The following is a 50,877-nucleotide window of genomic DNA, read 5'->3' on the forward strand; positions in this document are numbered from 1 at the left end:
GGAAGCGCGCCGGCTTGCCGGCTTCCGCCGGACAGATTTCGACATCGATGTCGACATAGGCAAGCGCCTTGGACTTTTCAGGGACAAATGCCTCGCGCGGTACCGAAAGGAACGCCGTCAGCACGGAATGCGAGGTGACGTCCGTCGTGCGGATCTGGTTGTCGACCATATTGGCGCGTGCAGTTTCGAAATTCATCTTGTCCTCTCGCCCAGTGAAAAGCGGTTCTGTCTGCTCGTCTCTTATTCTTCGGGCAACAGGCTTTCAAGGCTTCGCAACCATCTGCGACAAGAATTAAGGGGGCGGCGGCCTCAACGCCACCCTGGACGCAATCCCCCATGGAATAAACCGCGCCCCCGTGATATTATTGCAACCGGAGGGTTTTAAGGAGGAGGTGCATCATGTCCATGATCGTTGAGTATTTTTCGCTATTCGACTTCTTCATCGTTGCGGCGCTGCTCGGAATCTTCTGCTGCGGCCTATTCGACGGTGAAACAAGCTGAAGTTTCTCTTCCGCCGCAGGGCGACAACCGACACGAGAGCTTTCAGGTTGGTGTCAGCTTCGTGATGGATAGTCACATTCCTTGAACACGCGGCGAGTGAACTCGTGAACAGATCTATCGTATGTGGCGGGGTTTTCGTCTGCGCTCTCGTGACCCTAGTGCTGATGATACCGCTCATTCACGGCGGCGCACCGAACGTCACCACAAATGGCGTTTCACCAATGCCTTCGCTGCAGCGGATCAATTGACTGGCGGATGGCGACGCCGGCCATCCGCCAAACCCCAAAAATATCGGGGATTTCATATACCTAATTAATTGCCTGAAAGAGGTTTGGAGGCCTCGCCCGGAATATCGAAACTGGGCGATATCAACCACTTGCCGGCCTTCCTGCCACACTTGGCCTAGAATAATTTCCTTTGGATTTCAAAGGCGGCTGCCACACTCTGCCACACCTTTGAGGGATGACGTGAGCTGCCAGCTCCTCGTATATGTCGACGCTCGTAGCTCGCGCCCAAGTGCGCCAATCGGTATAGGGCAGCCAAGCTTTTTCATCTTCTTTTCGACTTTCCTGCGCCTATTCACGGCCCGCATGTGGCTGGTTTCTCCGGCGTGCCTGCAGCTTCCAGTAAGCTTCCGGCACTTCGCGGCATTGTCCATACTGGTCTTAGCGGTGCTCTCGCTCACCTTCGCAGCAAAGGATGCCAAGCCGAACAGCGATTGCGTCATTAGCATAATAAGGGCAAAGCAAACCAGATCGTGAACATTCATACCACTTCACTTAAGAAGCGCTCTCAACATATTCCCTTCTCGTTGCAACTATTGGAACACCGGTACGTTTAGCCACCGGACCTGCCGCGAGCCGGTTCAGAAACCTGAACCGCCCCGCAGGATAGATAATGTTCGATACCGTAAAGTTGTTGGCCCTCGGCACCGCTGTCCCTCCAAACGTCATCGATCAACGCGAAGCTGCTCTAGCATCCCACGCAGCATTTTCGTCCAGATTTGGCGACTTCGACCGGTTGGCGAAGGTGTTTGAAAGTTCCGGAATTCGACGGCGCTATGGGGTGCGCCCCATCGATTGGTATCTCGAAACCCCTGGTTGGACGGATAGAAATCAAGCCCACATCGAAGGCGGGTGTGCGTTGTTCGTTGCTGCGGCGACGAAGGCCCTCAACTCCGCAGGGCTCGTAGCCGCCGATGTCGATACTATTGTCACGGTCTCGTCGACGGGCATTGCCACGCCAAGTCTTGAGGCGCGCGTCGCGTCGCAGATGGGGTTTCGTTCCAACGTCGAGCGGGTGCCCGTCTTCGGGTTAGGATGCGCGGGAGGCGTTTCCGGCCTTTCGATCGCATCGCGATTGGCCGCATCTCGCCCCGGATCGCTCGTCCTTCTTGTCGCGGTGGAGACCTGCACGCTGGCCTTTCGCATGGATAAGCTCACCAAGGCTAATATCGTCGCAACCGCGTTGTTTGGCGACGGGGCTGCGGCATGCGTACTCCGCGCGACGGATGCCGGCATCGCCGAAGTCGAGATGAGTGGCCAGCATACATGGCCGGACACACTTGACATTATGGGCTGGAGCGTCGATCCGGAGGGGCTGGGAGTGATATTCGACCGCGCAATCCCACCATTCGCCGAGGCCAACATTCGTCCGGCGGTTTGCTCTATACTCGGACGATCAAACCTCTCGATTGACGATATTGACCGCTTTGCATTTCATCCAGGCGGCGCGAAGGTGGTTGACGCACTTGAAGCCGCGCTCGCCCTTGGTCAAGGGACACTAAATCACGAGCGCGATATCCTTGCTGACTTTGGAAACATGTCGTCCCCAACAGCGCTGTTCGTCCTCGAACGTCTGGTCAAAGTTGGCCTGCCGCGACGAATTCTCTTAACCGCACTGGGACCCGGATTTACCTTGAGTTGCGTCTCATTGAGGGCGACCGCGTGAATTTGTCCACTCTGTTGTTGGCTGCGGTGACGGTTGAGCGGTTGGGCGAGCTGTGGCTGGCTCGGCGCAACTCACTTATCTTGATGTCGCGAGGAGCCATCGAAGTTGGCGCAAGTCACTACCCGCTGATCGTTATGCTGCATGCTTTTTGGCTCCTAGGGCTGTGGGTGATTGCCTGGGATGCACCTGCTCAATTGCCCTGGGTCGGTTTGTTTGGGGTCCTACAGGTCCTGCGCTTCTGGACGCTGTCAACAATCGGCAGACGCTGGACGACGCGCATCATTGTCGTGCCAGTGAGAAACTCGTTTCGATCGGTCCCTATCGCTTCGTGCGACACCCGAACTACATCGTCGTGGTAGGCGAGATCGCGGTGTTGCCGCTAAGCCTTGGGCTGCCGATCTATGCCTTGATCTTCTCGACTGCCAACGCGCTTATCCTCACTATCCGGATCAGGACAGAGAACGCCGCACTGTCTGGATTGGGATCGGACTGAGCCTAAATGTTTGGCCTTTGCAACGCGCGGCACATCAGGCTGATGATCGTTATGCCACGTTAGCCCACCGTCATCCGTCGAAGAACATCCGTTTTCCAGTAAAACTGGTGAATCAATACCCCCAGAACGTGAGCGCCGAGCACCGCCCATAGGATTACCTTCAGAATGTCGGCATGAACCCCGCCTAAGCTGTCGAAGCCCAGATAGTAAGAGGCCATTCCCGTCACCGGCATCGCCAGGAGAAGGGCATAGAGGACAACGTGCGCGAATTTGGCGGCCAAGCGGAAGATGGCGGGTTCTCTCGATGAAGAAGGTGGCGCACCTTGGTAGAGCCGAAGACCAAGACGCAGAACCACAAGAAGCAATATAGCAATGCCAACGTAAGCATGAATGTTGGCGCTGGCGATCTGATCAGCGGTTGCCGAGCCGTTTCGCCTCATGCTTCGATGCCATTCATTCATGCCATCGGGCAGCAGGAGATTGAAGAAGACGAGCGCCGCCGTCAACCAATGAAGGATGCGAATGGAGCTGTACCTCTGTCGGTGTCATCCATGATACGGTCGATCGACGGTGTCGATCGACCGTATCAGTTGTCGTTTGGCTTTTGGTTTGTCGCTAGTTGGTCACCGACAATGTGGCGTGCATACCCGCCTCGTAGTGACCCTTGATATTGCAAATAAGCAGATACGCGCCCGGAGCGAGCTTGGCCTTCAACGTGCCATCCGCACCCGGCTTCAATTCGGACACCTCGCCCATGCTCTTCAAGCGCTTCTCGTCGATGCGCTGTTTTGCATCGATATAAGGGATCTTTTGATCGGCTGACTTCAGCTTGACCAGCACCATTTCATGCTCTTCAGTCATGGCGTCATTGTGGACCGTGAAGGTCGTTTCGCCTGCCTTTACTGTCGATTGGTCAAGCGTCAACGTCATCGGGCCCCCGCCTTCTCCGCCCTCTACGACTTTGACGATGGTTGAGGCGAATGAGGGGGTGGCCATGCCGGCGACGACAATGGCCGCGACAATGGTGTGTCTGGTAAATCGCATCTGGTGTTCACCTTGTGATTAGAGCAGCCCAGGCGCACGCATATAAGCCGATGCTGACAAAGAACTGAATATCGTCTCATTCACGGAGTGAGGACATCGACGATGGCCGGAAACGGCCGATTGCGGGCGTGAATATTCAGCGTGGGAACCTTCGAGAACTTTGAGTCAAGCGACGCTTCACGGAACCTCCAGGTTTGGAACGGCGAAATTAGAAGCGGGATGATGGATGAACGCACCCTTGTAGCAAGGGAGCTCGGTGGTTCAATCCCCACTCGGCAGTTCCATTTTTCCTCAACAAAATCAGATAGCAAACTGGAACGGCGTCCGATTGCGCGCATCTCACTCGATGCTGAAAACTGCGGCATTATCCTGGGCCTCGCGTAGGCCTTTGAACGACGCATGCCGCAGCTTCCCATCATGGGTCCAGACACAATACTCGATCTCGGCAATGAGCGTCGGCTGTGCCCAGACGAGGTCTTTGCGGGCGCCGGCGTGCCCGACCGGCGGCGACTTCCGCTTCAGGCGATCAAGCATCTTCCGGAGTTGAAGGGCATCGCGCTCTTTGAAGCCCGTCCCGACCGATCCGACGTAGACCAAGTCGTTCCCCGTGCGCGCCGCGAGCATGAGACTGCCAATGCCGCCCCGCGCTGACACAGAGTGCTCGTAGCCAACGATCATGAAGCTATCGCTCTGGATGCACTTGATTTTCACCCAGTCGCCGAACCTGCCGGACCGATAGGCGCTATCTCGGTTCTTGGCGATGATCCCTTCGAGGCCATGGTCGGCTGCAGCCTTGAAAATTTCGCTGCCCTCGCCGTCAACCTCCTCAGAGAGCCGGATCGCGCCCTCCTCCCCACGCAGTAGCGATTCGAGGAAGAATCGCCGGGACGATAGCTCCATGCTCCGGATGTCGTGGCCGTCGAAGTAGAGATGGTCGAAGACGTAGAGCATTGCGTCGCCGGCCGATAGCTTGCCGCCTCGCCCGCCGAGCGAGTTCTGCAATCTGCCGAAGTCGGGCCTCCCCTGCTCGTCGAGAACCACTGCCTCGCCGTCAAGGATTGCGGTCGCGACGCCGAGCTGTTTTGCAGCCTCGACGATACCCGGAAAGCGATGCGTCCAGTCATGGCCGCCTCGAGTGATCACGCGCACGCGCTGGGGCTCGATATGGACGGCAACGCGGTATCCGTCCCACTTGATTTCGTAGGTCCATTCCGGTCCCGTCGGCGGCCTCGCCTTCAGCAACGCCAGGCAAGGCTCAACACGTTCAGGCATCGGTTCGAATGGAAGATGCGGCTGCGCCGGATCGCGTGGCTTCCGTACACGGGTGCGAAGCGGCTTGTCGTCCGCAAGGAGAGGTTCGAGCGACGCATACGCAGGACCCTTTTGACATGCCGCAATTCGATACATGTCCGAGAATTGATTTTCGTCCAGATCCTCAAAACCCGAGACTTGACTCTTTCTCATAAATTTAGAACATAAAGAGAACAAATGCCGAGGTTGCCACATACGCGGATGGGTGCCGCATTTCGGTCGCCCACTGACAACCTCCTACGACTGGACCACTGACATGCTCGATCGCCCTACACCCCGTACGCCATTCAGAAAATCCTTTGACGAGTGGTGGCATGCTCAAACACCGGAATTCCGCAGCAGGATGGATGATCGCGCTGGCTGGACCATTTTCCAAGCGGGTTACACTGCCGGTCAAAAGAAGGACGTTCGCCGGTTCATCTACAAAGCCGGTCGTTTTCGCATCACCATCTGGGCAAAGAGCGCGACAGAAGCCAGGAAGGCCGCAATCATGGAGGCTGACGCTCGCGCTGCATTGAAGGGGTGGAAGCCTCCAGCCGGGGGATGGGTTTTGGAAAAGCTGACATGAGTGATCTCGACCGACCCCGACAGACAACCTCCGGCCCGCACGTGCACAGTTGCTCGACTGAAGAATGCGGCAAGTGGGGCGGCTTCGGTTTCGCGTCGGCCGCCAGCATCGAAACGCGTTGGTGGTGCTGGGAGCACTATCCGCACAAGGAAATGCCACGCAAATAGGCGACAAGTCTCGTCGCAGTTTCTGCTTGACGCCTCCGCCAAACGGGATACATTTTTGAATATAACTCGGCTCTGACACTGACCACGGATGTACTGGCAGTCATCGTCGAGACGCGAGGAAGGTCGGCACGAGGTTTCGTCCGGCCTTTTTCTTTGAGATATTAGCTGGTGGGGGTTCCGATGATTAAAGACATCTTGGCGGCGATTGGAGCGGTCAGCGGAACGTTCGCTTGTTTCGTCTTGTTCGTAGTTGATTTGCCCGCGTGGACCTTGGTCTTTCCATTCGCCTTGTCAGTTGGGTGTACTTGGCTGATCGCGCGAGATTCCTTTGACACCCGGCAAGAATCTTCTCCCAAACATACAGCAAGGCTATATACTTTCAGCGCCCGCCGAAGAGGATCTTCCAGTCCCATCCGAGGCGGCTTCCAGTGAGACTTCTGGGCCCGTCGGCTCCTAGAACATCCCAGGCGCCAATGTCCACGTCGAGCATTCATTATGTTCTGTCGCCGGTCGCCAAGTGGGGAGGTTTCAGCCTCTCTTTGGCATTTGCAGTTGAAATCAGCCCCGTTGCGTCAGCCCTATCCCCCGGGCTGTCGGAAAGGAGACGCGACGGCCACAGCGATCGAGCGGGCCATCGCCGCCTCTACAGCCAGCGTGCTTTGTCCTTCTGTATCAAGACCGAAGKTGGCAGACCAAACGACAACACCGTCGCTCTTTCGAACCAGTCGCGCGTTTGATCGCATTTGGCGGTTCTGCAATCGAACGCTTCCTTGAAGAGTATAGGTGGGATCAATGTTAGCGTTTACGGCATCGGCGGCCGGAATTATCACAACAACTTCCTTAAACCTTGATAGGTCAACGNTGGCAGACCAAACGACAACACCGTCGCTCTTTCGAACCAGTCGCGCGTTTGATCGCATTTGGCGGTTCTGCAATCGAACGCTTCCTTGAAGAGTATAGGTGGGATCAATGTTAGCGTTTACGGCATCGGCGGCCGGAATTATCACAACAACTTCCTTAAACCTYGATAGGTCAACGACAATCTCGTCRGTCAGCCCGCGCGAGACTTCACCGGGGCCGATTGTTTGTCCGAGGTTCCGGAAACGCTCTACTATGATCGTGGGCCGGCCTCCATTCGCCGAATTCRTTCGCTCAGCGAACGAAGCGAGCACGACCGCGCCAAGAACGATCATCAATGCTCCTATCATGACCCARCGGMTCAATCGACTTTCKTGCTTTWTTGGCTCCGGCGAGTTCGCCTCTACGTCGGGCGCTCCGATCRACGACACTGCGCGATCCGGGAGAAGTCGAGGCTCGAATTTGGGAATGTACCGCCCCTTGGGAATTGTAATCACGACKTCGTCGGCCAATCCGCCTGTGAGGTAGTAGCGCTCGAYGGCSTGTCGGAGTTTGCTKGCTGCTATACGCACACATGGATCATTCTGCGCRTCGAAGTATTCGCTTCGATTGAATATCGACTGCGCCAGCGTGAAAGCCTTTAGATACTGCGAGCGTCCGGCAAGCGTTTCATCAACKAGGAACCGCAGTAATCTGCGCCCACGGTCGGTGGCGATAAAATCGTCGCTTACGAGGATGCGTTCCAGTTGTCCCCTGATGTCGTCAGGAGCCGGGAACGGCTGCAAGCTCGTGGTCAGATTAGGAACCGCAGTAATCTGCGCCCACGGTCGGTGGCGATAAAATCGTCGCTTACGAGGATGCGTTCCAGTTGTCCCCTGATGTCGTCAGGAGCCGGGAACGGCTGCAAGCTCGTGGTCAGATYCCGCATCGGTGCCCTTCAACATGCTATGCAACCAAAAGGTAGGCGGCCCATCAAAATACCCGCTGAGCATCGCAGCGGCAACAGGTATATTAGAAAAACCCAATAAAGGACGAGTAGCGTACGGGCGGCATCGGATTTCCCTGAGATAATCCGTGCAAAACCCGTACAATTGCCTTCCCGTTCGCAATAGACGCGAGATCTCGCATGGAGGTCCGGCTGCGCAACTCCCACAACCTGCGGGTTAGGCCAGCGGGCTATTTTTTGTTGGCTCCCAGGCCTCTGTGCGACGATTGATGAGATATACAAGGGTGTCCGGGCTATGAAACGCTTCGTCCCTAGAGCCGACAGGTTCCACACGTTTTCCGTTGTCGACTTACTCACCGGTCTTCCCGCTGATGTCGGCGCAACGTCAGTTCTCTTATTGCGATCTGAGGCAATGCAACTTGCAGCGCGCTTGGAATATGAGCGATTGGTTTTCAAAGGGAGTCTGAAACATGAAGGAACGCGAGTTAAAGGAGTTGGGCGAGGCTCTGGTAAGGGAAATTTCAACGAAAATCACGCCGAAAAAGCTCGTGAAGGCAGTCCAGAAGGCGCACCCTGAAGCGACAAAAAAGCAAATCGTGCGCGCGGTGTTCTACGCGCTGATAGCCGGCAAGTCTCCAGGGCAGCACGGAAGCGGCACACGTTCGCTATATCTCAACCCGGGTGAGTAGCGACGCATCAGACGTGAATATCCGGCTGCGCAAAGCTCTCGAGGTCGGCGGCGTCTTCCTGAAATCCTCCCGACCGATCTACCAGCGACAAAGGCCGTGAACACTTGCGGACAAACGCAGACCGACGTTTGCAATGCGTCCAGCTTCACCCCTTTCCGTCCGTCCAAAATGCGATAATGCCCATTCGTTCGCCCAACGTTCACGAGCAACCTAGAATTGCTAATATACAATCAATAACACTCGCAGAGCATGCGGCGCTGGATTCTGTCGTCATCCATGAAACCTCTCCCTCGGCGCAGACCGCGGAAGCCTTCGAGCGGTACAGAGAGCCACAAACTGTAAATTGCTAATCCGCTGTGGCACAACCGCTACAGTATTTTTCTCCACCAAGAGTTATCTATTAGAGCTTACGCAGGAGAGAATTTATGAAGAATTTGATTGTTTCAGCCGCGCTGTTTGCTCTGGCAAGCGGACCTGCTTTTGCGGCCGACTTGGTGGAACAGCCGGCGCCAGCGCCAGTTGCTGCTGCACCGGTATTCACTTGGGTCGGCCCGTACTTCGGTATCGACGGCGGCGCAGGTTGGCTGAACGGTGACTTCTCAGCGGGTGGCAGCTCTGTCTCCGAAGACTTCAATGGCGGCCTGTTCGGCGCCTTCGTCGGCTACAACTGGCAGTTCGACAACATCGTGCTTGGTGTCGAAGGCAACGTTGAACACAATTGGAATGACAAGGACTTTCTCGGCGGTGACGTGAGCGTCGGTACTGACTGGGCAGGCGCTGCACGCGCTCGAGTGGGTTACGCGTTCGATAGGGCGTTGATTTACGGTGCGGCTGGCTGGACCGCGAGCAGTGGCTTTGTGGATATCCCAGGGTTCGACAAAGAATCCAAGACATTCAACGGCTATACTGTTGGCGCTGGTATCGACTATGCGTTCACGAACAACGTCTTCGTTCGCGGCGAATATCGTTACAACGACTTCGGCAGCAAGGACATCTTGGGTGTTGACGTCGATCTGGATCAGAGTGTCGTGAAGTTCGGCCTCGGCGTAAAATTCTAGAATTGCTCTCCAAGCAAAGCTAAGCCTCGCTTCGGCGGGGCTTTTTTTGTGAGTTGTACTCGTTCGGAACCAAATCGCTCGACGGAGGTTTCCATTGCGGATCGCGTCGAGGATTTCTCGAACACTCCGTTGCAACCCGCAGCCTGTTGCCGATGCGGTCCACCATCTCCCTAAAGCGTTGATCACGTGGTCGCGCGACTACTGTACATCCTACAATAGATCATTTCGAACCAGCGTGCTGTTCTCGCGGCAAAGGAGAGCACCATGCCCAATGACTATACCTTCCCACTCTACGTCGCCACGCAGCTTCCCGACGGCAGTTGGCACATATTGTAAGTCAACCCGCTCAGTTATGCCGAGGCCAAGATTGTCACCCCGGTGGAACTGAGGGAAATCATCGCCTCACCACTCTTCGTCCGGACCTGACGGCCAGCACTTCAGGGCGACGAACAAAAAGAAGATGAAAATAAAGGATAGAACTCCCGTAAGAAGCGTACGGATGCTCGAACTACATGCCCGTTTGAGAATTCTGAGCGGAAGAAGGACCAGCGCAATTTTCGCGCGAATGTTCGTCGAATGCCAAATACTCGATGACGCCCTCATGGCCCCTCCTTGGCTGCGTTCCGCAATCTACGCGAAAAGAAGCTGCCCAAAAAGAGAGTCCTATAGGTTGAGTTAACACTGCCTAAAATACCGGCTCCTGTGCCCGGGCCGTCGGTTGCGAGGATGGCTTGAGCGAAGCTAAAATGTCGCTCCCCCGAATGCCTCTAAAATTTGTTCCTACTTGGCTTCCCAGAGCGCACCAAGGCACGGATGCCTTTTTCTAGACTAGCGTCCAACCAGAAATGATAGTGCCCGCCGAAGTACATCGGCAAAGGTAACGCCAAGAACCATCCCGCCAACGCCGATGACGCCAAGTGCGCCGATGCCCATTAGCTTCCAGCGTCTGACATCGTCGGTCACCGGCCGCATTTCCGAGACATCTTCTTGTACTGATACGACTGCACCTTCGACCTTGCCAACTCGATCCACCAGTTGATCCATGCGCTGATGCATGGTGGCCCGGCTCCTGTCAGACTTGACCTCGGAGTCGCGGAAAGCGTCTCTGAGGTTTCGGACCTCGGCTAACACCTCACCCATTTGTTGATGCAGGCGAGGATCAAAATCAGTCGACGTCAATTGTCTGCTCCTCAATGTCATCCTTGACCGGAGAGACCCGATCGACTATTCGGCCCGCCGCCGCGCTCGTTAATGGGGCGGTGGCAACAGGAGGGTCCGGCCTTATGAGGAGGCCGGGCCCTTTTGCTATTTCCGACAGGCCGCATCTTCACGGCACTGCTGGTTGTTCGAGGCGATTGCCGGTCCCGCCGTCGGGTCTTCGGCAGCGGCTCGTGCCGCAACGGGGTCACTGAAGCGGGTTAGCTGATACCCACTGCCGTTAGTCGCAGCCGCTGTCTGGCAGCCCGCTATCGCGCATGAGGACAAGGCAACGATCGCGAGCCGACTTGCTATGGAAGTCCGCATTATTCTTCTCCATGTTGGAAATTCTGGACGACGCCTCTTTGATGGCTTCCATCTGGGCCGCGACACGAGCGTCTTTCGCTCCCATCCACCTGCCGAACTGATAGGCCGCGAGGACAGCCAGGATGATCGCCACGCCGATTTTCAGCCTCAAGGGTATCCGTGCCCAAAGGATTGCCGGCATCTCAGGCTTCCCGCCGCTTCTGGATGTAGTTCCAGAGAAGGACGCAGGCCGCCGCGACGAGGATGGCGCCGAGGGCGTAGGCAATTGGCCCAGTTGTCGGAACGAACTGCAGGCTACCGCCCGAGAGTGCTGCGGTACCGACAGCAAGGGCGTCCTTAGAGATCAATGGAGCACCCTGCTTGAGAGCCGGTGTGCCGCTCGACTGGATGAAGCCGCCCCTCGCCCAAAGTCCGGCCTCCGCGGCGCGACGATTCACCAGGCCGTTGCTGACAACCTTCATGCCGTCGATCGTGGTCTTGTTCCACTTCGCCAGTTCACCCGGAACCGCGGCGTAGTTGCCCTGGTTCAGCTTCTTGAGCAGGGTCGAGCCTTTGAAGGCTCCGATACCGGCATTGAAGGCGAACATCACGAGAGCGCCGAACTGGTTGTCGGTCAGGTCGACCTTCACCGCCGTTGCAACAGCCCGCTCGCATGGATCGAGGTCTTTGCGTAGCCAGGCAACGCCCTGCTCCTCGGTGATGTCGGGTGCACCGGGATATACGTCCGGTCCTGTGTGGCCGTATCCCTGCGTGGCCGTGCCTCGCACCTTCATGCCCGGACGCAGCCGAGTCTTTTTCAGGCCCGGCTTCCCGTCTGCGTCGTCGTAGACAAACGGGATGAACGATTCCCACTGCTTGAGCGCAGTTTCGCTAGTGGCGTTGATGCTTCGCGCCATCGATATACTCCAGATTTTGCAACGAATGGTGGGCCCGCTTACGTCCATTGACGGTCGTGCGAGCAATGGCCGGTTGTGCGATTCTTCAGCAAGGCCGAATACGGCCGTTTTCCTGTAGTGCTAGAAGCCCGCCATCACCCCGCGGCGGGCTTCACTTTTAAGATGTCAGATTGGCTTTGGACTTCAGCAGGTGGCGCCGGGCGTAGGCCATTGCGCGAGCCTGCAGCTTTTCAGAACATGATTGATCCTTATGGCCAGGTTAGAGCGTCTAAGATTGCCTTCATGCCTTCAACAGTTCCGGCAGCTTCAACCTCAGCCTTGGCGCTGAGACGAACGGACTCAATCGCCGCACCGATCTGCTGCCATTGGGTAAACGCCGTGTTGACGACCATGGCAACTTCACCGAGCGTCGGAGCAGTGATCCCGACTTCGGCCAGGATCAACGGGTAGTCGCTGTCCATAGGGGTGCCGGCCATCGCAGCCGCGATCCACGCTTTCGCCTCGCTTGCCTTCTGCATGTAGGTCATCGCCTGACCAGACCCGAGGGTGATGTACTTGCTGCGCTCAAACTCGGCCAGGCCATCTATGTTGGCCTTGTAATTTGCCTTGGACTGTTCGAAGGTCGGTTCCGGGGGCTCCTCCTCTTCTTCCTCCGGCTCAGGATCGACAACAGCAAAGCCCCCATCAATCTTGATGAGCTTGCCTGATATCATCCCAGCCAAGGCTTCAGCGTACTGGGCCTCAGTGATCTGGATGCCGCCTTCAATTTCGTCGGTCGACACCATGTCGTTCTTGGCGTAGGGCATTATGCGATCCTCATGTAATATTCTGCGGCCACGTTGCGCATACGGGTCTCGTTGTCGACGCGTGGAGTGCCGTTCGTGCCGTCTGTTACTGGGCCGCCTGTCGTCTTTGTAACGGTCCCGGAGTTGCCGCCCACCGATCCTGCGCCGGTAGGAGCTGACGACTCAATCAAAACTTGGTGCCTATGGCCTTGAACGGCATCATCCTGGAGCGTGCCGGCAACCGTTCCCGGTCGCATGATGCGCCCCTCCGTGTTCAGCAGCCTAACCACCACACCATTCAAAGCAGAGCCGGCAAGGCTGACGGTGGCGGTTGCCACAACCAGAGGAGCAGAACCTGTGACACTTTCGGACGTCAACAGGCCGTTGTTGTAACCACCTACCCCCGTAAGACCGGCGGTCAAGAGAATGTATTTACCGCGACCGGTGGTGTTGTTTGGTGTTGAGATGCCGGCCAATCCAAGGTTGACAGGGAAAGGGACGCCAATGGGCTGGAAAGCGAAAGGATCGCCAATGATCCAGTTGAAGAAGTTGGCGAGCGTCACGCGCTTCAAGACGAATGTGCCGGCGCTGTCATTGACGGTTATCTCGTCAGCGCTGACGGGAAGGGCCTTGGCCGTGAGGCCATGGAACTTGGAGCCGATCCAAGTGAAGAGATTGGCGAACGTCACCCTGCCCAGAACGGCTCCGGCACTGTTGTAGATCGGTGCCTCATCCGCATCCACCGGCGTCACCTTGCTGGGGGCTCCGTGGAACCAACCAGCAAGCTTGTCCTTTGCAAATTCCACGATCTGAGCAACCGTGAGATATACGGTGAGGCCGCCAAGCATGGCCGGCACACGATGATCTACGGATGGGATGCTCGTCGATGGAAGGTCTTCGACCTCTATGCGTTCGTCTGCCATTTGGATGGTGTCCTCACGCGATCAATGTTGCGGAAAGCTGAATCGAGAACGTTCTCGATGTCGGGGTGGTCTCATTGGTATCGATGGTCCCGATTGGGCTGAAGTTGTAGCGAGTCACGCCTGCGGTTGCTGTCCCGGTGTTGTCCGTGGCCGATCCAGCGAGTACCAATGCTGGCTCCTCCGGCACCTTAAGTAGGACGGTGCTGTACCCAACTCGGGCCATGTGTCCGGTCGCTTTCGGGGTCCGGGCCCAGTTGATCGGGATAGACGTGTAGGCGACCACCCAGTTGCCGATAGAGGTGGTAACGCGAGTGAGCGTTTGAATGTCGAGGATCAGGTTGGTCAACCGGTCCTTGTTCACCAGATTGGTAATCGTCGGAACGTTCGAGGAGTTGGTAATGACGCGTGCCACCAGCATGTCGTCGTAGGTGCTGTCGAACCTGGAGTCTGTCTCGGCCACGACGGCGGGGTTGTAGACGTTGTTCGCCAGATCCTTCAGCGTGAACCCGTCGGTTGGGTTCCAGCGGATGTGGTAAGTCTTGCTGGCATCGGTCGCGAAGTCCGTCTGGACCGTGGTCAGAGGGAAGATTCCACGATGCTGGAACGAGACACCGGCGGGGATACGCACCTGGCCCGTGGCCGGCGACGTCACACCGAAGTGTCCGTTGGTGTTCAGGACCTCGGGGAAAATCGGCAGCCGGGCCCTAGCCTGCGCGGTCAGCAGATATGCGGACGTGTCGGCGTTCCCCGTCGCGGCTGCGATGAGCGCCTGGATGGCCTGCAGCAGCTGCGTCATGCTGGCATTCGACTGCGATATGCCAGCAGAATTGATGACGGCGCCTATCTCGGCTTGGATTGCCCAGAACATCCCGTTGAACAGGGGTAGAGAGGCAGGCCCGCAACCAAAGCCGTTGGCCTGTTCATCGGTCGTAGGAAAACGGCGCTCGCCACTATCGGCAAACGGTAGATCGAAATCAGCCATGTGATGGTTTCCCTCAGCAGGAATAGGGTTTCAGGTCGAGTTCACACATCCAGTCAGCGCCGCGTGTCAGCGGACCGGTGACGATGAAATCATCATTTTCGGTGTCAAAGAGCTCGCCATTCTCGGTCGACAGGATCGCCCCGTCGGTGAGCCAATCCTCGCAGAAGCTGCCCCACCCCTCCCCGAAGCCGAACACCTTGAAGGTGCCGAAGTGCCAACGGGTGACGACGCCCGGCGCGATCGGGAGCACCCTCGGGATGATCTGGAGAATTGCCGTCTCGTCTTCGCTAAGCTCGCGGAAAGGCGCCAGCACCACGCGACCGTGGCCGTAGTCCAAAACCGTTGCGGTTGGCCCATAGATGGCCTGCAGGGCGGCGGTCAGGTCCTCGATGCCATATCGTGCCTGCATCTGGTAGGAGCGCGAGATCAGCAACTTCCGATACATCGCATCGTCATTGATGCAGATCTCGGAGACGCCATCCTCGCCGCAGCCTTCCCATGAGCCATCCTGGCAAAAGCCAACAATCGCTCCCAGCGCTGGTTCGTTCTCGCAGGCAAACCCAAACACCGGCTGGGCGTCACAGACACAGTGGCAGCGCGGGAAACCCATTCGCTTGCCAACTAGGGTCAACTGATCTCCGACGGCGCTCTGTAGGTCGAAGTAGGCCGGCATGTCGCAGATTGCGGCATGGATGTTTGCTATCTGCCGCACATAGGTGCGGATGACGTGAAGCAGCTTCGGGCTCTCACGATATTGCGTCAGAACCCGGTTCGCGCCGGCTTCGACAAACACGTCTTCATCAATGCAAGGCATCAGACCACCGTCACCGTGACATCATCGGGTGAAAGAGACGCCCGTTCGATGAACGCGATATCAACCGCGACATTGAGTGCCGGCTGCAATCCGTCTCGATTGCCGAGGATCGAGACCACCTCGACGTTCGAGAAGGAGCTCTCGATGATCGACCGGACCCGATAGTAGGATACGTCGTCGCCATTCAGGAGATAGAGCGAGCTGATCAGCGCCGCCTTGATCGCGCTTGCGGCGGGCGGCGGGCACCCGAGGGCATCCTTGAACGTCCGCACGGTCACCGTCAGCTCGATCGGAACATCGATGGGGCGCAGGATGCGGAAAGTCCGGCAGTAGCCATCGATCACGCTCTCAATGTTCGTCGTGCCGAAAACTGTGACCCCAGGGACGATATAGCGACGGATCGCAGCGGCGATCTCGTCTTCGCTTCCCCCGGTGACAGCGATGCAGACCGAGCCAGGCGGCATGCCATTGTCGTCGATGGCATCCGTGTCGTTGACCCAAACGTGACTGTAGGTCACGCCTTCGATCTGGGCGACGGCACGACCGATGTCCTGAAGGTCGATACGGGCCTGTCCCTGATTGGTAATAGCCTGCCGGAAGGTCTCGTCGGTGTCTTCTCCCGATCGCGTCATGAGGCGCAGCGAAGCGAGCGTATCGAGCCGAGTTCCCTCGGCCTGGTCTGGATCATAGGACTGGTAGATGTCCTCGGCGTTCTCCCATTCCTTCGACAACGCCTCGGCGAAGATGCCGTTGATCTGGCCAAGCGGGCTCTGTGGTGTCTGGATAGCGCCAGGACCGAATTCGGTGATGACGGCAGCCTCGATCTCAGCAAGGATGATCGTCAGAGGCTTGCGAACGAAGCCTGTCGACTGAACGCCGTAGTCGGTCATACCTGCACCTCAGTATCGAAGATTGTGCCCACCTCGACCGATCGGATGATCAGGCCGCGCGTGGTGCGATCAAAGGCGACCGAGAACGATGTGATCTCGGTGACGCCATCGGTATTCAGGATCTCCGCCTTGATGACGGATTCGGCGAGCGCCGGGTCGTAAGTCTGGCCGAGGATCTGATCGAGCCAGGGCACGCCGGCGGTGGTGTCAAGGAACCACTCGCCCGAGAACGTGGAAAGGCGCTGGCGTGCGTGTTGGCCCACGGCCTCAGCATCTGCAACCGTGGCCAGATTGCCGTCGGCGGTCAAATACAGGTCGTTGGTGGTCTGATCGATCGCCAGACCGAAGCGAACCGCTGTCATATCTGCATCGCCCTCAGTTTGCCGGCAATGGCTGCCAGCTCGTCGCCGATCTCGTCATAGCGCGGCGAGTGGTTCAGGCCTTCGGTTCCGAGCTTCTTGAAGCCTTCTGACGTGAGCTCGACGTGCTGGATGAGTATGTCATAGACGTCACCCTCGCTCCCCTGCAGCGCGATCTTGCCGTCCGGCGAGCCCTTGAGACCGAACTGACCGTCCGCACTGAAACGAATGTGGGTGTTCTCAGGATCGACGTTCGCCAGAGGCGTCGAGACACTGTCGCCGCCAACGATCGTGGCTCTCATGTCGGCCAAGCTGTATGACCTCCGGTCGGTCGGGGCGCCGTCGCCGTTGTCGTCATAACCTTCCATGCTGCGCATCATAGGTGTCAGCATGACCTTCGACCCCGCAGGGATCGGGAAGGTTATGCCAGCACTGCCCGTGCGGGGGAGATCGACGGGCACCTCATAGAGCTGAGGCATAGTGACCGGCTGCCCGTTGTGGATCGGCTTGTAGAGGGGCTGAACGGTCGCCGTCTGGCTTTCGGGATCGAAAGAAACGATCTCGCCGGGGATTGGCCCCCATCTATTTTCGCGGTCAGACTGGATTTGCCGGCCGACCACATCGCGCGGCTGGTTGGTGCGCTTACCAAGAAGGCCCGTCATTTCGGTAATCCTTGATCCACCTTGCCGCCTTTAACGGCCTCGCACTCCAACGCCATCTGAAAAGCACCTGTCCCGTTGTCGCCCGAGAACGTGACCTCCGAGACGCGATACATCCCGTCCGCAGCGTTCATCTCCAATGTTTCGCTTTTGACCTGAACCCGGCGGTTCGGCCTGACTTCCGGGTTCAGCATGGCTGTCACGCGAACACCATTATCAGTGATGGTCGGGGCTCCTATCATCCCCGTTTCAGGAGTGATCAAGACAACGCCACCGATAACGCCATCACCGGGGACGATCTCGAGGACCTCGTTCTGTGACGACCAGTAGAAGCCATGACCCCGGCCAAGAGTATCCATCTCGTCGGAGCAGAGGCCACATACGGCATAAGGTCGCTTGAAGGTCTTTTCCTTCATGTCGTCTGGGAGTTTCCATTCTCCGCGGCTTATCCCTTGCTTTTCCATCTCCGAGTAGATGTCGTCGAGGACATCACCAACCCGGGTCCCCTTCTGGTATGACTTCGAGATGGTCGCCTTCCGCAGGGCTTTCGCACCATCCCCACACGTGATTGTCGTGAGGGTGTCCTGCTCTTCCCGAGTATGCTGCACGTCTCGCACAGCACCCTTGAAGATAATTCCGACGTTCCCGCCACCCTCGGGCGGCAGATAGCCGGCCTCGAGGGTGATGTTGTCGAACACCTTGCCAATACTGTTTCGATGGCTTTCCGACAGGTTGTAGATCGTGATCGTCGCGCTGTTGGCCGAGCTGGAGATATCACGCGTCACATCAAACGCGATCCGCATCTCGTGAAGGTTGATCCCGCCCGGGTTCACCACGAGACCGCCGTTGAACGATGCCCGAACTTTTCTCAGGTATTGCCGCATCAGGCAGCCGCCTCGACTTCCTCATCGGACGCCTGAAACAGTTTGACAGTCCCAGCCGGCAGCGCAACTCGGTCAGGGACCGCCCCTGGCGTGACGGCTACAGCGAAGATCATACCGAGGCCGAGATTGAACGGCTTGAGGAGATCGACACCAGTGACGATGCGGCGGCCAGTCAAGACCGGCAGATTGTCGATCGAGAGATCAAACGACCAGCGGTCGACAGTCGTGTTGTATCGAAGCCTGATCGTCACCCGGCGGCCGTTAATGATCGTTCCGAACTGCTGGTCAGCATAGTCGACGACGTTGAAAACATTCATCTCGCAATGCCTCCAGTGATTGCCTTCAGAAACGTCTGGTTGGCAGGGGCTGTCGTTACGCCCGCATCTCCTCTTTGCTGCGTCGCCGTTGCCCTGTCTGCTGTGGAGGCGTCGCCGGAACGCTCCGTTGAGGGCGGCGCTGCTCGGGTGCTTTTTTTGCCACCAGCCTTGCCACGCTCTCCTGTCGAATCCCCAGCTGGATCCGCTGCGTATGAGGTGCTGACGATAATCACTTCTTGCAGATCGCAACGGCAGCGCAGGATGCGTGAGAACTGGGCGTCCCGGTCAGCGTCAATCCGCTTGATCAGCAAGTTGCTATAGACCGTCAGTCCGGTGACGAGAGTAAAGGGAACACGAGTTTCCTGAAAGGCCACCAGGGCTGCATACGTGGCAGCTGCGCCGCTGTCCGCTACGTCCAAAGTCAGCCGCTTCGGTGCGACAACCGCATGGTCGGTGACCTTGGCGCCCGTCTCGATAGGGATCTCGGCGATGTCGAGCTCCGAGCTATGGCGTTCCGAGATGAAGCATTCGATCGGCACTGGGCCGATTGCACTTGAGAAGGCGATGACAGACATCAGAATTTCTCACCCTCTTCCCACCACGTTTTGCGGGCGCCAGCAGCAGCGCCGTTGCCGACTGCATTTCCGACAGCGGAACCGACCGCAGCCGTGGCGTTCTGGACACCGTTGACGTTGACCGGACCGACTTGGATGACCTGGCTTTGATTTCGGTTGTCATTCAACGGACCCGCGACGGCCCCCGATGAGCTATTGGTGCGCATGTTGGCAAGGTTGCCCTCCACGTTCTGCATCATCAGCTTCCAGTCGAGGGCATCTGGTGTCATCTGCTCCATGAGATCTTTTGGACGTGGCTGATCTACTACCGCAGCGCCGTTCATATAGATCCCGCCCATGCCTTCGACGTAGCCAGGCTTTGATTTGGGATTATCAGTGGCTTTGGTGTCCGCGACCTTCTGGTCCAACTTATCTTTCGCGAAACCCAAAGACTCCAGCCCGGATCTTGCGAGCCAAAAAGCCCCAGCGAAAGCTGCAAGCGACAGAACGAGCGGGTTGAGAGCCCCACTCAATCCGGTAATGGCAGTAACGGCGGCCGTGAGGCCTGCCGCGCCCGCCAGTGTTGATATAATGAGGCCCAGCTTGTCCGCGTCAATGCCTGTCAAATCAGACAGAGCCTTAGCGAAGTCCCCGATGACGCTGTCGCTGCCCTCAAACCATCCAAGCACTTCCTCAAGGATCAACAAACCGGAGAGAAAGGGAAACTTTACAGCGCCGATCAGGCCGAGACCGTAGGCGATAGCCTTAAAGGTGTTCGGGTTAGCGTCGACCCATTGAGACAGGAACTGAAAGTGCCTACGAAGACGATCAATCACGAAAACAGTTGCTTTGACGCCGCCTTCTAGGGCGGAACTTAACATCTTGGCGAACTTGTCGAGGGAGCCGTTCGAGCTCAATTCCCCGACGAAGTCGAGCAATCTGCCCAACTGGTTCTTGACTGCCTGGAAGAACCCAGCGTCTCCAACTTTTCGAAGGAACCCGGTCCAAGAGTCCCCGAGGTTCGAGACCATGCCGTTCCAGGTCTTCGACTGCCTCAGCATGGCGCCGTTGAAACGATCGCCAAAGTTCTCCTTGAGGAACTGGATGATCTCGGCGCTGTTCTTCTTGACGGTCTTGGACAGCGTTTTGCTGTTTTTCGTCCAGTTGAATGTCACCTTGTCGCCGGCAACCTGCGTTGTGATGCCGAACTCCTTCAGGCGTTCGAACTCTCCAGTGGCAGCATCGGCAATAGCCTCGACGCCCTGCATCAAGGTCTTGCCCATGGCGCTCGACGCATCCCCGACGGCTTCGAGAGCGCCAGTCGTTGGATCAATACCGTAAGACTTCAGGCGGACGAACGCCTCGGTGACCTCGCCGACCTCATAAGGGGTCTTGGCGCCGAACGTCGAGACCCAGTCCAGCGCCTTTTGCGCCTTTTCGGCGCTTCCCTCGATCGTCTCCAGCGTGGCCGCATAGCTTTCGAACTGGGCGGACGTGGTGATGACGGATCTCCCAAGTGCAGCTAAAGCACCGGCAGCAGCCGTCGCAGCCGCAGCGGCAAAGATGGTTATGCGCTTCGCCGTCTGATCAATCGACTGCTGAAATTTCTTCAGCTCGCCCTCGCCCTTGGTCTCATAACCAAGGATCGCGATTAGTTCGTCAACGATCATAGATTGAAATCCTGCTTGATCGCAGCCAAATTAAAGCAGCGAATCCTTGGGGAGAGACATGAACCGATTTCTTGCTAGTACACTGTCCACGCTGAACGCTCTCTACGCGCTCGCGATCATGCTTTTCTGCGTTGTGTACGGCGGTACTGCAGGGCAACCGACCGGCAGCTTGAGCGTGAGTGGCGCAGTGTTAGGCGTGCTCGTCGGGCTGGTCGCATCGTCTATGTTCTGCGGCTTCGTAGCATTCTTGAGCCTAATCGAAGGCCATCTTCGGTTTCTGACCGAGGCTGCCGAATACCAGAACAAGCTCGACAAGATGCGCGCTGAACGGGGGCAATAGCCCTACTCTCGGCCCGCCGCCTCGTGCATTGCTGCTTTGAGGTTGAGAAGTTCATGTGCGTCGAGGACATCGGTAAGCGTCACCCACGTCTGAAGGTCTCTCATGGAGTAGACGGGCGGCTCGGCTAAAACCGGCCGCCAGAGCCACATGTTTAGATTTGGAGCGACCTTGTCGATTTGGCGCTCACTCAGCCCTTTACCTTCGCCGCCCGGGCTCCACTCGCCAGGGCGCCGGAGAAAAAATCCCCGAATGTCTCCTTGAGAACGAAAGCTGCGACTGAAATCACCGAACTAAGGTGCTCGGAGAAATCACCATCAAGGTCGCACTGATCGTATTGGCCCGATGGACGCTTCACTTTTGCCAAGCTGATGATGTCCCCGACAAGAGAAACATACTCCTCAGGGGTCAGGCGAGAGAAGATATCGCCAAGCACGCCGATAACCTTCGCTCCGAGAACCTGCTTTTCTTCTGGACTCTGGGCAGAGGCGAGTTCGCCGATCAACGGCGGCAAAAGTTCGCCTGTGCCGCCCGCCGCGCGAAGCAGACGAGCCTGCAGATGAAGCGCTATGCTCGCGAGGGGCCGATCTACGCGGTATTCCCGGTTCCCAATCTTACGCTCAGCCATTGTTCGGGATCTCCGCGTTCCAGTCGGCAGTCCAGAGTACCCACTCACGAACGACGGCATTCTTGCCCTTGGAGTCGGTCGGCTTGGTCATGATGAACACCCGATCGGACGATCCGCCCTCATTCGATCCAGTATCGATGAACGAGAACGGAAAGGCCGCTGCAACGGAACCAAGAGCCTGCTGGCGCTTGTGCTTTTGCATGAGTAGGCGGTGTGTCGGGCTCGTGTGCTGCACTTTCACGCTGATCTGGGCGGATTTGTCTGCCGAGATCGAAAAAATGCCGGAGCCATCGGCACCAACAAGGCCCGTTCCTGCGTCTGCACCCTGAGTGACAACGATTGCGTCATCGCCATCCCAAAGGCCTTGAACGGTTTGTCCATCCAATGTCGCCGACACATTGATGAAGGAGTAAGCGGTGGAGTTTGCCATGTGTCAGCTCCTTAGAACGTCATGGTGTAGTTGATTACGGTGTAATGCACCGCGCCGGCGTAGCGGAACCGGACCGAGATCGCCGGAGCGATACGGGCTTTGCGCTGGCTTTCCGGCACATCGAACACCGATGGAACGGTGATCTCGACGGCTGGCGCATAGTCGCCGGTCTCAGGGTCGAGATCCAGTGCGACCAGACCTGCGCGGTTTGCCTGCTGCATGACCGTGCGAGCGGCTGAGGCAAGCGTCTGCATGCCGGCGTCGGTGAACGGCACCCGGGCGTTGTTGAGCAGGATGCCGAGGGCTTCCTCTTCGGTGCGGGCGATGATCCAGTCTGTGGTGTGGATCTCGTCGAGGAAGACGTTGGCCGTGAGCGTCGAGCCTTCGACAACGAAGTTGCGGCTGCCGATGTCGATGTAGGTGTTGGCCATGTGGCCGACCGATTCCGACTGGCCGACACCAGGCGTAAAGCCGGTGATCGCCGAGATCGCAGCAGAGCCGAGGTTGACCGCCTCGATGCCCTTCAGGTTCTTGAACTTCGCCGTGTAAGCGCTGTTGGCGTCATCGAAATTTCGTGTCGACATCCAGCCGGCCAGAGCCGCGGCTGGGAACATGGCAGCGTTGGGATGATAGAACACGCCAGACCGCTCGAACTCGCCCTTGTTGCGAGCGGCGATGGAGGTGGTGTCGCTCGGGGACTGTGTTGCAACCGCGTTGCTGTCGGAGATCAACAGCTTGTTCTTGGCTTCCGTCCAGGCGATCAGACCGTCGGTAGCCGCGATGTCGCGCAGCGTCGTGTCGTGCGTGATGAAATACCAGTCCTGGTCCGCATCATAGAGCGTGTTCAGCTCGGTCTGAAGCTCTGCGGCTGTCGGCGTAACATCGAGTGCGACAAAGCCGATCTTGATCTGCGTCGGGCGCGGGTTCTGCGAAAAGGCTGACAGAGCCGCCTTGTAGGCATCAGCCGTGGTCGCAAAGTCCGCCGCGACTTCCTCGATCGACGCATAGAGCTTCGTCCGGTGCGTGGCGTCGACTTTGCCAGTGACGGCGACGGTCGTGAGAATGAGTTCGGTTCCGAAACCGCGACGGCTCGGAAAGGCGTCGTTGCGCGACAGGGTCACGTTGACGACTCTGTTGTATGGGAGGATTGCCATCCTGCCGTCCTTTCGTGGTTGAAGTTGCTCAGCTGCGTGCGACGTCGAAGCTGCTTTCGTCGATGGTGTCGACAATGAAGCCGTCTCGCGTCAGCCCGCGGACGATGAAATCAAGCTGGGCGCGAGGCTCCCACTTGTTGTCGATGTATTCCGGCAGGTTCCTGATCTGCGACAGGTCGACAATCACGAGGCCCGGGAACATCGGCTCCATGACCTGGCGAAGCTTGGATGCCGAGACGATCGGGCGAAGGATGCCAGTCGGCTCGGAACCGTAGGCGTGGACCGAGAACCGCCACTCCGCCTCAATGACGGGCGCGGCGCTGATCTTGGTCTTGCCCTGAGTGTTCGGGAGGCCGGTGTCGGTGTACTCGACCACCTGCTCGTTCTGTCTCACCTGCGCGAAGCCAGTGAAGTTGACCATGATGTAAGGCAGCGCCGGAGCCTTCTTGCCTTCATGCGAGCGGATGGTCACGACATTGGCCACCGACGCGATCCAGCGCACTGCGGCGCTCCACACCTCATCATTGGTCATTTCGTCTTCCTGCCCAAAGCTGCGCGGTAGAAAGCGCCCTCGTCCCGCGGCCAGACATAGACCACGCGATAGTCGATGCTCTTGTGTGTCACGGTGTCGTCGAGAACGACTTCGGAGCGGCTCCACAGTAGCCATTGTGCTTCGGTCCGAACGCCCTCCGGCAGATCGCGAAGCTGGTTGCCGGTGGCCGGCTGGATCACTGCCTTGATCGGCGTGGTGGTCGGTGCACCCTCGATCGCCTTGCCTGTGTTCTGGTCGTAGCTGTCGGCCGCGCGCCGCGTCAGCGACATGCCGATCGCGCGCCGGTCTATTGCTCGCCCTGCGATGTTCATTGATCGACCTTGTATGTGACGGCACCGCGCATCTCGCCGTCGTCGATCAGCGGATTGCTCGAGCCTTTGAGCTTGACCGTCACTGGACTGTTCGGCGGTGACTGGAGTGACGTTATTTCCGCCTGGACATCGCCCTGAGCGAGGATGCCGAGCTTCGACAGGGCAGCCCGAAGCTGCGTCTTGCCGGTTAGGATCTTGGCAGCCGAAGAACGCAGCGCGTCCCGGTACTTGCCGCGGTTCTCTCGCACGGCGTTGCGCATGAACGGGCGCTCTGGGATAGGACCGCCCCAGCCGCCGCCAGATGCACCGCCGCGCGTGCCGAACTCGTTCCACACCGCCTTGTTGATGTTGTCCTGATCCGCCTCGCCGGCCGGAAACCCGACCTTGACCTGCTTCGGACCACGAAGAGACTTGCCGAGATCGGCATAGACCGACCCGACGACCTTGCGCTTGACGCCGATGGTGAACATCAGACGACCGCGATGGCCGGGAAGTTGCGGCGAAGCAGTTCGAGATACTGCTGCCCGTAGAAGGTCGAGGCGTAGGCTGAGAGGGTCGAACCGCCAGCGCCTGAGGAACTCGGCGTTGCGAACTCGGTCTCGACATCGCCGACCTTGTCCCGCTTGACGGTGCCAGTACCGGCCGTCGCGCCGGATGCGCCGTCTTCGGTCCGCCCCGGCTCGCCTTCCATCGTCAGGATGTGAGCAGTGAGGAGCATTTGCGCGCGGGCGCGATCCTTCTCGACCCACGTCTCGCCGACGTCAGCGATGGCGTCATCGAGGACGAGCTGCACCAGCGCATCCGAGACCGCCGTGAATTCTGGATAGCGGGCCTTAAACGTTGCTGGCGTTGGTGTCTGATACGCCATCGTTTCCGCCCTTCTTCTTCGACTTTGCCTTCGGTTCTTCCTCGTCGACGACCTCGATCAGCTTGGCGCTGAGAAGCGAGCGAGCGGAGTCCGAATGCTGCAGAACATGCCAGCGATGAAAGTTTGCCGTCCTGCCCGGTTGAATGGTCGTTCCACCAATCGTTACGGGGACATCGGCAAGGTTTTTGACGTTGGACATCTTTCGCCTCCGTTAGGGAAACCCCGGCCGTCACCAGCCGGGGATAAGGATCGATTAGGAGGCGAGCTTCGCGTCGATCAGCTCTTTGAGCTTCACGTTCGAGATGTTGCCTGGATATTCGAGACCGAGTTCGGCGGCCTGCTTCTTGAGCTCGTCCCGCTCGGAGGGCGTGTCGTCCGCCTTCTGCTTGGCGTCGCCCTTGAGCTTTTCCAGTTCGGCATCGCGTGCGGCGAGCTGCTTCTTGAGCTCGTCGAGCTCAGACGTATCAGCGGCAGTTGCCTTGAGTGCGGGACCGCCTGACGCTCCCGGGTTGTCGGTATAAGAGCCCTCGACAGCGAACCAGCCTGCAGCTTCGATATGCTGCTGCTCGCGGGCATAGACCTCTGCCTCGACGGACTGGCCGGGATCGACGAGAACCGGACCAGAGATGGCGTTCAGGCCGCGCGGGCCTGCCTGGGTGTTGGTGAACTTCATGGTTTGATCTCCTCAGATGCCGTCGAGGTAGCGAACAGACTTCGGCCGGCGGATGTCGACGCCTCCGAGACGGAAAATGCCCGGAACGTCGAACTTGAGAGGTCCGGTCTGCCAGGCCGGCAGGAACCGGAACGGCATTGGCATGTGAAATTTCAGGACCTCGGGCGACCGGCGGTAGGCAACCATGCGCTTCGTGCTCGATGCGCCTGCCGTGTCGAGGTAGCCGAACATGCCGCGGATGGTCAGCGGCTGGCCGGTCGTGAGGGTGTAGATGTTGTTCTTCTGGATCCACTCCAGGATCGTGGTCTGGTTGACCGAGTCAATCCGGCGAGTGGAGATGTCGAGCAACACCGAATACGGAAACAGCAGCGTGTCCGCAATTTCCGCTCCGAGCGTACCAGTGAAGATGCCTGTGAGCTGGCCATTCACATCCCGGAGGATCTGATCCGGCGTCTTGCTGGCAAAGGTCGTTGCCGAGCCAGTGCCGTCTGCCGGCGCCGTGGTGGCTGTCGGCGTGCTGGCATTGACCAGACCGGTCAACCCCTTTGCGGTATCGCCCACAAAGGCGACTGCATCGATTTTCTCCTCAGCAACCCGGCGTGCGAGAGAAGCCTTGTCCGGTGTCAGGTTCATCCCGAGAAGCTGGGCGGTGCCAAGCTCTTCGAGATTGTACCCGTAGCCGATCGCCGCCATGCTGACGCCGGTTTCGAACTTCTCGCGGGTCAGTTCGACCTTCGGCACGTCGTGGGCGTTGCCATTGAACCACTGCGCCTGGCCGACCCCGTCCATCGAGAAGTAGGTGACGGACTGAATCCATTCCGGCGCCGAGGTGTCGACGGGGACCAGGCCTGGGTACTGAATGTCTTGGTACCTGATCGCGTAGACCGTCGGCTCGATCAACGAGGCCTGACGGATAAGGAAGCTCATCGCGACTTGCTGAGCGTCCTGCATGATGTGTGCGTTCATTGTCGATCGCTCCTGTTAGCCGAGACGCAGAGCAGCGAGGCCGGCACCAGCGGTGCTGGTATCCCACTGAGCGCCTGCGATGAGGGTGTTGGACGTCGAGACGTTGGTCAGGACGCCAGTGGCCGGCACGTAGTAGACGGGATCGCCAACCGCGACCGCGACCGAGGCCTGCACGACGATGACGCCCTTCTTCATCAGGGCGACATTCGAGTATTGCTCGTACTTGCCGGTGGGCTGCGTCGTGTCGAGCACCGCGATACCAGTGAACTTGACCGTGGCTTCGGAGTCCACGACCTGGATGTCGGCAGTGCCCTGCACGCCGACCTTGCCGAAGCCGATACCTTCAACGTCTTCCGCGACGCGGGTGACGATGTCGTTCGGCTCCATGTTGAGGACCATGCCCTCGATCCAGCGGGCGTGCTGGGCTGCATAGGTGGTCTGAACTGCTGGCATTATGCTGCTCCCTTCGACTGGTTGCCCATCCAAGCCGAGGCCATGTCAGTGACCATGGAGGAGTGAGCGGCGTTGACGTTGGTCGGGTCGGTCGGCTTGAGGCCATCCTTGACGACGGTGGCGAACGGATCGGCCGTCTTCTTGGCGTCTTCGATGAGGAGATCGAAGCGAGCGTCGATGTAGGCCTCAGCCTTACCAGCGACAGCAGCGTCACCGACCTTGGCAACGACGACTGCCTTGCGGATATCGGCGTCGGAGAGACCGTCCGTCTTCACGTCCTTGGCGATTGCCTTGGCAACGGTGACGAGGTCGGCGCGAGCCTGCACTCGCTTGTCGAGATCGGCGTCGGAAAGGACCTTGGCCTTCAGGGCGTCGATTTCGGCATCCTTCTTGGCCATGGCGGCATCATTGGCAGCGAGTGCCGACTGATGGGCCTTCTCGGCGTCGGCGAACTTGGTGTTGGCATCAGCGAGCCGCGTCTGCAGCGTGCCGATAACCACAGCACCCTGGTCGGTTACTTCAACCGGGATGCCGTCGACGGTAACCGTCTTCAGGGTCATGATCTTTTCCTCTGTGGGTTTGTGATCAGGGGTGAAAGGGCTGACGCCCCAATTCGCACTGTCTCCAATGCGAGCTTGTGAACCCGCCCGCGCCGCATCGACGATCGCGAGGTGGTTGATCTTGATGTTGCGCTGGACAGCATCGAACTGCTGCCCGTCGTCGGTCGTGCCGGCAGTCCAGTCGAGCGAACACTCATAGCCCGCAGACAGCTGCCGCTTGCCAGCCTCGACGTCGCTGATGGCCACTGCATCTTTGAGGATCAGAGGAAGCCATACCCAGTCGCCGTCCTTCTTGGCGGCGGTGCTCACCTCGCCAACGGCCAGGTCCTTCCAGTTCGCGGAATTGACCGCGTCCTTAGGGTGATTGACCGTGACGGGCGCATGAGTGAACGACTGTAGGCTCGCGTCTGCGAAGACTTCCTCGGCAGGGCGATAGACGCGCACGATCTTCATATTCGGCTTGCCCACCTCGTCGCCCAGATAGAGCTGGATGCCGGTGCGGACGGCCTTTGCCTCCGCGACAAGATAGCCGTCTCCGGTCCGGCGCGTTCCCGCGACCGTTGCAGCGTCGGTGAATTTCATTATGGTACCTATCTTGATGAAGGGAGGCTCAGATGCTGGCTGAATTCAAGATCTGTGAGCGTGGAAAGCCCAATCACGTGGTTGGTCGAGTAACAGTGAAATCCGCCGGCCAAGTACTGGCCGACCAGCTATCCGAAGCGCGTCGCGCCGCGGTCAAGCAAGGCATCATCGAGGAAAGTGACGTCGACAAAGTCGATTTCATCCACATCGACAAACCGGGCTCAGGCCGGTAGCGTTGCCAATCTTCCCTTAAACCGTCAGAACATCTGCCATGACCGACGAACATTTCCGAGCGCTGCGGCAGTTGATCCTTGAGCAAAGTCTCAAGATCGAAGCCCTATCCGTCGAGGTCAGAGCGCTAAAGCGGGCTGTCGAGACAACAGAGGTCGTCTTCGTCGAAGATGAACGCATGACCTCCGATGATCTGGAAGATTTGCTCAGAACTCGACAATCCCGCGGGCCCCACACCGACAATTGATCGGTTGCCCTGGTGGAAGTCCCTGCTCTGCGCCGGTCGCCTCTCCCCACTTGTATGTTTTCCCATCAAGCTTCCTGTGCAACGCCCTCACCCGCTCATCATGTGAGGTTACCCACACGTAGCTGGTCACACCCGCCTGCTGCTGCCGGAACTTGTTCAGGTCCGAGTTGAACTTGCTGGTCTGGTCTCTCGCGATCAGCTTTGCCCGCCGATCGGTGATACCAAACTGCTCTTGCAGGGCCTTGCGAAGCGTGGTCACCGAGTTGCCGGCGACACTATTGGCATAGACCGTCTGCTCGACCCGCTTGACGACATCAGCGGACAAGCTTTCGATCAGCGACGCGTTTCGAGCCACGGCGAGCTGTAGATAGCCGCCCAGATCCTCCTGCGTCACGACCGCCTGCAGGTTGATGCCCAGCGCCCGCTTTGCCGTCGCCATGAAGGTTTCGGTGTGGCGCTCCGCTTCCAGATCGAGGATGCGGTTGACCGTGGTCGAGGCGATGCGCTGCAGCTGGTTGGCCAGCGCTTGCAGTCCAGCGAACCAAGACCTGTCGGCGTCGGCCGTGTACGCGCGAGCAGCGCGTTTCTGCTCCTGCTCCGACTGGTAGAGCGGGATGATGCTCTCCCGCGTCATGGCTGCGATCTGGATCAGCATCGACCTGAGCGCCGCGTAGTACTGCTTCTCTGCCGACAGCCTGACATCGACCGCCGGCAGCTCTACCTTCGAGCCCTTTGGCTTGTCAGCCAGCTTGGCGAGCGAATATCGCAGCATCACTCCTCGGAGACCTTCGATTTCCAGTCGTCGTCGACTTCCTCGAACAGCTCCGGTCCCAGCACGATCTCACCCCGGTAGGGATCGACCTTGGACAGGTCCATGCCTTCGGGGATCTTCCACGTGATCGTGATGTGCGGCTGATACTCTGGATAGTCCGTATCCGCGCCCATCCGCTTGATGTCTTCATGACGCCAGGTGAGACGAGAGCTTGCGAACTGAAGCACCACGGCCTCGCCGAACCGCTCCATGAGGCGCGGGCCACCAGCGAGGATCTTGATCGTGTTGCCGCTGTCGGCCCACTCGATGTCGTTGCCAACCTTGATCCAGTCGAGCGGCGACCGGGTGTGGATGATGGTGACGTGCAGATCTTCCTGAACGGTATCGAAGCCCTGAGATTTCGCCCAGCGCTTGATATCGTCGGCATTGACCACGTCGCGGTGGATGCAGAGCGTGCGAGGCAGGGCATCCGTGGCAAGCAGCTTTGCCTGCTTCTGTTCCTCTGGGTCCACCTTGTCGGGATCGTCGACACCGAGATCGAACTCGCCCGCAGCGTCGGTTTCCGCCACAGCCTGATCGAGACCAGGGTAGAAGCTCAATTCCACAAGCTGGTTTGTTACGACCGTCCGAAGCTCGACCGGCGTGAAAATGCCAGTGTCGGTCAACGTCTTCGCGGTCTCGGCGTTCATCTTGCCGATCTCAGCCTGCTCCTTCTCGGTCATCTGCTTGAGCGGAGCCCACTCGTAGAAGACCTCAGGCGGGCGGCTGCCGAGCGCAGAGCGGATCAGGCATTCATCGAAGCGGTAGAGCGCCGGCGTGATCTCAAGTGTCTGAATGGAGCTTACCCGGTCGTAATAGCTATTCATGTCGGATTCACCGGTCGACGACATGCCGGCCGGCGACTGACCGAGCAGGCGCGTTACCGGGATATCCGCTGCGCCGGCTGCCATCTGAAGGAACGACTGCATGATCTCCGGCAGTGTAGCGAAGGACACCTGCTTGCGCTCGTATTCCTCGTCCTTGTCGAGGATGAGTGCCCGGTTGATCCCCTTGGCCAATGCGGCAAGCTGGAACCGATCCAGCAAGCGCGCCTGATAGGTCGGGTCGGATAGGCTCGCCATGAAATCCGGAATTCGGAAGACATCGACGTTTGCCTCAAACACCAGACTGGCAATATTGGCCGCCGTAGCGTCGGCATTCTTCATCGCCGAGTACACCGCCTCGATGATGCTATCGCCCCAGCCGTGATTGAGGCCCATAGAAAGCAGCTGGTCACCGTGCGGTGAGCCGATGAACACGACCATCCGTGAGGGATGGATACGGACCATCGATTGCGTGCCGGTAGCCTCGTAATAGGCGGGCTTGCCGTAGAACTCCGAAAGCACGTCTTGCTCGATCGGGCCTGCGGTCACATCGCGACGGGTGAGCACCGTGAGATACTTGATCCCGGCCTTGCCGATGCGTTCGGCCGGCAGCGGCTGCATCAGGTCGGTCTCGCCGGTACCAATGAACAGCGCAGCGCCACCCCAGAGGCGGGCCTTGACCTTCGCCTCGAGCAGTTTCTGCCAGAAACCGAGACGGTTCTGCTCGGCCTCGACGGCTTCGATCTGGTCCTGCTCAGCCTGCCAGTCCCTGCCCTTGCGAACAGCGTCCATGGCGGGGATGTCGACGATTTTCCGACCGAGCCAGTTGCACTTGTAGATGGCCGCCAGCTGATAGTCGTCGATGTACTGGATGCCATAGGTAGCCGTCGACATCTTGTCGCGCATGGGATCGCCAAGGCCCGCAACGACAGACCGAAGGCTGTCATTGGCCCTAAGCTGGATCACATCACCCATTGCGCTTCTCTCTTCTGATGTTCGGCGGGTTCTTCACGGTGTCGCGGACGATCGAGGGGATGGCTTTCACCACTCCCTTGATCCCTGCTCTCTTCTTGGCGTCGGCAATCATCTGCCGGCGCTTTTCGCAAGGTCCACAGGCCATGAGGTCACCCCAGGTTCGAAAGCGTGTAGGTGCTTCCAGTAATGTTCACGTTGTCGGCGGCGATCACCGCGTCGGCCAGATTGTGCGACTTGACGCCCAAATCCTTCTTGAGCTTTGCTTTCGGCACGACGCGCTTCTTGCCCTCGCTCTCGACCCACCAGGGCACACAAAGCTCGGTGAACAGCGCATCGAGCTTCTTGGCCCCTATGACCGAAGAGAACGAGAGAATGTCCTCAGGTTTGATAGACTGGCCCCTTGTGACCGCATTGAAGGTGAGCATCGCCCTGCGAGCCGTATTCGCCCACGCCTGAGCCTTTAGGTTGAGGTACTCGTCCTTGTTCAGCGGACTGTTCTTATTCTGTGGGTCGCTTGGCTTATCTGCATCCATCACGGCGCCGCCGGCATGGAAGGCGTAATGCTTCACCTTAGTGGCGCCTTGCCCGTTCTGCTCATCGATGTAGCCGCCGACGAAGGCGCCGACGCCGATCGTGTCGTAAGAGACCGTCGCCCCGGCATTCTTAGCCTTTGCCCATACTCGCTTAGCGTTCTGAACCAGCTCATCCTTGCCCGATGACCAGTCTTCTGCATGGGTGAAAACACCTTCGATCTTGTCAGCCGTGGCGCTTTTGTCCTCGCCGTCGTCGGCGGGGTCGAAGCCGATAATATTCCGGCCGGTCAGACTGACCTTCAACACCTTGTGGGCGTCCACGCAGGCGTCGAGCCAACGGCGCTTGAAGATCGAAAGCTCGCTGTCTCCGAGCGGCACGCCACCATAGACGTGCTCGAACATCTCCGGGTCGCGTTCATGCATGGCCGCGATGTCGCGCAGCGCCTTTTGCGAGAGGAACGGGTTCTCTGAGTAGTTGATACGCCGAACGATGCAGTGCGGCGGCACGTTGACCACGAAGTTCTGCCACACATAGTCGGTGACGAACTTCGGATTGAAGAGCAGGATCGCAAGGCTGTCTTCCTTGCGGATGGTCGGCCCGATGACCGTCCACTGGTCCTGGGTAAGCTTTTCCGCCTCTTCGACCCACAGGATGTCGACGTCCGACGTCCCCTTGATATCCTCAAGGTTTCGCTCGATGCCGTAAAAAATGAACTCCGATCCGGAGGCTATGTGGATGATCGTCGTCTTCTGGACGTCGAAGGCATCCTGCAAGCCTAGATGATTGATGGCCCACTTCAGTTCGGTATAGACCGATTCCTGAATGCGGTTCTGAAAGCGCCGGATGCAGAGCACGCGCATCTTGACCGGCACATGGTCGACCAGGCGGACGAGCTGGCAGGCCGTGTCTCTCGTCTTAGAGCTGGACCGGCCGCCGTGAAGCACCGCGATGTCAGCCTCGCCGAGGAATACCTTCTCCCAGAAGTCGAACAGCGCCGGGTTGGTAAGCGCTCCGGCGTTCAGTCCTTCGTCTCTTGCCGCAGCACCTCTCGCCATGTCCGTGTCTCTGTCTGGATCGGTGCGCCGTCCTTGCCGGTGTGCTCATGCCGCTCGACGAACATGCCCAAGTGCTTGCCGATATCGACCAGGGCGCCTTTCTTGTCATGGAGCTTGAGCTTTATGCCGCCCGTGCTGTTCTGGCTGATCTCCGCGATTGCGCCGGCCGTGTCGTCATCGATCTCGTCTGAGGAAATCAACGTGACATTGTTGGTGACCACGTTCTTGATCACGAGGACGTCGCCCCCATCGGGATTATCCTCCTCGGTCACAAGCGTGCCTTGCCACTTGATGGCCTTTCGGATGTCCGCAAAACCAATCTTCGCCAGCTCGGCAAGAACCCGCTCTTTCGTGATGGCGAGCTTGCATATGGCCTTCTCGGTGGCCTTCCGCTCCACCGTTTGCTCCCACTCCAGAAGCTCGGTGACGCGTTGTCTGATGTTGTCTTTCTGCTGTAGTCGCGATGCATTTCCACGGTCAGGCTTGAAGCCTGCGTCCGCATATGCGTCATCTGCTGTCTTGCCTTTGGCGAGCGCCTGCGCGAACTTTTCGTGTCGAGCATTGCGGAGAACGGACATGGCGCTAAGGGCGATCGGGATAGATGAACTTGACGGATTCCAGTTGGATGGTTCCAACCAGCTTTATTGGCGAGGCCAAACGGTCGTTCTGGAACAAAGGCTGAGGCTTGAAGGATATCAAATCGTCCTCGCTACGATTGGTGCGGTCGGCGCTCTTCTTGCGGGTATTCACCCATTTTTGGTCAGCTTTGGCACCCTTTAACGAGTACGCCAGATCCCCCAGATTGCTGGACCTTTGATAGCGTGGCCTTGCATTCTGTGGTGTCCCGTGCATTCATTCTCCAGAACAACGGGAGGATGAAATGAGTTGGGCGAACTACAACTGCCCCGTGTGCAATGAGGTGGCCAAAGAGGCACTGCCTCGACTAGGTGATTTTGTCGAAATAGTTTGCGAAACAAATTGCGGACGATACCGCATTACCGGCACTGCTATGGGAACAATCAGATACCAAGAGCCTAAGGTGCGGCGTGCACTTCTCGAAAGTGCCAAGGCCGTAGCCTCCGCTGATGATCGCGAGGTACCGATCATCACGTCATATTTATGAGCGGTCATTGCTGACGGGTTTTGCGCCTGGAACCTTTGTTTGTCGCGCGCCTTTTCACTACAGGCGCAACAACCTCGGGAGGTTCGAATGAACGAGGATATGATCGAACGACTGAACGCCGTCAGTCGGCAGCTTCGCTGGCGTTCGCTTGAATTGGCCAATCAGGACGATGACCGCGATCTTTCTCTGTTTATGCAAGGCCTTGCCATCACTATGGAGGCAGTCAGCGAGCTCGGCGCTAAAGTGAACCGACTTGACGGTTTGCAGGGGCTGGGTAGAGCGGGCGATTAGCCCGGCTCTCCATTTCAAAAACTGCCGATCACGAGACCTTGTCGAAGATGAGCGAGTAGACGCCGCCGATCTCGAACTGTTCGATGGCGGCCGGGTTGGTCACGGTCATCGAAAGCTCCCCTTGGGGCGTCCACTTCGACCAATCACCGTTGCCTTCCGGCACACCCTTGAGATAACCGCCGAACGCAGCGGCCAGCCTGATCTCGACGTTCACGTCGCCGGGCTGGCTCGTGGCGCGGTGGTTGATCTCTTTCACGTAGAACATTGCCTGTACGCTCATGCGTCTTCTCCTTGGTTGGACCGGATACCGCCGGACGCGGATCTGATGTTGATTTTTCCACCCTCACAGGAGGAAGCAAAAATGAACATCGGCAACCGGGCGCTTGGCCCGGCTCGCCAATTCAGGGCAGGCAAGACCAAGCAGCCGCGTCTGCATTACGAAGATTTGGAGCCGAAGAAGGTTCTTCAGAAATTGAGCCGCACGCCAACGACATTGGCATTGGAGCCGCCGTGCATGTCGCCGAGCGTCCCCCAGGCTCCGGACCGGTGGTGAACCCGCCAGAAGAAATCGACGTCGGGCATAGTATCGAAGGAAAGGTCCAATTCGGGGCCGAGATAGAACAGCGTTCTGGCGTTCCCGTTGCTTTCCAGCTCGTTCTGGCGCTCCCGACCCTCCTGGGTATGGGTGACATAGCTGAGGCCAAACGTTAAGGCTGGCGAGATACGGGCAACGTCGCCAATCTCGAAACCGTCATAGCGACCGACGACGCCGCCCCAGAATTCCGCATTCGGATGCCCGCCGAATCTTCCGGCAAGCCCCGCTTCCAGTCCGAACTTGAAGGAGCCAATCCTTCCTGGGAAGTACTGGTAGCCGAGGCCGGCGATCGGGAGGTCGGCGTATGTGACGCCGAAAGGATTGGCTGCCTGGAGCATGTTGGCATCGACCATCGCGCCGCCGAAGGCGAATACCGACTGATCGACGTCGCGGGTCTGTGCCTCCGCGTCGGTTGTTCCCAAGAGCGGCATCATGGCAGCGCCAAGCAACAGAGCAAGCGGGATCGCAGTTGAAGCCTTCATATGGGATCTATTCCTGGACCTCATGTCTTCTCCGTCGCGCGCGTGCATCCACCTTGCGGAAGTCCACATTAGGTAGCATAGACCACCAAAAAAGCATTAACCAGTGACCCCGTCTCGGCAAGATTCGGTTGGTGGGCAAAGAAAAACTCGCCGACCTGCGAAGGTGGCGGGGATGTTAGGCGTTGGTTCGGCAAACGTCGAAGTGTTACGGACCGACACCAATTTTGAGGAGACACCCCACCACGGCGCGTTATGGTCACTGCCAACGGGAGAAGACACGATGAGCAAGGAAGCAAGAAACGGGATAGCAGCCAGAGATTGGCAAGGCACGGTGAGGATGCACGCGCTACCCCTTGCCATCGCTGTGGTTTCTCTTGGTTGCCAATTCTTTCTGTAAATCGCGGAGCGGTTCGAGGTGCCCTAGTCGGACAAGGCGAGGCTCTCAGAAGGTCGTTGCCGGCGACCGCGGGCGGTATTGCATCTACCTCGGTCCTAAAAGCTGCATGAGCCGCCGCCCTTTGCCTGGAAGCCGTCCGCGCAGCCGATGTTCAAAGGCTCGTTCATCGAGCGGGCCCCCGGCCCTCCGGGGCTACATGACGAAATGATAGCGGCGAGCAAGAGGAAAGCGAAGGCTGCGACTGGTTTGTGCACGCGGATCATGGGACTTCTCCAAATTGAGATCCGAAAGAGCCCGAGCGGCGAAACCTTACGACTCCAAGTAAATCGGTATTGGTTCCATGGCCGGGCCTGCTGAAACAGCTAAGCGGCGTAAGCATCTCTGTCCCGATAGGCAATGTTATCCAGGCGAGGCGCAAAATGGTCTAGGGACAGGCAAGGACATCATGAACTTGTACTCGCCCTTTGGAAAGAGGAGAGGAAGGAATACCACGCCCCGGCGACTGAGGATGGGTCCGGAGATCAACCGGGCAGAGCCTCGAACCTATGCTGCCTGAACCTTGGCCTCTTCCTCTCGGCGCTTGGCCTCCCGCTGCCGGCGAGTTACTCGACCTGGGAAGCCATTGAAAACTAGTGTTTAGTGGCCTGAATAATTATCGTTCCCATGGAGACCTTCGGCGCATCCATGCTGATGTTTGCTGCATTTTTTGAGAGCCAATCCTTTGCAAGGCGCACACTCTCTTCAATGCCGGCCTTGTCCCGGCACACGGTCATCGATAAGCCGCCGTCGCTTTCACTACTGCGTGCTAGAGTGTAGCTTTCAAAGCCCGTGACTGCACGCATAAGCTTTTCAACGTCTGCCTTATGCATCTCCAGCAATGAGAACAGCTCTTTCGAGCCCTTACCTGAGTAAGTTCTTACGACGACGTCCATAATGGATTTCCTATTCAGGAATGCGTTCATCATCTGAACGCACATGGTGGAGAGCATCAATCCAAACCAACGGCTCCGGTCCTGCTGACCACTATCCCTGATATGGGGCGCCTTCGACCGAATGCGAGTTAATTGTGGCATGGCCTCTAAAGCGATCGGAACCGGCAACAAAAAGGCCGGGGCGAAATCGCACCGACCTTCCTCACGTCTCTCAACCAGTGCCAGTTTACATCGGTTTCCTGGGCGTCCCTTCGCTCTCGGTGGCCCTTCGCTACCCTCCCAGCGTGGCCGACGGGCTCAGCGTCGAGTCGCCCTGCCGGCAACCGGGACAATCCCCTCCAATTGGTAGGCCGCAGGGTTCTCGCTGGTCACGAGCCATCCCTTTGGCCATCAGGCACATCCTCGCCAGACCGTATTATTGCAACGGGAGGCGGCCCGATCTCTGGAACGAAAAAAGCCGCCCGGAGGCGGCTGATTGGGTGAGCGTCTTGCGCAAATCACCACTATAGTTTCTCTATACGCATTTCGATTAACCGGAGCAATACCTGTTAAGCGCTTTTTCGTTTTGTTCCACGGTTCGCATAGCCCCAGCTACGGGCCAGTTCGTCGAGCCCATCCTTTAGATAATCTGTAAGCGTGTGTCGCTCCCGCTGGGACTTGGCCAGCTCCTGTATGGCGTATCCCTGTCCCGCGATCTTGCTCATGATGTCATAAGCGCGGACGCCAAGGATTTCCTGCGCCCGCTTCAGTTCCAATCCGGCTTGGATCTGCCGTTCTGTCAGCGGCTCSCGCGAGCCACCTCCATCGACCGGCTCGCGGCTGTAGTCGAAGGAACCCGCCCCGGCGCCGCCCATAGCCTCCCAGAGCCCACGGAACTTGTCGGCCGCCGCTCTCTGGGAATCATCGATCAGCTTACGAGCTGCAAGCGTAGTGATGGCACTTTCTCGGATATTGACCTTGGCTTTGATCTTGACAGGGTTGGCGCCCTCGCCGTCGTGAGCCTTGGAATAGTAGGGATTGTCGACATACACCGACTGCAGTTTCGCCTTGGCCTGCCATCCTTCAATGATCTTCCGCTTCTTCGCCGCTTTCTGTTCCGCCATGTCTATTCCCTCGTTGTCGAGCCGCCGCTCATGCTTTGATCGTGAAAATTCTCTCGGGCTTCCCCGGCACGTCGTCATCGAAGACGGCGACCGCCAACGATCCAGTCAAAAAGGCGCCAGTGTCGAGATTGCACCGCCCTTCGAGGATGACCGGGCCGTCCTCGAACGGGGTGTGACCGTGGACAATGTAGCCGTCTGGGTGGGCGACATCCTGGTACCGCTTGCACCGGTACCAGAGAAGCATCGCTTCGGTTTGCTCGCACATCGGCTTTGTGGAATCAGCGCCGGCGTGGACGAATATGCGCTTGCCGTCGGCGTAGTATTGGGGGAGAGCGTCGGCCCACATCAGATATTCTATTGGCACCGAACCACCGAACGACTGCAGTGTTTCACGCCCGCCGTTTCCTATCCACCAAGACAAGTCGGCTTGCCCACGAAGGCAGGCCACCATCATGTCCTCATGGTTCCCTTTCAGACAGACCCACCGCCACCGATCGTCCTGTGGTCCTGCCATAAGACGATCCATGACCTGCTTAGATGCCGGCCCACGGTCTATGTAATCTCCCATAAATACAACGGTTCCGCCCGTCGGGCTGGTCTCGGTTCTTTCAAGCGCGGACTGGAGTAAGTCGAACCTGCCATGAAGATCGGCTATGACGTAGGTCTTGCTCATCGCGCAGCCTCCATATCCGTGACTTTGCGCTCAACTTGTATCGTCTTTCCGCCGCCCATGAACAGTCGTTCGGCCTTGACCCGCGCCGCCGAGGACGGCTTGTTGGTCGCCTCGAAGGTCTCGCCGCGGATCTCGCGACCGTTCATGAATGCCACCATGTGCTTCAGGCATTCCTGTGCGGCCTCGCCTTCGGTGTGAAAGACCTTCCGCCTGTCGCCGATGTCCATGACCGGTGACGGGTGACCGTCGCGGCAGAGGCGGATCATTGCCCAGTAGCCGAAACCACCAGGGACGCGACGAGGATAGGCGCTGTATCGGTTCATGCGTCACCTCGCGCCGCTTCGATCTTGCGGATGGCATAGAGGCATGTGGTGTGATCTCTTCCACCGAAGAGCCGACCGATGGCGGGGAAGCTCAACCCGAACAGCTCGTGGACCTCCCACATCAGCAGATGACGGATAGCGGCAGTCTTTTTCCGCCTGTCGCTTCCGACAATGGCTTCGAACCGAATGCCTATTTCCCTGCATCGGTCCTTGATGTGAACCTTCGCCGGGTTCATTGCGATTTCGATCTGCCGGCTCTTTTGCTGGACCACGTGGGCATCGAATAGCGTTTCCTGAACGATCCATGCCGGGCGGGTCTCGCGAGGCGGAATGACGAGCGCTGTGACGACAGACGTGTCTTTGACGATCGCTGTCAGCCTCCCCCTCGCTCTCGGCTTGAAGCACCTGGCGTGAACTGCGACGGCAAAGGCTCGCATCTCGGCTGCACTCGTAAACTCTCTGGCTGCGACGATCATCTGAAACTCCGCTCTGATCTCGCCTTTTCGGCGGCTAGGTACTCTTCTCGGGATTGAGGTTTCTGCAGGTGGGCAAGGCCGTTGGGCTTGGGTGGCCTGTCCGGTGGGCGGGCCGGAGCGTCGTTCCAACGATCGTCCGAAAGCCATTTCACCGGTGAGCACCACTGGCGATCGTCGGTCTTGGCTGCATAGGCCCTGACACCGGCCATGATCTGATTGAGGTTGGCGCGCTTCACGGCTTGGGAGAAAGCCCTCTCCGCAGATGGCTTGCCGATCTTGTTGGGATAGGCTTCCCAAAATATTTCGAAGTCGATATCGACCCCAGGCGTGCTCGCGTCTTCCGAAGGAAGGCTGGTTATGGTATCTGGAAGATGCTGTGGCTCAAGCATAGCATTTGCTAGGCGTGCTTCTTTATCTTTCAACGCCTTAGCTCGCCCACCTGCTTCCCCGGCGGAACTCCTCGATTGAGATTTACTCTCGCTTTTTTCAAGCTCTTTCGTCAGACGATTGTGGCGGATTGAGTCGCTGTCGATGTCGAAGAATGACATCAAGTCATCGGCGATCGCCTTCCACTTCTTCACTGACATGCGGGTTATGCGAGCGAGCTTTGCTTCGTCAGATGGCAGCCTGCCGCCAGCGTTCCACATTGCCATCAATAGCAGCATGTAGGCGCCGATCTGCTCGGTGGAGAGCTGCAGAGTGTCGCCGATGAAGTCGGAGACGTAGAGCTGCATGAATGGGCGCTCGCTCATATGCACACCTCCACATCGATGACGGCGGCATGGCCCTGCAGGTCATCTGCCCATCGCGCGGTGACGCATTCGACCAGGCTGTCATCCTGAACGACGCCAGCCTTCACCAGAGCATCGGAGATCGGCTTGATGATGTTGTCGATGTCACGGGCGCGCTTCGATCGCCAGTGGCGCTGGGCGACGATGGAGAGGCGATACGGACCCTCGACATTGCCGACCCCCTGGGACGTAATTTCTGCGACCGCAGCCTTGCGCCAATCCGAATAACTATCGCTCTTGACGCTGACGACCTTGCCTTCCTTGATGAAGCTCTTTCGAAGCCCGTTCGCGGACGGCGGCATGTTGGTGATGAGGATTCGGGCGGACGCAACGGCCTTCGGTTCGACGAACTGCTTTCGGTATTGCTTGGCGGACATACGCTCGGTCATCCGCGCCTCCGGCTGTACTGGCTGCGCTTGGCGTGGCGTCGTTCAAGCAGTTCGTTGATGAGGCGATCAGCTTCAGCCGGCGCGATGCCGAGAACTTCGGCGATACGCTCGACGTCTGGACCATATTTCGAATAGGCTTCGAGGAAAGTCATGCCTCCGCCCCAAATTTTCCGGTTTCGTCGCCCCATGCCGTCCAACCCAGCCGGTTGGTGCGGCTGAAAAGATCTAGCCGGTTCGCGCGCGGCATCAGGCGCTCGGCCTCGTGATATGCCTCCTCTGGCTTTTCGGAGTGCTCGCGAACCTTGCCATGAATGACTGATCGCGTTGATTTGGTCAGTTTCGGCTGGCCCCGCTTGGCGATGATGAACGGCTCATGCGATCCGCGCAGGCCGTAGCCCGTCCCAAACCATACCTTGTCGTGCTTGGTCATCTTTACCCAGACGCCTTCCGTGCAGTAGGTGAAGCCCCACGCACGAACGGTTGTCAGTTGCTGCGGAAGCATCGGCGCCGTGCCCCAAAGCCAGAGAGTGCAGTTGGGAGCGGCCAGATCGAGAACCGGCATGGCGTTGATCTCGTCGAGCGGCATGGTCTTGTAGTGAGCCTGAGCCGACTTGCCCTCACCCTTCTCCGATCGCACCGCGAAACGCCACGGCGGATCCGCCATGATGAAATCGAAGCTGTGCGGCTGTAGGTCACCGAATGGCCATGTGTCTTGGAAGAGCCTCATGCTGCCCCCCAAGAATTTGGCCGGATCATCCTCTTGGAACAGAACTCCCTAATATACGTTTTTGAGGACCCTGCCCCACGGAGGACGCCATGATCACCATCTGGGATGCGAACGTCGAATTGAAGATAGATGAGCGTTATCACGTCATTAGGAATGCTAGAGAGGCGGTCGCATTTTTGAAGAACAACTGGCCCGAAGACAAAAGCACGAGCTGCGCGAAAGCGCGGAAAATATGCCTGGACGCGGCGAATGGCGTTGCTACGGATGCGGAAGCGCGGGCTGCGTTTGAGGCTGCGGCGAAGGAGGCCGGCATCCTGCAAACTTAACGTCTCTTCATTCGAAGTGAGAAACTTGATCATGCTGCCTTCCCTCTCCTATCGAGAGCCTTCACATACGCCGCCTTGATCTCCTCAAAGCGGGCGATGTCGTATTCCTTGGTTTCGATCTCTCCCTCAGGGCGAGGCTTCTTCGATCTGTGGCCGAAATTATCCAGCCAGGTCACGGCGCTGGCGATACGGCGGTCGAGCCACGCGATCATTTCGGAGGGCTCGGTCACGCCACCGCCCTCGCCTGTTCAACCGCAAACCCGGCCCACTGCTCGGCAGCCGCAGTCATCATCTTCGGGAAAGATCGGCTGCGCATTCTGGCGCGCTCCGGACCTGGTGGCATGCGGTGGACACGGTTCCATGCCCTCCATTCGTCAGATCCGCGCTCCGGCTCCACAAGCATACCTGTCGCTTCAAGCTCTGGAAGATTGCGCAGATACCAGCCGGTGGCCTTGTATTCTGGGTGGCCGAACCAGAACGGCTGCACGATTTGCGGCTTGGGTAGATTGTCCGGCATCCGATCTGCAGCCAGGTCATTCATCTCCGGGTTTTCTGCCGCTACTCGATCAATAGGAGCGTTCCAGCAGGCTTCGAAGATGGATACACCCTCTTCAAATTCGTCCTTCATGCTTTGCCATGTCCGGCCTTGTGGGAGCTGCTTTGGCTCCGTCCATTTCCCGGGGCCGGACATCCAACGCCGGCCGGATCGGCACAGGCGGGTGCAAGGAGGGTGCATTACCGCGAGCAAGTCCCATCCCTCGTTTAGGATTCCGGCCCGAATGTCGCAGACTATGTGGCGGTTTGATCCGTCTTCGGCCGGGAGGATGTCACATGACCAAACGTCATGGCCGAGTTCGGAGAAGGCCCGGCGAGCTATGCCGCTGGTCTCACAACCGATGAGGATGCGCAAAGGGCGAAGATCTAAAGCAAGCTGCTGCATGTGGTCTCCTCAGTCCTCCATGATCCACTCGGCCCTATCGGCCCACTTATTCGCCCGCGCCCGCCACCTGTCCGCCAGACGCGCGCGCACCGAAAGCGGCAACCTTTTTGTCCAGCGCAGCCAGACGGGCGCGTAGTTCCTGTTGCTCACGGTGAGCCTCCTCGATGATCGCTAACTTGAGCGCAGCCATTTCTTCGGCATCGATCCGTCGGGCAGTGCCTTCACGGATCGAGCGAATTCTTCTTGGTGTCAGTTCCTTGGAAACCTTCGGGCGGACGAAGCGATATGCCGCAAATATCGCTCCCTTCACCGAGCCGTAACGCTGCTCCGGGAAGGCCTCTCTCAGAAGGTTTTGTGCATAAAAAGCGTCAGTCATAACCTTGGCCCTGTTTGCCGAGTCCTTGTCATTGTTTGACAACACCTTGTCCGTCTCCTGTGCGATCACTGGTCTCGTTAGGGAGACTTCCGATGCACAGGACTGATGATGAACACGACAGAGGGGAAAGCCTTGCAGGGCCTTCGCCCTCTGTCGTCGGCCCGCCTCGGGAGCAAACCGTTATTCCATTCCGCAGAACCAGTTCCGCCGCTGTTCCTGGTTCTGCTGCTGGTGGCGATCCGCCGTCGCCGCCAGCCTCGTTTCAAGATCTCGGATCCGTCACTCAAGCCGTCGTCATGCGACTGGCGAATAAGAGGATCCGGTTGAAGGTTCTCCGGGCCGTCGGGGAGGAGATCGACGACCCGGAGCGTTGACGAGCCAGTTGGGGCCGCTCATCAATCCGCGAAGCGCATCATGCGCAGGAAGAACCAGGCGATAGGCACATAGAGAAGCGCCCCGCCGATTATGGCGATGGTGGTGGTCATGGTGCTTTCTCCGGTCTCGAAATCTGTTTCCGATCCAGCCCGACGCCGCGTTCGATCGCGCGTTGGGCCATGGCGTCTGTGTGTGACGGATGAAGGATTGGCGTCATGCTGCCACCCCTGCATCACGAGCAGCCCGGAGGCACGACCCGCAATGAGTGCTGCCATATCCACCGCAGTTGTCGCCCGGCTTTCTGCAGTGCGGACGCAAGCGCTTGCTGGCCGGAGCGACTTGAACGAGAGCTCCGGCCGTTGCGGCGGTAGAGGATTGAGCGTTTACATGATCGCCTCCTGCGTTGGCGCCGACGCTTTCGGCGGCGGAGCTTTGGCCTTCGCTGCGATCCTCAGTCGGATCGGTCTCTGCTGCCTGCCACTCGTTCCAGAGGACAGACGAATCCGGGGCGGACGACGACGGTTCAACGTCAGCAACGTTCGCCAGTCGGGCCTTGCCCTTCACTGCAGCGATTGCGTCGTCGTCCGATTGGGAATTGGTGGAGAGGTCGGACGAAGCCGCCTCTCCTTCTTGGTGGCCCTCACGATCCGCAAGCGTCCCGGCTCCGGTCCCGGCAGGAGAGGCTTCGGCTTGCGGACCTACCTCTGGGGACGGCTCATCGTTATTCGAGGGCCTCTCTGGTGCATTCTGCACTTCCGCCTCTTCCCGCTCGATCATGATATCGACGGCAGCGGTCAGCGCAGCGCGACTGGCTTCGGTCTGCATACCATCGACGACCTGCTTGATGAGCTTCGGGCTGACTGGCGTATTGACGAACTCGCCCGTGATCGGGTCAAATTCTTCAATGTTTTCTCGTGCGTGTGCATGCACGAGACCGGTACCGTGGACGGCGTCCCAGTACGTCTCGAACACAACATCTTCCTCGACGCGCTTGTTGTCGTCGAGCTTCCGGCGCGAAACCACCTTCTTGATTGCCTTCACGTCGAAGCCGTTACCCCGAGCATCTTTGTAGATGTCGGACTTGTCGGCGTTCAGGTCTGCGATCTCGGCTTCGAGGCGCTCCACGCGTTCGACGATGGTTTTGAGCTGCAGACGGGCGATACCCTGAGCGTCGGTCATGCGGCCACCTCGGAAGCGGCATTCGAACTCAGGGTCGTAGAAAGGAACAAGTCGCCTGGAATTTCCATTCCGGTCGCCTTCGCATGTGCCCAAAGCTTCTGCGCTGGCCTCAGGGGAATAATGCCGTCGGTGCCGCCCTTTTCTTTGGGCTGCGTCCATCGGTACACTCGGGTACGATCCGAGCCTGTGATCTGTTGGACAACATCAGGCCCGCCAAACAGATCAATGATCGAGGCAGCCGGTTCGAGCTTTTCAATGGGTGCGTTCGTTTCCATGAACGGACTATGCGATAATCGCACATATCGCGTCAAGCAAATTGTGCTTCAATCGCACGAGACCGAGCATTTTCGTTGTGCGAAAATGCCACATGCTTGAAGATCCGTATAAAAAGTGGGTTATCGAAAACCTCGAAAAGCCTGGCATGTCCCAGACGGGATTGGCCAAGGCGCTTGGACTGCACCCCTCCGCAATCAACAAGGTGGTCAGTGGCAAGAGGCAGCTGAAGTCGCACGAGGTAGCGGGAGCAGCCTCCTATTTCGGAGAAGACGCTCCGAATACCGAGTTAGTGCCGGTGACAACGGGGCTTGTGGTCGGTCGTGTGGCAGGTGTCGTCGAGGCCGGTGCTTTCCGCGAAGTGGACGAGTTCGACCAGTCAGAACACATCGAGGTCATACTGCCCCGGGACGACAAATTCCCGCACGCAAGGCAATTGATCTTCGACTGCAGCGGCGACAGCATGAACGATTTGCGTCCACGTCCAATCTTCCCAGGCGATCGCCTCGTCTGTATTTCCTACGAGGACGTTGAGCACCTGGTCGAGCTGAAGTCCGGCATGGTGGTGGTCGTTGAACGAACGCGAGACGGCGGCCACTTCCGCGAATGGTCAGTCAAGCAGCTCGAGGTGTTTCCCGATCGAGCCGAATTTCATCCTAGATCGACAAACGGGAAGCATAAGCCGATTATCGTTAAGCGGGATTACGAGGCCGACGACGGTGTTACCGTCCAAGTCATTGCTCTTGTCCGCCGCGTGATGAACGAGATGCCGGGGTTTTAGGATGACCACTGATCGCTTCAATGAATGTCTTCGTGTTATCCGCTGGACGCCCATCAACATCGCATCGGCGCTCCAGTGTGAACTTTCGTGGATAGAGGCGTTGGAAGCCGGGAACGAGGAAATCCCCTCAGGACTTGCGGTATGGCTGGAAACTCTAGCGAAGGTGCATGAGGGGCTTCCTCCGCCAACAACATATCGCGGCAACCACGCGAAGGCGTGAGCTAAGCCGCGAAGTGTCGAAGGCCGTGTAGATCGAACTCCTTACAAGCCTGGGCGATATCCTGTAGCACCCAGCGCTTCGGCTCGACGCACATCCGGCTCCTGCCTTCATCGTCCAAGAAATTCATGATCGGAACGATGCAGAATTCATCCTCGTCACCAACTGGTGCGAACGCCGCGACCTTAAATGTGAGCCCAGGGAAACGGTTTCCAAGGTAATGCTCGAACCGCTCTTTCGCCGCGGCAACAGCTACGCGCCGCTCGTATGGCGGCACGATGATGAACTCGATTACGTCTCTCTCAGTAGTCATACGAATTTCCTCCGCAGATCCCAACCAGCCGGCCAATCACCCCACTGCAGGGCTGGCACCGGAACGGGATTTTCTCCAGGTAAACACTCTCGATAAGCTCTTCAGCATCTCGCGGCACGTCATCGCCGATTGGCATATCGACGACCTTAACGCTGTCTCTCATGCAGTTCTCGCACCTGATGTGAAGCGTGAACGGCGCTGCCCGTCTCAATGCTGCATAGCCCATTTTGTTCTCCTTTCGTTCTATAAAAGCAGAGCAAGGGCGAGCTGTCGAATCGATTCTGCGGTCGTCACGTCCAAATATTTTGTGCGATTATAGCACTTTTAATGCTTGCGTTTTTTGTGCGATTATCGCATAATTCACTCATCGAAAACACACCGCCGATCTCCTTAGGGACGAAGAAGCGGAACCGAGGAGCGGACAATGCAGCATGCACGAGACATCGCTACCGAACAGAGCAAGCGGGACCTTCGCTGGTGTGAAGCACACACCCTCGCTGCCTGCGACCAGTACATGGCGATTGAAGCGCAGCGGTCTGGCGCGATCGGCTTCGCTCACGTCCGCAAGCCGGAGAACGCTATCCGCGGGGAGAACTGGCTGTACGGGGCTATGTCCGTCGTCGAGGGTCACTACCGCTACGCTCGTGAGATCATGGGCATCGCCGACGCGGATCAGCTCTATGCGTGATGCCGCCTCGCTTCTTCAGGCCGAGTTTTATCAGGCCGACGCCGCGGCTGAATATGCCGACGCCATGCGCCGCCGGGACATGAACCCGACCGCCCTCGCCTCGTCGATCACCGACAATCAGGAAGACGGCGCTGTCTTCAGCCGGAAGGCTCGTGAGCGCATGGGTGTCTACGACAGGGACCAGTTCTATGCGTGAGGCTCAATCCTACCTCGATCGCGCCAAGGCCATCAACGCCAAGGTCGAAGTAGAGCGCCAGCGCATGATCGCCGGTCTCAATCAGGTGGTGATCGTCATCGTCATGCTTTCCGTCGTCGGCCTTTGGGCGCTTTCGCAGGCCGACCAGCAACTCAAAACCAAAGCCCTTGAAAATCAGGAGAACATCTCATGGAGAAGGTAGAACCAAACCTCTGGGCTTGGTGGCAGGAAGCACTTGCCGGTCGGCTCGGTCCGATCCACGACGGCGACCCACAGCAGGGTTTCTATCGCACGCGCTTCAAGGACAAGCCGTGGGAGCCTGTCGCTATCTGGTTCGAAGACGGCAACTGGTTCGCCATGCGCGGCGATCACACGATCGACGCGTCTGACATCTGGACTTGGTGCTGCCGAAACCCAATCACTCACGAAGCCTATACCATGGCCATAGAGGGCGGTGGGTGGGACGACGAGCCTGAGGCACCGATCGGCCATAACCGGCCGACCGATCTCGACCCCTACCAGGCTCTCCTCCACGAGTTCGCCTCCGAGAAGGAGCAGGCCGAGGCTTTCATGAAGAAACCGATCACGATGCAGGCTGAGGCCGACCGCGCCGCGATCTGGTCAAAGCGCCTGTCGACGATCGCGAAGAAGGCGACCGATCTTCACAAGGTTGAAAAGCAGCCGAGCCTCGATGCTGGTCGCGCTGTCGACAATAAATGGCGCGACCTCAAGGAAGAGCCGGATGCACTCAGCAAGAGGCTGAAACGGCACATGGACGCCTTCCTGCAGGAAGAGGCGCGCAAGGAGCGCGAGCGGCAGGCTGCGGCACGAGCAGAGGCTGACCGCATCCAGCGTGAAGCCGACGCCGCCCGCATCGCAGCGGAGAAGGCAGCAGCGAGAAACGACAACGACAGCACTGCCGACGCAGCGTCGATCGCCGAGCGGAACAATGCCATCGCTGAAGCCGAGCGCCTTTCACAGCAAGCAGCGCAGGCCGAGCGCGATGCGCAGGCCCGAAACGCCAGCGCAGGCCGGACCGGCGCCAAGGTTTCGCTCCGCACCTTCGTCTTCGCCGAAGTTACCGACTTCGACGCGCTTCTCATGGCGCTGAAAGACCGGGTTGAAATCCGCGAGGTTGTTGAGACGCTCGCCAACCGCGCGGCGCGCTCGGGTGTCGAGCTGGCAGGCATGAAGATCGCATCCGAGCAGAGGGCCGCATGATGACTGAGGTAACCAGCACCACCAGCCCCCTCGCCGTCGCCGCCATCCAGTTCAAGTGGCAGAAGGACGGAAAGACCTACGACTACTTCATTCCGGAAGGCATGACGGTCAACGTCGGCGACAAGGTCGTCGTCGAGACCACGCGCGGTGAAACCACAGTCGAGGTCATGGAGATCAAGGCCGACTCTGACAAAGCGCAGAAGAAGATCATTCGAGTCGTCGAGCAGGTAGCCGAAGGAGCAGCGGCATGAACGCGCTCGTTCCGGCACTCGCAGGCGGCGGGACCGTCCTCGCCATTGTCCCTCAAACCTTTGAAGAAACCATGCGCATCTCGCGGGCCGTGGTCGCCTCTGGCCTCGCCCCCGCCGCGCTGATCGGCAAGCTTGAGGGCGATGACGCAGCGGCAGCGGTTGCGGTTGCGATCATGTCTGGCGCCGAGCTTGGCCTGAAGCCGATGGTCAGCCTTCGGAGCTTCACCGTCATCAACGGCAAGCCCGCCCTTTACGGCGATGGCCTGATCAACGTCGTCCGCATGTCGGGCAGGGTCGCCTATCTCCGGACCGGCTGCGAAGAGCGCGGCGGGAAGATGATCGGCTATTGCGAGGCCAAGCGTCTCGATAGCGGCGAAGACAAGCGCGTCGAGTTCTCGCAGACCGACGCTGAGCGCGCCGGGCTGTGGCAGACCAAGGCCGTCGTCACGAAGTGGAATAAGTGGGACAAGAAGAACGAGGAAAAGCCGAACGATAGCCCTTGGTATCGGTTCCCCCAGCGCATGCTAGCATGGCGCGCAGCTGGCTATTGCCTGCGCGAACTGTTCGGCGATGTGCTCGGCGGTATCCGCGATGAGTTTGAGGCCCGCGAAATCGCCGATCTCGATGAGATGCGTGTCGTGTCGCCCCCGGTATCCGAAAGCAAGCCCACACCGCCGAAGCCACCGAAGCCTCCCGCTCCACCGGCCGCCAAGACGATCGACGCCGATCCGGTGGTGGACCAGAAGCAGCGAGAAGGCGAGTTCGCCCTCGGCGATTTCCTCGACGAGATTGAAACGGCTTTGTCCGGCGCCAACGACGAGGCTGACGTCGAGGAGATCTGGAACGACTTCGACGCGCCTGCCGTGCTTGAGACGGAAGGTCATGCCGACACGATCGATGCCGCATTCGCGATCAAGACGCGCCGCCTCGCGCAGCTTTCGCCGATGAACGGCGGCTGACATGGGCAGAGCGCTTCTCGTCCTGGCAAACGCAGATTTCCGTCAGAAGGCGATCGACTGGATTCGTCGCGCGCCAATGGATACCCGCGTCGAGTTCAAGGGCCCGAAGCGCACCCTTCCCCAGAATGACCGCATGTGGGCCATGCTGACCGATTTATCCGGCCAGCTCGCCTGGCACGGGAAGCGCCTGGCACCAGACGATTGGAAGTTGGTGATGCTCGACGCCCTGCGCCGGGAGACCCACGAGCAACTGCGGATCGTCCCGAACACCGACGGGACCGGCTTCGTCAATCTCAGCACGTCGTCGTCAGACCTTTCGAAGGAGGAGATGACGGCTCTCATCGAAATCATATTCGCCTTCGGCGCCGACCACCGCGTCGAGTGGTCTGAACCTCAACAACACAAAAGGGGAGCAGCATGAGAACGGCAGAAGACTACCTCCGCAAGCATCCGCGCGCCTTGCCGACCACCCTCGCCTTCATCGATCGACGAAACGAAATGGTCGAAAGGCTCAACCGCGAGCTCGAAGCCAAGAAGGCCGCTGAGCAGCCGGCGCATAAGTCGATCATCGATCGGTTCATCCCCCGGTTCGGGAGGCGCGCATGAGCCGGTCAGTTGATGAATGGATCGGCAAGACCGACGATTCCAGAGTGCCGGACCGGGTGCGCATCCGCGTATTCGAGCGCGAGGGCGGCGTCTGCCACCTCTCCGGCCTTTCGATCGATAAGGTTCGCGACGAGTGGGATCTCGACCACAAGGTCGCGCTCATCCTCGGTGGCGAGCACCGGGAGAGCAATCTCTTCCCTGCCCTTCGCCAGCACCACCGGAAGAAGACCGCCGTCGAGATGGCCGTGAAGTCGAAAATTGCCAACGTGAAGAAGAAGCACTTTGGCTTCGGCAAGTCTAAAGCTGGCGGTTTCCAGTCCCCTTTCAAGAAGAAGCTGAACGGCGATGTCGTAGACACTCGCACTGGGGAGATCGTGGGCCGATGACCGATGCTGCAGGACTTAAGCCATGCCCGTTCTGCGGCGGAGAGAAGATCCGAGACGGATACATCCGCGACGGTCGCCGGATCTATTGCGCGGATTGCTCCGCATCGGTGACTGCATTTCAGCCCGAAGCGTCGAACCGTGCCGCCGCCCTTTGGAATTGCCGTCCCGCCGAGCTAGCGTACTACTGCACCATATCCGACAAGCTTTCCCGCGTCCTCCAGACCGTGACGAACGACGATACGTCCGTTGCTGGGTCGAAAGAGCGTGAGCGGTTTGTGGAGCGGACGAACCTCTTGGTCGAATGCATGGGGTCGGATGCGACCTCTACGCATGTGGTGGAGGGCGACGAGGTCCTCAAGAACCTCGGCTTGACCACCACAACCCTACGGGGCAAGGTGGCTGCAACTGGGGGGACTGATGTCTCACTTCCTAACCATCGCCAGCGTGTTTCAAA

Annotated in this window: 74 protein-coding genes and 1 pseudogene (2 of these 75 running past the window's edge); 22 read left to right on the forward strand and 53 right to left on the reverse strand. The window is 58.6% G+C overall.

Annotation, left to right across the window (positions count from 1 at the left end):
• On the reverse strand, window positions 1-196 hold the start of the coding sequence (locus tag ASC97_RS13815) for a protein-L-isoaspartate O-methyltransferase family protein (protein WP_057468881.1). It extends 467 nt beyond the left edge of the window; only the first 196 of its 663 coding nucleotides appear in the window; it begins with the start codon at window positions 194-196; its stop codon lies beyond the left edge, outside the window.
• 1,202 nt (window positions 197-1,398) lie between these two features.
• On the opposite strand from ASC97_RS13815, the gene ASC97_RS13825 reads away from it, so the two are divergent.
• The gene (locus ASC97_RS13825; protein WP_057468883.1) at window positions 1,399-2,451 is read left to right on the forward strand and encodes a type III polyketide synthase; all 1,053 of its coding nucleotides are present in this window, start codon (window positions 1,399-1,401) and stop codon (window positions 2,449-2,451) included.
• Window positions 2,448-2,944: pseudogene (locus ASC97_RS13830) on the forward strand (isoprenylcysteine carboxyl methyltransferase family protein). Before ASC97_RS13825 ends, ASC97_RS13830 begins: the two are co-directional and overlap by 4 nt.
• Before the next feature lie 59 nt (window positions 2,945-3,003).
• On the opposite strand, the gene ASC97_RS13835 reads toward ASC97_RS13830, so the two are convergent.
• The 3 genes from ASC97_RS13835 to ligD form a co-directional block, all read right to left on the reverse strand.
• Window positions 3,004-3,468 (reverse strand): cytochrome b, encoded by a 465-nt coding sequence (locus ASC97_RS13835; RefSeq protein WP_057468884.1) that lies wholly within the window; start codon window positions 3,466-3,468, stop codon window positions 3,004-3,006.
• 91 nt (window positions 3,469-3,559) lie between these two features.
• The gene (locus ASC97_RS13840; protein WP_057468885.1) at window positions 3,560-3,988 is read right to left on the reverse strand and encodes a plastocyanin/azurin family copper-binding protein; all 429 of its coding nucleotides are present in this window, start codon (window positions 3,986-3,988) and stop codon (window positions 3,560-3,562) included.
• A 339-nt stretch (window positions 3,989-4,327) separates the two neighbouring features.
• Window positions 4,328-5,395, reverse strand: coding sequence for a non-homologous end-joining DNA ligase (gene ligD / locus ASC97_RS13845; protein WP_057468886.1), 1,068 nt, complete (start codon window positions 5,393-5,395; stop codon window positions 4,328-4,330).
• Between the two features lie 247 nt (window positions 5,396-5,642).
• Here ligD and ASC97_RS13850 point away from each other — a divergent pair, with 247 nt between their 5' ends.
• The 4 genes from ASC97_RS13850 to ASC97_RS13865 all read left to right on the forward strand — a co-directional run bounded on the left by ASC97_RS13850 (window position 5,643) and on the right by ASC97_RS13865 (window position 9,585).
• Entirely contained in the window at window positions 5,643-5,867 is a 225-nt protein-coding gene (locus ASC97_RS13850; RefSeq protein WP_244481458.1) for a hypothetical protein, read from the forward strand.
• Complete coding sequence (locus tag ASC97_RS33975; RefSeq protein WP_156390369.1) at window positions 5,864-6,034, forward strand: hypothetical protein; 171 nt, start codon at window positions 5,864-5,866, stop codon at window positions 6,032-6,034. Before ASC97_RS13850 ends, ASC97_RS33975 begins: the two co-directional genes overlap by 4 nt.
• Before the next feature lie 2,274 nt (window positions 6,035-8,308).
• Window positions 8,309-8,527: a hypothetical protein gene (locus ASC97_RS13860; RefSeq protein WP_057468889.1), complete on the forward strand. Its 219-nt coding sequence runs from the start codon at window positions 8,309-8,311 to the stop codon at window positions 8,525-8,527.
• 425 nt (window positions 8,528-8,952) lie between these two features.
• Entirely contained in the window at window positions 8,953-9,585 is a 633-nt protein-coding gene (locus tag ASC97_RS13865) for an outer membrane protein (protein ID WP_057468890.1), read from the forward strand.
• Window positions 9,586-10,413: 828 nt separating this feature from the next.
• Here ASC97_RS13865 and ASC97_RS13870 read toward each other — a convergent pair.
• The 14 genes from ASC97_RS13870 to ASC97_RS13935 form a co-directional block, all read right to left on the reverse strand.
• A complete protein-coding gene (locus tag ASC97_RS13870; RefSeq protein WP_244481480.1) occupies window positions 10,414-10,725 on the reverse strand; it encodes a DUF1515 family protein in 312 nt (103 codons plus the stop codon).
• A 298-nt stretch (window positions 10,726-11,023) separates the two neighbouring features.
• Window positions 11,024-11,290, reverse strand: a complete 267-nt coding sequence (locus ASC97_RS13875; protein WP_057468892.1) for a hypothetical protein — start codon at window positions 11,288-11,290, stop codon at window positions 11,024-11,026.
• Window position 11,291: 1 nt separating this feature from the next.
• On the reverse strand, window positions 11,292-12,005 hold the full coding sequence (locus tag ASC97_RS13880; protein WP_057468893.1) for a lysozyme: 714 nt from the start codon (window positions 12,003-12,005) through the stop codon (window positions 11,292-11,294).
• 248 nt (window positions 12,006-12,253) lie between these two features.
• Entirely contained in the window at window positions 12,254-12,811 is a 558-nt protein-coding gene (locus ASC97_RS13885; RefSeq protein ID WP_057468894.1) for a hypothetical protein, read from the reverse strand.
• Window positions 12,811-13,713 (reverse strand): hypothetical protein, encoded by a 903-nt coding sequence (locus tag ASC97_RS13890; RefSeq protein WP_057468895.1) that lies wholly within the window; start codon window positions 13,711-13,713, stop codon window positions 12,811-12,813. The genes ASC97_RS13885 and ASC97_RS13890 overlap by 1 nt, the downstream gene beginning before the upstream one ends.
• Before the next feature lie 13 nt (window positions 13,714-13,726).
• A complete protein-coding gene (locus tag ASC97_RS13895; RefSeq protein WP_057468896.1) occupies window positions 13,727-14,695 on the reverse strand; it encodes a hypothetical protein in 969 nt (322 codons plus the stop codon).
• Window positions 14,696-14,708: 13 nt separating this feature from the next.
• Window positions 14,709-15,509: a DUF2612 domain-containing protein gene (locus ASC97_RS13900; protein WP_057468897.1), complete on the reverse strand. Its 801-nt coding sequence runs from the start codon at window positions 15,507-15,509 to the stop codon at window positions 14,709-14,711.
• Window positions 15,509-16,399 (reverse strand): hypothetical protein, encoded by an 891-nt coding sequence (locus ASC97_RS13905; protein WP_057468898.1) that lies wholly within the window; start codon window positions 16,397-16,399, stop codon window positions 15,509-15,511. Before ASC97_RS13905 ends, ASC97_RS13900 begins: the two co-directional genes overlap by 1 nt.
• Window positions 16,396-16,761 carry a hypothetical protein gene (locus tag ASC97_RS13910; protein WP_057468899.1) on the reverse strand — a complete coding sequence of 122 codons (366 nt, stop codon included), beginning with the start codon at window positions 16,759-16,761 and terminating at the stop codon, window positions 16,396-16,398. The genes ASC97_RS13905 and ASC97_RS13910 overlap by 4 nt, the downstream gene beginning before the upstream one ends.
• Window positions 16,758-17,420 (reverse strand): Gp138 family membrane-puncturing spike protein, encoded by a 663-nt coding sequence (locus tag ASC97_RS13915; protein WP_057468900.1) that lies wholly within the window; start codon window positions 17,418-17,420, stop codon window positions 16,758-16,760. The genes ASC97_RS13910 and ASC97_RS13915 overlap by 4 nt, the downstream gene beginning before the upstream one ends.
• Window positions 17,417-18,301, reverse strand: coding sequence for a phage protein (locus tag ASC97_RS13920; protein WP_057468901.1), 885 nt, complete (start codon window positions 18,299-18,301; stop codon window positions 17,417-17,419). The genes ASC97_RS13915 and ASC97_RS13920 overlap by 4 nt, the downstream gene beginning before the upstream one ends.
• Window positions 18,301-18,618 carry a phage baseplate plug family protein gene (locus tag ASC97_RS13925; RefSeq protein WP_057468902.1) on the reverse strand — a complete coding sequence of 106 codons (318 nt, stop codon included), beginning with the start codon at window positions 18,616-18,618 and terminating at the stop codon, window positions 18,301-18,303. The genes ASC97_RS13920 and ASC97_RS13925 overlap by 1 nt, the downstream gene beginning before the upstream one ends.
• On the reverse strand, window positions 18,615-19,193 hold the full coding sequence (locus ASC97_RS13930; protein WP_057468903.1) for a phage baseplate protein: 579 nt from the start codon (window positions 19,191-19,193) through the stop codon (window positions 18,615-18,617). The genes ASC97_RS13925 and ASC97_RS13930 overlap by 4 nt, the downstream gene beginning before the upstream one ends.
• Window positions 19,193-20,842: a tape measure protein gene (locus ASC97_RS13935; RefSeq protein ID WP_057468904.1), complete on the reverse strand. Its 1,650-nt coding sequence runs from the start codon at window positions 20,840-20,842 to the stop codon at window positions 19,193-19,195. The genes ASC97_RS13930 and ASC97_RS13935 overlap by 1 nt, the downstream gene beginning before the upstream one ends.
• A gap of 58 nt (window positions 20,843-20,900) precedes the next feature.
• Here ASC97_RS13935 and ASC97_RS13940 point away from each other — a divergent pair, with 58 nt between their 5' ends.
• Complete coding sequence (locus tag ASC97_RS13940; protein WP_057468905.1) at window positions 20,901-21,182, forward strand: hypothetical protein; 282 nt, start codon at window positions 20,901-20,903, stop codon at window positions 21,180-21,182.
• Between the two features lie 187 nt (window positions 21,183-21,369).
• Here ASC97_RS13940 and ASC97_RS13945 read toward each other — a convergent pair whose 3' ends face one another.
• The 12 genes from ASC97_RS13945 to ASC97_RS14000 are packed head-to-tail and all read right to left on the reverse strand — an operon-like array spanning window position 21,370 to window position 28,357.
• Window positions 21,370-21,807 (reverse strand): phage tail assembly chaperone, encoded by a 438-nt coding sequence (locus ASC97_RS13945; protein WP_057468906.1) that lies wholly within the window; start codon window positions 21,805-21,807, stop codon window positions 21,370-21,372.
• Window positions 21,800-22,237 carry a phage structural protein gene (locus ASC97_RS13950; protein ID WP_057468907.1) on the reverse strand — a complete coding sequence of 146 codons (438 nt, stop codon included), beginning with the start codon at window positions 22,235-22,237 and terminating at the stop codon, window positions 21,800-21,802. The genes ASC97_RS13945 and ASC97_RS13950 overlap by 8 nt, the downstream gene beginning before the upstream one ends.
• Window positions 22,238-22,248: 11 nt before the next feature.
• Window positions 22,249-23,391: a DUF3383 family protein gene (locus ASC97_RS13955; protein ID WP_057468908.1), complete on the reverse strand. Its 1,143-nt coding sequence runs from the start codon at window positions 23,389-23,391 to the stop codon at window positions 22,249-22,251.
• A gap of 28 nt (window positions 23,392-23,419) precedes the next feature.
• Window positions 23,420-23,923 carry a phage neck terminator protein gene (locus ASC97_RS13960; protein WP_057468909.1) on the reverse strand — a complete coding sequence of 168 codons (504 nt, stop codon included), beginning with the start codon at window positions 23,921-23,923 and terminating at the stop codon, window positions 23,420-23,422.
• Window positions 23,920-24,255 carry a hypothetical protein gene (locus ASC97_RS13965; RefSeq protein WP_057468910.1) on the reverse strand — a complete coding sequence of 112 codons (336 nt, stop codon included), beginning with the start codon at window positions 24,253-24,255 and terminating at the stop codon, window positions 23,920-23,922. Before ASC97_RS13965 ends, ASC97_RS13960 begins: the two co-directional genes overlap by 4 nt.
• Complete coding sequence (locus ASC97_RS13970; protein ID WP_057468911.1) at window positions 24,252-24,725, reverse strand: hypothetical protein; 474 nt, start codon at window positions 24,723-24,725, stop codon at window positions 24,252-24,254. The genes ASC97_RS13965 and ASC97_RS13970 overlap by 4 nt, the downstream gene beginning before the upstream one ends.
• Window positions 24,725-25,123, reverse strand: coding sequence for a DUF4054 domain-containing protein (locus tag ASC97_RS13975; protein WP_057468912.1), 399 nt, complete (start codon window positions 25,121-25,123; stop codon window positions 24,725-24,727). The genes ASC97_RS13970 and ASC97_RS13975 overlap by 1 nt, the downstream gene beginning before the upstream one ends.
• Window positions 25,089-25,322, reverse strand: a complete 234-nt coding sequence (locus ASC97_RS13980; protein ID WP_057468913.1) for a hypothetical protein — start codon at window positions 25,320-25,322, stop codon at window positions 25,089-25,091. The genes ASC97_RS13975 and ASC97_RS13980 overlap by 35 nt, the downstream gene beginning before the upstream one ends.
• 54 nt (window positions 25,323-25,376) lie before the next feature.
• On the reverse strand, window positions 25,377-25,796 hold the full coding sequence (locus ASC97_RS13985; protein ID WP_057468914.1) for a hypothetical protein: 420 nt from the start codon (window positions 25,794-25,796) through the stop codon (window positions 25,377-25,379).
• 12 nt (window positions 25,797-25,808) lie between these two features.
• Window positions 25,809-26,762: a DUF2184 domain-containing protein gene (locus ASC97_RS13990; protein WP_057468915.1), complete on the reverse strand. Its 954-nt coding sequence runs from the start codon at window positions 26,760-26,762 to the stop codon at window positions 25,809-25,811.
• Between the two features lie 15 nt (window positions 26,763-26,777).
• The gene (locus tag ASC97_RS13995) at window positions 26,778-27,215 is read right to left on the reverse strand and encodes a structural cement protein Gp24 (protein WP_057468916.1); all 438 of its coding nucleotides are present in this window, start codon (window positions 27,213-27,215) and stop codon (window positions 26,778-26,780) included.
• A complete protein-coding gene (locus tag ASC97_RS14000) occupies window positions 27,215-28,357 on the reverse strand; it encodes a DUF2213 domain-containing protein (RefSeq protein WP_057468917.1) in 1,143 nt (380 codons plus the stop codon). Before ASC97_RS14000 ends, ASC97_RS13995 begins: the two co-directional genes overlap by 1 nt.
• Before the next feature lie 32 nt (window positions 28,358-28,389).
• Between ASC97_RS14000 and ASC97_RS14005 the strand changes: the two genes are divergently transcribed.
• Window positions 28,390-28,590, forward strand: a complete 201-nt coding sequence (locus tag ASC97_RS14005; RefSeq protein ID WP_057468918.1) for a hypothetical protein — start codon at window positions 28,390-28,392, stop codon at window positions 28,588-28,590.
• A 204-nt stretch (window positions 28,591-28,794) separates the two neighbouring features.
• Here the strand turns inward: ASC97_RS14005 and ASC97_RS14010 are convergent, their stop codons facing one another.
• Genes ASC97_RS14010 through ASC97_RS33985 form a run of 6 tightly spaced genes read right to left on the reverse strand, consistent with a single transcriptional unit; the run spans window position 28,795 to window position 33,886 of the window.
• Complete coding sequence (locus ASC97_RS14010) at window positions 28,795-29,607, reverse strand: phage head morphogenesis protein (RefSeq protein ID WP_057468919.1); 813 nt, start codon at window positions 29,605-29,607, stop codon at window positions 28,795-28,797.
• Complete coding sequence (locus ASC97_RS14015) at window positions 29,607-31,445, reverse strand: anti-CBASS protein Acb1 family protein (RefSeq protein WP_057468920.1); 1,839 nt, start codon at window positions 31,443-31,445, stop codon at window positions 29,607-29,609. The genes ASC97_RS14010 and ASC97_RS14015 overlap by 1 nt, the downstream gene beginning before the upstream one ends.
• Window positions 31,438-31,590 (reverse strand): hypothetical protein, encoded by a 153-nt coding sequence (locus ASC97_RS33980; RefSeq protein WP_156390370.1) that lies wholly within the window; start codon window positions 31,588-31,590, stop codon window positions 31,438-31,440. The genes ASC97_RS14015 and ASC97_RS33980 overlap by 8 nt, the downstream gene beginning before the upstream one ends.
• A 4-nt stretch (window positions 31,591-31,594) precedes the next feature.
• Window positions 31,595-33,034, reverse strand: coding sequence for a PBSX family phage terminase large subunit (locus ASC97_RS14020; protein ID WP_082529991.1), 1,440 nt, complete (start codon window positions 33,032-33,034; stop codon window positions 31,595-31,597).
• A complete protein-coding gene (locus tag ASC97_RS14025; protein ID WP_057468921.1) occupies window positions 32,998-33,612 on the reverse strand; it encodes a terminase small subunit in 615 nt (204 codons plus the stop codon). The genes ASC97_RS14020 and ASC97_RS14025 overlap by 37 nt, the downstream gene beginning before the upstream one ends.
• A gap of 4 nt (window positions 33,613-33,616) precedes the next feature.
• Complete coding sequence (locus tag ASC97_RS33985) at window positions 33,617-33,886, reverse strand: hypothetical protein (RefSeq protein WP_156390371.1); 270 nt, start codon at window positions 33,884-33,886, stop codon at window positions 33,617-33,619.
• 358 nt (window positions 33,887-34,244) lie between these two features.
• On the opposite strand from ASC97_RS33985, the gene ASC97_RS14035 reads away from it, so the two are divergent.
• On the forward strand, window positions 34,245-34,448 hold the full coding sequence (locus ASC97_RS14035) for a hypothetical protein (protein WP_057468923.1): 204 nt from the start codon (window positions 34,245-34,247) through the stop codon (window positions 34,446-34,448).
• A gap of 28 nt (window positions 34,449-34,476) precedes the next feature.
• Here ASC97_RS14035 and ASC97_RS14040 read toward each other — a convergent pair whose 3' ends face one another.
• The 11 genes from ASC97_RS14040 to ASC97_RS14085 all read right to left on the reverse strand — a co-directional run bounded on the left by ASC97_RS14040 (window position 34,477) and on the right by ASC97_RS14085 (window position 41,336).
• Entirely contained in the window at window positions 34,477-34,728 is a 252-nt protein-coding gene (locus ASC97_RS14040) for a hypothetical protein (RefSeq protein WP_057468924.1), read from the reverse strand.
• A 185-nt stretch (window positions 34,729-34,913) separates the two neighbouring features.
• A complete protein-coding gene (locus tag ASC97_RS14045) occupies window positions 34,914-35,525 on the reverse strand; it encodes a hypothetical protein (RefSeq protein WP_057468925.1) in 612 nt (203 codons plus the stop codon).
• Between the two features lie 1,026 nt (window positions 35,526-36,551).
• A complete protein-coding gene (locus tag ASC97_RS14050) occupies window positions 36,552-36,854 on the reverse strand; it encodes a hypothetical protein (RefSeq protein ID WP_057469364.1) in 303 nt (100 codons plus the stop codon).
• Window positions 36,855-37,402: 548 nt separating this feature from the next.
• On the reverse strand, window positions 37,403-37,957 hold the full coding sequence (locus ASC97_RS14055; protein ID WP_057468926.1) for a hypothetical protein: 555 nt from the start codon (window positions 37,955-37,957) through the stop codon (window positions 37,403-37,405).
• 28 nt (window positions 37,958-37,985) lie between these two features.
• Window positions 37,986-38,630, reverse strand: a complete 645-nt coding sequence (locus ASC97_RS14060) for a metallophosphoesterase family protein (protein WP_057468927.1) — start codon at window positions 38,628-38,630, stop codon at window positions 37,986-37,988.
• Window positions 38,627-38,953: a hypothetical protein gene (locus tag ASC97_RS14065; protein WP_057468928.1), complete on the reverse strand. Its 327-nt coding sequence runs from the start codon at window positions 38,951-38,953 to the stop codon at window positions 38,627-38,629. Before ASC97_RS14065 ends, ASC97_RS14060 begins: the two co-directional genes overlap by 4 nt.
• Window positions 38,950-39,429: a helix-turn-helix domain-containing protein gene (locus tag ASC97_RS14070; RefSeq protein WP_057468929.1), complete on the reverse strand. Its 480-nt coding sequence runs from the start codon at window positions 39,427-39,429 to the stop codon at window positions 38,950-38,952. The genes ASC97_RS14065 and ASC97_RS14070 overlap by 4 nt, the downstream gene beginning before the upstream one ends.
• Entirely contained in the window at window positions 39,426-40,163 is a 738-nt protein-coding gene (locus tag ASC97_RS14075; RefSeq protein WP_443216743.1) for a YdaU family protein, read from the reverse strand. The genes ASC97_RS14070 and ASC97_RS14075 overlap by 4 nt, the downstream gene beginning before the upstream one ends.
• 14 nt (window positions 40,164-40,177) lie before the next feature.
• On the reverse strand, window positions 40,178-40,609 hold the full coding sequence (locus ASC97_RS14080) for a RusA family crossover junction endodeoxyribonuclease (RefSeq protein WP_057468931.1): 432 nt from the start codon (window positions 40,607-40,609) through the stop codon (window positions 40,178-40,180).
• Window positions 40,606-40,761, reverse strand: a complete 156-nt coding sequence (locus ASC97_RS34645; protein ID WP_200959466.1) for a hypothetical protein — start codon at window positions 40,759-40,761, stop codon at window positions 40,606-40,608. The genes ASC97_RS14080 and ASC97_RS34645 overlap by 4 nt, the downstream gene beginning before the upstream one ends.
• Entirely contained in the window at window positions 40,758-41,336 is a 579-nt protein-coding gene (locus tag ASC97_RS14085; RefSeq protein ID WP_057468932.1) for an MT-A70 family methyltransferase, read from the reverse strand. The genes ASC97_RS34645 and ASC97_RS14085 overlap by 4 nt, the downstream gene beginning before the upstream one ends.
• 89 nt (window positions 41,337-41,425) lie before the next feature.
• On the opposite strand from ASC97_RS14085, the gene ASC97_RS14090 reads away from it, so the two are divergent.
• Complete coding sequence (locus ASC97_RS14090) at window positions 41,426-41,662, forward strand: DUF982 domain-containing protein (protein ID WP_057468933.1); 237 nt, start codon at window positions 41,426-41,428, stop codon at window positions 41,660-41,662.
• Window positions 41,663-41,691: 29 nt separating this feature from the next.
• Here ASC97_RS14090 and ASC97_RS14095 read toward each other — a convergent pair whose 3' ends face one another.
• The 4 genes from ASC97_RS14095 to ASC97_RS14115 all read right to left on the reverse strand — a co-directional run bounded on the left by ASC97_RS14095 (window position 41,692) and on the right by ASC97_RS14115 (window position 44,532).
• Complete coding sequence (locus ASC97_RS14095; protein WP_057468934.1) at window positions 41,692-41,892, reverse strand: hypothetical protein; 201 nt, start codon at window positions 41,890-41,892, stop codon at window positions 41,692-41,694.
• Window positions 41,889-42,290 carry a hypothetical protein gene (locus tag ASC97_RS36055; RefSeq protein WP_338012527.1) on the reverse strand — a complete coding sequence of 134 codons (402 nt, stop codon included), beginning with the start codon at window positions 42,288-42,290 and terminating at the stop codon, window positions 41,889-41,891. Before ASC97_RS36055 ends, ASC97_RS14095 begins: the two co-directional genes overlap by 4 nt.
• Window positions 42,291-42,648: 358 nt before the next feature.
• Complete coding sequence (locus ASC97_RS14105) at window positions 42,649-43,023, reverse strand: hypothetical protein (protein ID WP_082530010.1); 375 nt, start codon at window positions 43,021-43,023, stop codon at window positions 42,649-42,651.
• A gap of 543 nt (window positions 43,024-43,566) precedes the next feature.
• On the reverse strand, window positions 43,567-44,532 hold the full coding sequence (locus ASC97_RS14115; RefSeq protein WP_057468937.1) for a DUF2312 domain-containing protein: 966 nt from the start codon (window positions 44,530-44,532) through the stop codon (window positions 43,567-43,569).
• Window positions 44,533-44,899: 367 nt separating this feature from the next.
• On the opposite strand from ASC97_RS14115, the gene ASC97_RS14125 reads away from it, so the two are divergent.
• Window positions 44,900-45,586, forward strand: a complete 687-nt coding sequence (locus ASC97_RS14125; protein ID WP_057468939.1) for a LexA family protein — start codon at window positions 44,900-44,902, stop codon at window positions 45,584-45,586.
• 1 nt (window position 45,587) lies between these two features.
• Window positions 45,588-45,806: a hypothetical protein gene (locus ASC97_RS14130; protein ID WP_057468940.1), complete on the forward strand. Its 219-nt coding sequence runs from the start codon at window positions 45,588-45,590 to the stop codon at window positions 45,804-45,806.
• 1 nt (window position 45,807) lies between these two features.
• Here ASC97_RS14130 and ASC97_RS14135 read toward each other — a convergent pair whose 3' ends face one another.
• Window positions 45,808-46,116, reverse strand: a complete 309-nt coding sequence (locus tag ASC97_RS14135; RefSeq protein ID WP_057468941.1) for a hypothetical protein — start codon at window positions 46,114-46,116, stop codon at window positions 45,808-45,810.
• Window positions 46,106-46,342, reverse strand: coding sequence for a hypothetical protein (locus ASC97_RS14140; protein ID WP_057468942.1), 237 nt, complete (start codon window positions 46,340-46,342; stop codon window positions 46,106-46,108). The genes ASC97_RS14135 and ASC97_RS14140 overlap by 11 nt, the downstream gene beginning before the upstream one ends.
• Window positions 46,343-46,540: 198 nt before the next feature.
• Between ASC97_RS14140 and ASC97_RS14145 the strand changes: the two genes are divergently transcribed.
• The 10 genes in view from ASC97_RS14145 to ASC97_RS36245 are tightly spaced (at most 1 nt apart) and all read left to right on the forward strand, a layout consistent with a single transcriptional unit that may run on beyond the window.
• Complete coding sequence (locus ASC97_RS14145) at window positions 46,541-46,804, forward strand: hypothetical protein (protein WP_057468943.1); 264 nt, start codon at window positions 46,541-46,543, stop codon at window positions 46,802-46,804.
• Window positions 46,797-47,000, forward strand: coding sequence for a hypothetical protein (locus tag ASC97_RS14150; protein ID WP_057468944.1), 204 nt, complete (start codon window positions 46,797-46,799; stop codon window positions 46,998-47,000). The genes ASC97_RS14145 and ASC97_RS14150 overlap by 8 nt, the downstream gene beginning before the upstream one ends.
• On the forward strand, window positions 46,993-47,202 hold the full coding sequence (locus ASC97_RS14155) for a hypothetical protein (RefSeq protein ID WP_057468945.1): 210 nt from the start codon (window positions 46,993-46,995) through the stop codon (window positions 47,200-47,202). Before ASC97_RS14150 ends, ASC97_RS14155 begins: the two co-directional genes overlap by 8 nt.
• Window positions 47,190-48,221 carry a hypothetical protein gene (locus ASC97_RS14160; protein ID WP_057468946.1) on the forward strand — a complete coding sequence of 344 codons (1,032 nt, stop codon included), beginning with the start codon at window positions 47,190-47,192 and terminating at the stop codon, window positions 48,219-48,221. Before ASC97_RS14155 ends, ASC97_RS14160 begins: the two co-directional genes overlap by 13 nt.
• Window positions 48,218-48,472: a hypothetical protein gene (locus tag ASC97_RS14165; protein WP_244481461.1), complete on the forward strand. Its 255-nt coding sequence runs from the start codon at window positions 48,218-48,220 to the stop codon at window positions 48,470-48,472. Before ASC97_RS14160 ends, ASC97_RS14165 begins: the two co-directional genes overlap by 4 nt.
• Window positions 48,469-49,431 carry a hypothetical protein gene (locus ASC97_RS14170; protein WP_057468947.1) on the forward strand — a complete coding sequence of 321 codons (963 nt, stop codon included), beginning with the start codon at window positions 48,469-48,471 and terminating at the stop codon, window positions 49,429-49,431. Before ASC97_RS14165 ends, ASC97_RS14170 begins: the two co-directional genes overlap by 4 nt.
• Window position 49,432: 1 nt before the next feature.
• Window positions 49,433-49,852, forward strand: a complete 420-nt coding sequence (locus ASC97_RS14175; RefSeq protein WP_057468948.1) for a recombination protein NinB — start codon at window positions 49,433-49,435, stop codon at window positions 49,850-49,852.
• The gene (locus ASC97_RS14180; protein WP_057468949.1) at window positions 49,849-50,037 is read left to right on the forward strand and encodes a hypothetical protein; all 189 of its coding nucleotides are present in this window, start codon (window positions 49,849-49,851) and stop codon (window positions 50,035-50,037) included. Before ASC97_RS14175 ends, ASC97_RS14180 begins: the two co-directional genes overlap by 4 nt.
• Window positions 50,034-50,423, forward strand: coding sequence for an HNH endonuclease (locus ASC97_RS14185; protein WP_057468950.1), 390 nt, complete (start codon window positions 50,034-50,036; stop codon window positions 50,421-50,423). The genes ASC97_RS14180 and ASC97_RS14185 overlap by 4 nt, the downstream gene beginning before the upstream one ends.
• Window positions 50,420-50,877, forward strand: partial view of a Lar family restriction alleviation protein gene (locus ASC97_RS36245; protein WP_057468951.1) — the 5' portion only. Its footprint extends 319 nt past the window's final position; only the first 458 of its 777 coding nucleotides appear in the window; it begins with the start codon at window positions 50,420-50,422; its stop codon lies off the right edge, out of view. The genes ASC97_RS14185 and ASC97_RS36245 overlap by 4 nt, the downstream gene beginning before the upstream one ends.

The sequence above is a fragment of the Rhizobium sp. Root1203 genome (genome assembly GCF_001424945.1).
Lineage (GTDB): Bacteria > Pseudomonadota > Alphaproteobacteria > Rhizobiales > Rhizobiaceae > Rhizobium.

Coding starts and splice junctions, on each gene's coding strand:
- ASC97_RS13825 (WP_057468883.1), top strand. CDS start 1,399: ATGTTCGATACCGTAAAGTTGTTGGCCCTCGGCACCGCTGTCCCTCCA.
- ASC97_RS13840 (WP_057468885.1), bottom strand. CDS start 3,988: ATGCGATTTACCAGACACACCATTGTCGCGGCCATTGTCGTCGCCGGC.
- ligD (WP_057468886.1), bottom strand. CDS start 5,395: ATGTATCGAATTGCGGCATGTCAAAAGGGTCCTGCGTATGCGTCGCTC.
- ASC97_RS13850 (WP_244481458.1), top strand. CDS start 5,643: ATGGATGATCGCGCTGGCTGGACCATTTTCCAAGCGGGTTACACTGCC.
- ASC97_RS33975 (WP_156390369.1), top strand. CDS start 5,864: ATGAGTGATCTCGACCGACCCCGACAGACAACCTCCGGCCCGCACGTG.
- ASC97_RS13860 (WP_057468889.1), top strand. CDS start 8,309: ATGAAGGAACGCGAGTTAAAGGAGTTGGGCGAGGCTCTGGTAAGGGAA.
- ASC97_RS13865 (WP_057468890.1), top strand. CDS start 8,953: ATGAAGAATTTGATTGTTTCAGCCGCGCTGTTTGCTCTGGCAAGCGGA.
- ASC97_RS13870 (WP_244481480.1), bottom strand. CDS start 10,725: ATGGGTGAGGTGTTAGCCGAGGTCCGAAACCTCAGAGACGCTTTCCGC.
- ASC97_RS13875 (WP_057468892.1), bottom strand. CDS start 11,290: ATGCCGGCAATCCTTTGGGCACGGATACCCTTGAGGCTGAAAATCGGC.
- ASC97_RS13880 (WP_057468893.1), bottom strand. CDS start 12,005: ATGGCGCGAAGCATCAACGCCACTAGCGAAACTGCGCTCAAGCAGTGG.
- ASC97_RS13885 (WP_057468894.1), bottom strand. CDS start 12,811: ATGCCCTACGCCAAGAACGACATGGTGTCGACCGACGAAATTGAAGGC.
- ASC97_RS13890 (WP_057468895.1), bottom strand. CDS start 13,713: ATGGCAGACGAACGCATAGAGGTCGAAGACCTTCCATCGACGAGCATC.
- ASC97_RS13895 (WP_057468896.1), bottom strand. CDS start 14,695: ATGGCTGATTTCGATCTACCGTTTGCCGATAGTGGCGAGCGCCGTTTT.
- ASC97_RS13900 (WP_057468897.1), bottom strand. CDS start 15,509: ATGCCTTGCATTGATGAAGACGTGTTTGTCGAAGCCGGCGCGAACCGG.
- ASC97_RS13905 (WP_057468898.1), bottom strand. CDS start 16,399: ATGACCGACTACGGCGTTCAGTCGACAGGCTTCGTTCGCAAGCCTCTG.
- ASC97_RS13910 (WP_057468899.1), bottom strand. CDS start 16,761: ATGACAGCGGTTCGCTTCGGTCTGGCGATCGATCAGACCACCAACGAC.
- ASC97_RS13915 (WP_057468900.1), bottom strand. CDS start 17,420: ATGACGGGCCTTCTTGGTAAGCGCACCAACCAGCCGCGCGATGTGGTC.
- ASC97_RS13920 (WP_057468901.1), bottom strand. CDS start 18,301: ATGCGGCAATACCTGAGAAAAGTTCGGGCATCGTTCAACGGCGGTCTC.
- ASC97_RS13925 (WP_057468902.1), bottom strand. CDS start 18,618: ATGAATGTTTTCAACGTCGTCGACTATGCTGACCAGCAGTTCGGAACG.
- ASC97_RS13930 (WP_057468903.1), bottom strand. CDS start 19,193: ATGTCTGTCATCGCCTTCTCAAGTGCAATCGGCCCAGTGCCGATCGAA.
- ASC97_RS13935 (WP_057468904.1), bottom strand. CDS start 20,842: ATGATCGTTGACGAACTAATCGCGATCCTTGGTTATGAGACCAAGGGC.
- ASC97_RS13940 (WP_057468905.1), top strand. CDS start 20,901: ATGAACCGATTTCTTGCTAGTACACTGTCCACGCTGAACGCTCTCTAC.
- ASC97_RS13945 (WP_057468906.1), bottom strand. CDS start 21,807: ATGGCTGAGCGTAAGATTGGGAACCGGGAATACCGCGTAGATCGGCCC.
- ASC97_RS13950 (WP_057468907.1), bottom strand. CDS start 22,237: ATGGCAAACTCCACCGCTTACTCCTTCATCAATGTGTCGGCGACATTG.
- ASC97_RS13955 (WP_057468908.1), bottom strand. CDS start 23,391: ATGGCAATCCTCCCATACAACAGAGTCGTCAACGTGACCCTGTCGCGC.
- ASC97_RS13960 (WP_057468909.1), bottom strand. CDS start 23,923: ATGACCAATGATGAGGTGTGGAGCGCCGCAGTGCGCTGGATCGCGTCG.
- ASC97_RS13965 (WP_057468910.1), bottom strand. CDS start 24,255: ATGAACATCGCAGGGCGAGCAATAGACCGGCGCGCGATCGGCATGTCG.
- ASC97_RS13970 (WP_057468911.1), bottom strand. CDS start 24,725: ATGTTCACCATCGGCGTCAAGCGCAAGGTCGTCGGGTCGGTCTATGCC.
- ASC97_RS13975 (WP_057468912.1), bottom strand. CDS start 25,123: ATGGCGTATCAGACACCAACGCCAGCAACGTTTAAGGCCCGCTATCCA.
- ASC97_RS13980 (WP_057468913.1), bottom strand. CDS start 25,322: ATGTCCAACGTCAAAAACCTTGCCGATGTCCCCGTAACGATTGGTGGA.
- ASC97_RS13985 (WP_057468914.1), bottom strand. CDS start 25,796: ATGAAGTTCACCAACACCCAGGCAGGCCCGCGCGGCCTGAACGCCATC.
- ASC97_RS13990 (WP_057468915.1), bottom strand. CDS start 26,762: ATGAACGCACACATCATGCAGGACGCTCAGCAAGTCGCGATGAGCTTC.
- ASC97_RS13995 (WP_057468916.1), bottom strand. CDS start 27,215: ATGCCAGCAGTTCAGACCACCTATGCAGCCCAGCACGCCCGCTGGATC.
- ASC97_RS14000 (WP_057468917.1), bottom strand. CDS start 28,357: ATGAAATTCACCGACGCTGCAACGGTCGCGGGAACGCGCCGGACCGGA.
- ASC97_RS14005 (WP_057468918.1), top strand. CDS start 28,390: ATGCTGGCTGAATTCAAGATCTGTGAGCGTGGAAAGCCCAATCACGTG.
- ASC97_RS14010 (WP_057468919.1), bottom strand. CDS start 29,607: ATGCTGCGATATTCGCTCGCCAAGCTGGCTGACAAGCCAAAGGGCTCG.
- ASC97_RS14015 (WP_057468920.1), bottom strand. CDS start 31,445: ATGGGTGATGTGATCCAGCTTAGGGCCAATGACAGCCTTCGGTCTGTC.
- ASC97_RS33980 (WP_156390370.1), bottom strand. CDS start 31,590: ATGGCCTGTGGACCTTGCGAAAAGCGCCGGCAGATGATTGCCGACGCC.
- ASC97_RS14020 (WP_082529991.1), bottom strand. CDS start 33,034: ATGGCGAGAGGTGCTGCGGCAAGAGACGAAGGACTGAACGCCGGAGCG.
- ASC97_RS14025 (WP_057468921.1), bottom strand. CDS start 33,612: ATGTCCGTTCTCCGCAATGCTCGACACGAAAAGTTCGCGCAGGCGCTC.
- ASC97_RS33985 (WP_156390371.1), bottom strand. CDS start 33,886: ATGCACGGGACACCACAGAATGCAAGGCCACGCTATCAAAGGTCCAGC.
- ASC97_RS14035 (WP_057468923.1), top strand. CDS start 34,245: ATGAACGAGGATATGATCGAACGACTGAACGCCGTCAGTCGGCAGCTT.
- ASC97_RS14040 (WP_057468924.1), bottom strand. CDS start 34,728: ATGAGCGTACAGGCAATGTTCTACGTGAAAGAGATCAACCACCGCGCC.
- ASC97_RS14045 (WP_057468925.1), bottom strand. CDS start 35,525: ATGAAGGCTTCAACTGCGATCCCGCTTGCTCTGTTGCTTGGCGCTGCC.
- ASC97_RS14050 (WP_057469364.1), bottom strand. CDS start 36,854: ATGGACGTCGTCGTAAGAACTTACTCAGGTAAGGGCTCGAAAGAGCTG.
- ASC97_RS14060 (WP_057468927.1), bottom strand. CDS start 38,630: ATGAGCAAGACCTACGTCATAGCCGATCTTCATGGCAGGTTCGACTTA.
- ASC97_RS14065 (WP_057468928.1), bottom strand. CDS start 38,953: ATGAACCGATACAGCGCCTATCCTCGTCGCGTCCCTGGTGGTTTCGGC.
- ASC97_RS14070 (WP_057468929.1), bottom strand. CDS start 39,429: ATGATCGTCGCAGCCAGAGAGTTTACGAGTGCAGCCGAGATGCGAGCC.
- ASC97_RS14075 (WP_443216743.1), bottom strand. CDS start 40,163: ATGCAGCTCTACGTCTCCGACTTCATCGGCGACACTCTGCAGCTCTCC.
- ASC97_RS14080 (WP_057468931.1), bottom strand. CDS start 40,609: ATGACCGAGCGTATGTCCGCCAAGCAATACCGAAAGCAGTTCGTCGAA.
- ASC97_RS34645 (WP_200959466.1), bottom strand. CDS start 40,761: ATGACTTTCCTCGAAGCCTATTCGAAATATGGTCCAGACGTCGAGCGT.
- ASC97_RS14085 (WP_057468932.1), bottom strand. CDS start 41,336: ATGAGGCTCTTCCAAGACACATGGCCATTCGGTGACCTACAGCCGCAC.
- ASC97_RS14090 (WP_057468933.1), top strand. CDS start 41,426: ATGATCACCATCTGGGATGCGAACGTCGAATTGAAGATAGATGAGCGT.
- ASC97_RS36055 (WP_338012527.1), bottom strand. CDS start 42,290: ATGAAGGACGAATTTGAAGAGGGTGTATCCATCTTCGAAGCCTGCTGG.
- ASC97_RS14115 (WP_057468937.1), bottom strand. CDS start 44,532: ATGACCGACGCTCAGGGTATCGCCCGTCTGCAGCTCAAAACCATCGTC.
- ASC97_RS14125 (WP_057468939.1), top strand. CDS start 44,900: ATGCTTGAAGATCCGTATAAAAAGTGGGTTATCGAAAACCTCGAAAAG.
- ASC97_RS14130 (WP_057468940.1), top strand. CDS start 45,588: ATGACCACTGATCGCTTCAATGAATGTCTTCGTGTTATCCGCTGGACG.
- ASC97_RS14135 (WP_057468941.1), bottom strand. CDS start 46,116: ATGACTACTGAGAGAGACGTAATCGAGTTCATCATCGTGCCGCCATAC.
- ASC97_RS14140 (WP_057468942.1), bottom strand. CDS start 46,342: ATGGGCTATGCAGCATTGAGACGGGCAGCGCCGTTCACGCTTCACATC.
- ASC97_RS14145 (WP_057468943.1), top strand. CDS start 46,541: ATGCAGCATGCACGAGACATCGCTACCGAACAGAGCAAGCGGGACCTT.
- ASC97_RS14150 (WP_057468944.1), top strand. CDS start 46,797: ATGCGTGATGCCGCCTCGCTTCTTCAGGCCGAGTTTTATCAGGCCGAC.
- ASC97_RS14155 (WP_057468945.1), top strand. CDS start 46,993: ATGCGTGAGGCTCAATCCTACCTCGATCGCGCCAAGGCCATCAACGCC.
- ASC97_RS14160 (WP_057468946.1), top strand. CDS start 47,190: ATGGAGAAGGTAGAACCAAACCTCTGGGCTTGGTGGCAGGAAGCACTT.
- ASC97_RS14165 (WP_244481461.1), top strand. CDS start 48,218: ATGATGACTGAGGTAACCAGCACCACCAGCCCCCTCGCCGTCGCCGCC.
- ASC97_RS14170 (WP_057468947.1), top strand. CDS start 48,469: ATGAACGCGCTCGTTCCGGCACTCGCAGGCGGCGGGACCGTCCTCGCC.
- ASC97_RS14175 (WP_057468948.1), top strand. CDS start 49,433: ATGGGCAGAGCGCTTCTCGTCCTGGCAAACGCAGATTTCCGTCAGAAG.
- ASC97_RS14180 (WP_057468949.1), top strand. CDS start 49,849: ATGAGAACGGCAGAAGACTACCTCCGCAAGCATCCGCGCGCCTTGCCG.
- ASC97_RS14185 (WP_057468950.1), top strand. CDS start 50,034: ATGAGCCGGTCAGTTGATGAATGGATCGGCAAGACCGACGATTCCAGA.